The following is a 57,443-nucleotide window of genomic DNA, read 5'->3' on the forward strand; positions in this document are numbered from 1 at the left end:
AGCAAACCAAAACTTCATTGATTATAACGATATTGTTTCGAAGGTCTGTAGCGCTTGGAATGGATTTCTTGAGTGCAAAGATCGCGTCACAAAAATGTGTACAAGAGATTGGATTGACCTGATCAGTTAATTTTCCGGATTGGTATGAGTCTTATTATTCGTCTCAGAGTTTGTAGAGGCGCTTTACGTTGATCACGAGCTCTGATATTCCGACACTTATTATTAAGCTCTGCTCTCTCTAGCAGCGCTTGATTACGTAAGTTTATACTTGTGGCTATTGGTTCGTTGATTAACTTTTCCTGAGCGTCTTGAGAGCTCTATCTCCTACTAATTTGAACTGGCTGATAAAGATGCCTCGTTTCTAATAACAAGGTTTTGTTGGTCGGTAACTCTTGCTATCTCCCTCTACTTAATAGATTAATCTACAGGCAGTTACGTGAACTCCCCGGTTATAACGGTTTATAGTTGGAACGTTGATGGCTATTTAATTGTTAATTCAACGTGACTTTAAGTGGGCATCTGTCTGCGGGTAAATATCTTTAAGCGCCTTCTCTCAAGCTGATCTCCATTTGTTCTTGAACTTCAAGGTATCACTTTTCTCTATGACTCCTCTCGAACCTATTATAAGGACTTGTTTATAAGAATGGTAAAACTACGTACAGACACAACTAAAGTCGTTTTCCGTGTGTTTGAGAAGCCCAGTTGAGCAATTTCATGGTTAGTTGGTATTGGGCAGGTAAGTGTTTGATGAGCTTGGTTTATAGCTATTGTAGAAGTTATCTAGGGTTAAATAGCAGATACAAAAAAGCCGATGCTAGACATCGGCTTAGTTTGAGTCGCTTAGAGTTAAGCGGGTTGAACTAGAGCGAGCGCTTTACGAGAAACCTCGTGAGCTGCTTTCGTTAAGTTTTGCTTCTCTAGTGCGTCAGATAGGTATCCGTAATCTGAAACATTTGAGCGAAGTGCTAGGGCTTTTTCGAAGTGGCTTTGTGCTTCCGCCCACTTCTGCTCTCTTAAGTAGAACTGAGCCAGCGCGCTGTGTGCTTCGGCATTACCACTGTCTTTACTAATTGCACGTTCTAGCATGACCACTACTGGGTGGTGATCGGATAAGTTCAGCTCTGGAAGCAACATGTAGAGTTCATTTGACCCACTCTTTGCAATGTTCTCTTTGATCACAGTGAAGGCTTCTGAGTCAGCTTTGCGAGCGATAAGTTGCTTCACAAAGCAGGATACAAGGTGCGAACTTTGTTTCTGTTTTCTTGAAAGCTTGTTCCAATGGCTGATTAAACCTTCGCTACCTTGCTGTTGTGCCACATCATGAAGTAGCCCACATTGTGCTTTCTGCTCTAATTCACGTTGCTCATCAGCTGTTAGAAGTTTGTTCTTAACTAATTTAGGAGTTAACTCTAGCAATGGCTGCCATAACTTCAGTTGCAAGTAAGTGGCTTTTAACAGGCCAAGTACAGCAGTGTTATTAGGGTATGTGCCTTTTAGGGTCGAAAGTGTATCGAATGCAGCTTCGTAGTTTGACTCGCTGATTTGCTGTTTAGCTTTAGTTAGCTCAACCGCTAGTAGAGAGTCGTCCTGTTGGCTAGCAAGCTCGATGTACTTATCTCGCTCACTTGTATTACCTTGTTCGTGTGCCGCTTGAGAAGCGACTAAATAACAAAGTAGAGGCATGTCGTGATGGTTAGCCCAACGAGTTACTTTCTTCTCAGCGCCTTTCCAGTCACCTTCAAGTAGCTTGATAATGCCTTCATTGGTATAACGACGAGAACGTTTCAGCTTACGAACACTGAACCAGTTCCAAGTTGTCGAGCTTGCGTACATAAGCTTTTTAAATAGGTACTCTAAGCCGAATAGAGCCGCTAGAAGAGCAATGACAAAGATAACCAGTGTTGTCACGCTCATCTCAATAGTCTTATTCGCAATTGAGATCAGAACGTAGCCTTGTTGACCAGAGAACTGAGTACCAACAATTAACCCAGCACCTAGAACGAGAAAAAGAAAAATCCAACGAATCATTATTTTTCCTCCGTGGTCATAACGGTGACTTCACGACGTAGGCGCTCACGTATCACATCTGACAACTCATTTTGAGATTCAAGCTTTACAGGGTATTTCACAGAGATGTTCTGTTCACTTAGCTGTTTAATCGCTTTCTCAAATTCAATCACTGAGTTGTTATCTTGGTTTAGATACGCTTTCGACCACTCGCTAGCGGTATTAAGAGCTGCGCTATAGAGTTCACCTTGTTCTTTGTAGACGGCGCGAATCGCGGTTTCTAATTTACCTTTGATGTTTTCACGCAGGTAGAAGTGTTGTTCAGGAGAGAGTAGAGGGATAACTTCGCCATCACGACTACGGAAGGTAATGAAGTTTTCTGAGAAGTCTTTCATCGACGTCATCAGGTTGTTCTGCCAATCATTAATATCTTGCGATACGGCTTTTTTCTCAACAGCGGTAGCCTCAGGCAGGATTGCATTGGCAAGCGGCAGCGTATCGACTTGTTGTTGTAGGCTTGTGATGCGTAGAACTAAGCCGTCACGGTCGATAAGAGGAATAGTGCGAAGCTTAGTAATGTCATTGGTCATTGATTGACGCAGTGACACTAAGCTCGGGTCATTCAGTGCGGCGATACGTTGATCGGCGCTTTCCATTAGTTTGGTTGCACTAACGGCATCATGCTCGAGGAACAGTTTACGTCCTGCTAGTTTCACAAGGTAATCAGCTTCAGCAAGCAACCAGTCATTCGGGCGGCGACCTTTCACGTCAGCCACTGCTAACTGCAGGCTTTGAATGCTCTTCTGCTGTTGAGATTGCACGACCTGAGTTTTCTCCACCGCGTGTGAGGCTTCTTGGATAGTCTCTTGCTTGATGGTTTGTAGGTCTTTATTTACCGCAGATTGGGTATTTTGAAGTTGTGCTTGAAGAGCGGCTATTTGAGCCGAGTATTCAGCGCTCTTTTGCTGCATTTGAAATGCGATACCGCCACTGAAGATAATTGAAATAGCGATCGCAATAGCGCCTAGTTTGACACCGCGCTTACCTTGCTTTTCTGCTTTCTCTATTTGCTCTTTATGCTCAGCTTGAGGCTGCTCATTTTTAGCGGTATTTGAAGCAGAGGCATCAAGCTTCTGTTCAGGTTGTTTTGTCTCTGTAGAGTCAGCTTTTTCGTTTTCAACAACTACTGGCTGAGTATCTTGTTTCTTTTCAGGTTCAATATGCTCATTATTTTTTTTGCTTGTCATGCTTATTTCCTGTTTCTAGCTAGGGCCGGAGAGCAGCCAGTAATATTTGGTTCGTAGCACTGTGAGTATTGGTCACATTCGAGAAGCCGAGTTGTTGTGCTCGTTCTACAATGCGCTGGCTTGGGACAAATAGATGTCTTGTTGAAAGCCAAGCCAAATACTCATCAGGGGTAATTGAGCAGAGATACTCCAATTGTTCCTGACTAGTGATGACAACTTTGGACGTTTTTTTGTTTATCCATGTTTGATAGGTATTGTGGTCGCTAATAGGAATATATTCTCTACGGTAGGTCTCACAATAAGAGACTTGTGCACCTCGATTGAGTAGAGAATCCCTAATGAGCTCACGCCCACCATTGCCACGTAGTATCAAAATGGACTTATTTTCTACGCCATTAAGTTCAGTAAGTTTAAGAAGATGTTCACTATCACTAACTTGAGGATAGTTTACTTTTTGTTTACAGACTTTGCTTAAAACGTGCGCAGTTTTTTGACCAACGCCAAGATAAAGCGGCGAAGTAGGCCAAATGGATGAGGTTTTTGAAAGGATGCTTTGGGCAGCCGCCACGGCGTGGTGACTGACTGCAATAATGATATCGCTGTTATTAAGCTGGGTGCTTAAATCCGCAGAGTTGGGATTATCCACGATACGAATCAGCGGATGATGGATTGCTTGAACCCCTTCATCCGCTAGTTGTTGGCAAAGCGATTGTCCCTCTGAACCGGGACGAGTCACCAACACTGTCATGATTATTCTTGGTCAACGTAGAGCTTGGTTAAGATTTCTCTCGCGCCATCATCCAGCAATTGATTTGCCAGAGTCACGCCAAGTGCTTCTGCATCTTTGCGAGGGCCAGAGATCTCACCACGAACCATCTTAGAACCGTCCGGTTCACCAACTAATGCACGTAGCCAGATGTTTTCGTCATCTAATAATGAGTAGCTGCCGATAGGAACCTGACAGCCACCTTCTAGGGTAAGGTTCATTGCACGTTCGCACAGTACACGATCAGCCGTGTCTTTATGATTCAGTGGTTCAAGGAGTTTAATCAGACGCTCGTCATCAAGGCGACACTCAATACCAACAGCGCCTTGGCCAACAGCAGGGAGAGACTGCTCTGGTTCGATGAAGCTACGAATACGCTCTTCTAGCTCTAGACGTTTAAGACCTGCAGCAGCCAGTACGATCGCATCGTATTGACCATCATCGAGTTTACCTAGACGAGTACCAACGTTGCCGCGCAGCTCTTTGATGATCAGATCTGGGCGGTATTCTAACAGTTGGCATTGGCGACGCAGACTGCACGTACCCACGACAGCACCTTGTGGGAGTTCGTCGATGTTGTTGTAAGTGTTTGATACGAAAGCGTCACGCGGATCTTCGCGCTCACAAATTGTTACCAGACCTAGACCTTCAGGGAAGTCGACAGGTACATCTTTCATTGAGTGAACCGCTAGGTCAGCACGACCTTCTAGCATGGCTACTTCAAGTTCTTTAACGAACAGTCCTTTACCACCCACTTTAGCAAGCGGAGTGTCTAGGATGATGTCACCTTTGGTCACCATAGTTACCAACTCAACCTCTAAACCAGGGTGAGCAGCTTGCAGTGCATCCCTTACAAAGTATGCCTGCCAAAGGGCAAGAGGGCTTTTTCTGGTCGCGATACGGATTGGTGCTGAATTTGTCATGGTGTTTCCGATATAGGTTCTGTAATAGCCTAATCCTACCATTATGAGGCGAGAATTCTTACTGTTTGATCATTCCATACTTTGATAGCTGAGAGATTTTCATGAGTTCACCAAAATAGTGTGATTAGTATCTCATTTGAAACATGGGCTATTATTAGAAATAGTCAATAAAGAGGACACTACGACGCCGTGAGTTTAACTTTCTGTCATCAAGGAATTGACCAGTATGACGGGTTCCTTTGCTTTACCATTAAGGGTAAAAGTGTTAAATTGATCACGTTTTGTTGCTCCTTTCGTTCAGTAACTAAACAGAACTGCACTTAACCTCAAACCAAGGACTTACCTTGCAGGCTTACACTCAAACTTTGATTCAACGATTAGACAATCTAAATCAGCAGCGCATTGATCGTGCGTTGGCGTTGATGAATGTGCAAGGCCAGCGAGTATTCAACCTTATTCCCGCACTGCTTCACTTCAATCACCCGATGATGCCTGGTTATTATGACCAACAAGTTCCTTTTGGAATTCGTAGCTTCACGCTTAATGAATTCCAAAAGCAATTTGTCTCTGATACCGAATTAACGCTGGGTGGCAAACTCACCGAAGCTGATGAACCAGCAATCCTTGGCTTGTACACCATGGGTAGTACTTCTTCTATTGGTCAAAGCACTTCAAGTGATCTTGATATCTGGGTGTGTGTTTCCCCGGATATGGATGGCGCATCTCGCGATAGCCTAACCAACAAGTGTCTCTTGATTACCGATTGGGCTGAAACCTTGGGAGTAGAAGCGAACTTCTTCTTGATGGATGAAGAGCGTTTCCGTTCGAACCATTCAGAAGAGATGACCGGCGATAACTGTGGTTCTTCACAGCACTTATTATTGCTTGATGAGTTTTATCGCTCTGCGGTTCGTTTGGCTGGTCAGCGTTTGTTGTGGCAAATCATTCCGCCAGAAATGGAAGAGTGTTACGACGAGTATGTTCAAGGTTTGTGTCAGGATGGCTATCTTGATTGCTCGCAGTGGATCGATTTCGGCAAGCTGAATCGCATTCCCGCTGAAGAGTACTTTGGTTCAAACCTGTGGCAGCTCTATAAGAGTATCGACTCACCGTATAAATCGGTTTTGAAGGCGATCCTGTTAGAAGCCTATTCATGGGAATACCCAAACACCCAACTGCTGAGTATTGATACCAAGCGTCGCTTCTTCGCGGATGAACCGGATCTGTATGGCATGGATAGTTACTATCTGATGCTTGAGAAGGTAACGCGCTACCTAGAGCGTATTAACGACCATACTCGATTGGACTTGGTGAGGCGCTGTTTTTATCTTAAGACCCACGAGAAGTTGTCACGAGATGCGGGCATTGGCTCCGTTGCGTGGCGTCGTGAAGCCTTAACCGAGATGACTAAATCTTGGAATTGGGGACATGAAACCATTGCTGAGCTCGATAACCGCCGTAACTGGAAGGTTGAGCAGGTTAAAGTGGTGCACCATGCACTGCTTGATGCCTTGATGCTGAGCTATCGTAATCTGATTCAATTTGCGCGTCGTAACGACATCACTTCGGCAATCAGTCCACAAGATATCAGCATCTTGGCACGTAAGCTTTACGCTGCGTTTGAGGTATTGCCAGGTAAAGTGACACTGCTGAACCCACAAATCTCTCCGGATCTGCATGAACCCGACTTGAGCTTCATCGAAGTTCGTCAGGGTCAGTCGAATAAAGCAGGTTGGTACTTGTATAAGCAGCCACTGGTTGCACACCGCATTCTTGGTCAGCCTTCTCTAGAGCACCATGAGTACTTGAGTAAGTTGGTAGCATGGTCGTTTTTTAATGGCTTGATTACCGAGTCGACACGTTTGCACTCTGTGGTACGTGACGCTCACATCGATATCGATAAGTTCTATCAAATGGTGAGCGACCTGCGTAATACGTTTTCTTTGCGTAAGCGTCGCCCAAGTATGCAAGCACTGGCGAGCCCGTGTGAGATAAGCCAGCTAGCGATGTTCATCAACTTTGAAAATGACCCGACGTCTGAATTAAGTGGTCGTGCATTAAAAGTGGACCTCAAGAACGCCGATATCTTCAGCTTTGGTGAGGAAGGTAAGAGCTTAGTCGGCAGTGTCGACTTAGTTTATCGTAACTCTTGGCATGAAGTACGTACGCTGCATTTCCAAGGTGATACGGCAATGCTGGATGCGCTGAAGACGGTGCTTGGCAAAATGCACCAAGATGCTTTACCGCCAGAATCGGTTGATGTGTTCTGTTACAGCAAAAACCTGCGTGGTGTGATGCGTAACATGGTGTATCAACTGCTTGCTGAGTGTATCGATTTACGATTGAAACCGATTGAACCCGAGAAGCGCCGCCGCTTTAAGGCTATTCGTTTAGCTAATAAGATGTTTGGTCTGTTCTTCGAACGTCGTGGTGTGTCGGTACAGATGTTGGAAAACTCGGTCGATTTCTACCGTAGCATCTCAACCAATAAGCTCAAAGGCTCACCTTTACTGATGCTCGATAAAGAGCAAGAGTATCAGCTACCAGAAGTGGTGGATGGTTTTGCGAGTGAGGGCTTGATTCAGTTCTTTTTCGAAGATACCGACAAAGGCTTCAATATTTATGTATTGGACGAGTCGAACCAAGTTGAGGTCTACCACCAGTACAGCGGTGAAAAAGATGAGATGATCGCGAGCGTGAATTCTTTCTACACATCGGTAAAAGATGAGTCGAAGATGTCGTCTAAGTTGATTAACTTTAACCTACCTCAGTACTACCAAATCGTTCATCCTGAAGAAGGCAATTCTTACGTTGTGCCTTATCGTAACGATGCAACTTTAGCTTCTCGGAGCTCAAAGATAGTCAACATCTAGTCTTACTAAGCCCGATTGATATTGAAAAAGGAGTGATTGATTCACTCCTTTTTAGTTTTGCTTACAAATGATTAGACCCAATCGATCGCTTCACCTGCGTGCTTCACGCATTCTTCTTTAACCATCTCAAACAGCTCCATGCCCGTCTTTGAACATGTCCACTTGTCGTCAACTAGCTTGAAGTGAAAGCCACCAGATTTAGACGCTAACCAGATTTCTTTCATTGGTTCTTGGCGGTTAATGATGATTTGGCTGCGGTTCTCAAACTCCAGCGTCATCACGTTACCAGTCACTTCGTAATCAATATCTGCCTCTGATTCATCGATAGCTTCTTCGATGTTTTGCATCTGTATATCGACCAGCTGATGAAATTCAGTCTCGTTCATCCTTTCTATCCTATTGCTTTTCCTGAGTGTGGTGCGATTATAGGGGGCATTGAGTTAATAATCACGATATGCAAAATGAAAAAATTAATTGCTGCTCTATTTATGATGTCCGTTATTGGACTTTCTGGTTGTGGTCAAACGGGTCCTTTGTACGATCCTGATGAAGTTCAGCAAACCGAACAATCACAATAAGTGAAAACACGCAGAAATCGTTATTTATAAGGGATAAGAACTTTGGATTACTTCAACTATCAGGAAGATGGCCAGCTTTGGGCTGAGGACGTCGCACTTTCACAACTAGCAGAGCAATATGGTACACCGCTGTATGTATATTCTCGTGCAACATTAGAACGCCACTGGAATGCGTTTGATTCATCGGTTGGTGAGCATCCGCACTTGGTGTGTTATGCCGTTAAAGCTAACTCAAACCTTGGCGTGTTGAATACTTTGGCTCGTTTGGGCTCTGGCTTCGATATCGTTTCTGGCGGTGAGCTAGAGCGTGTGGTTGCTGCCGGTGGCGATCCAGCAAAAGTTGTATTCTCTGGTGTCGGTAAAACAGCCGCTGAAATGAAGCGTGCGCTTGAGTTGAACATTAAGTGTTTCAACGTAGAGTCTGAACCAGAACTAGAGCGACTGAATAAAGTAGCTGGTGAGCTTGGTGTTAAAGCGCCGATTTCACTGCGTATCAACCCAGACGTTGATGCGAACACTCACCCTTATATCTCTACTGGTCTGCGTGATAACAAGTTTGGTATCGCTTTCGACCGTGCTCCTGCTGTCTATGAGTTTGCAAAAACACTCGATAACTTGTCTATCCATGGTATTGATTGCCACATTGGTTCTCAGTTAACGGATATCGAACCTTTCATCGATGCAACCGATCGCCTGCTTGCGCTGATCGACCAGCTACGTGCTAACGGTATCAACATCAAACACCTTGATGTCGGTGGCGGTTTGGGTGTGGTTTATCGTGATGAATTACCACCACAGCCTTCTGACTACGCGAAAGCCTTATTGGCTCGCCTAGACAATCATTCTGATCTAGAGCTGATTTTCGAGCCTGGAAGAGCGATTGCTGCTAACGCTGGTGTATTATTAACGAAAGTCGAGTTCCTCAAGCCAACAGAGCACAAGAACTTTGCCATCATCGATGCAGCAATGAACGACCTAATGCGCCCAGCACTTTATCAAGCTTGGCAGGATATTGTTCCTGTTAGCCCTCGTCAGGGTGAAGCTGTGACTTACGATTTGGTTGGCCCAATCTGTGAGACAGGCGATTTCCTAGGTAAAGATCGTGACCTTGTTCTTGAAGAAGGTGATCTGCTAGCAGTTCGTTCAGCGGGTGCTTATGGCTTCGCGATGTCATCTAACTACAACACTCGTTCGCGTGCGGCTGAAGTGATGGTGGATGGCGATAAAACTCACTTGGTTCGTCAGCGTGAAGAGCTTACGAGTCTGTGGGAACTTGAAAACATTCTTCCGGAGTAATTTTAAGCGTTATGCACTTCCACTTTTCTAAAATGCATGGTTTGGGCAATGATTTCATGGTCGTGGACTGCATTACTCAAAATATTTTCTTTTCTCCAGATTTGATCCGTCGTTTGGCGGATCGTCACACTGGCGTGGGCTTTGATCAGCTACTTGTGGTTGAGGCTCCCTATGATCCAGAAACTGATTTCCATTACCGCATATTCAATGCGGATGGCAGTGAAGTGGAGCAGTGTGGCAATGGTGCACGTTGTTTTGCACGATTCGTTCGCATGAAAGGCTTAACGAATAAGTACAGCATCAACGTGAGTACCAAGAAAGGTAAAATGGTTCTCAAGATTGAAGAGAATGACCTGATCACGGTGAACATGGGCATTCCTGAGTTCGAACCCGGCAAGATTCCATTCAAGGCCAAGCAGCCAGAGAAGACGTATATCCTAAGAACGGATGTACACACCTTATTCTGTGGTGCGGTAAGCATGGGTAACCCACATGTGGTTACCGTGGTTGATGACGTCGACACGGCTGATGTGGACACCTTAGGCCCACTACTTGAATCACATGAACGTTTCCCTGAGCGTGTTAATGCTGGCTTTATGCAGGTCGTTAACCGTGAAGAAGTTCGTCTACGTGTTTACGAACGCGGCGCGGGTGAAACTCAGGCATGTGGCAGCGGAGCGTGTGGCGCAGTTGCAGTGGGTATCACTCAAGGCTTACTGGCTGAGAATGTGAAGGTTCGTCTACCAGGCGGTGACTTACACATTAGCTGGCAAGGCCCGGGTAAACCTCTGTTTATGACCGGCCCTGCAACGCATGTGTTTGATGGTCAACTTTCTTGCTAATAACGACCCAAAACAAATATATTCATAAAAATAAAGGATAGGTTTTGTCTTACGTTGAAGCCGACGCACTCACCGCAGAAGTGGTCGCGGAATATTTACGTGATAACCCAGATTTTTTCCAAGACCGAAAAGATTTGGTTGATCGCCTTGCTATCAATAACGTTGAGCAGGGCGCTGTTTCTCTGGTTGAGGTTCAGCTTAAACGCCAACGTCATCGAATCGAAGAGCTTGAAGAAGAGATCACTGGCTTGATGTCGTTGGCAGCAAATAACGATAAAACCTTCTATGAGTTTATGGATCTGCAAGCGCAAGTGCTGAAATGCAGTGACTTCATGCAGGTGATAAAAGCCGTTGAACAAAAAGCGTTAGATCTTGGGCTTAAGGCTCATGTTCGTATTCTTTCGCAATCTGGCTTTTATCAGTTGAGTGCTGAGGGTTACTCTAAGTTTTCGCTTAACCATTTCAATGGCAAAGATGCTTATCTTGGACGCTTGAGAAAAGCCGACAGACACGATTTGTTTGGTGATTATCCAGTTCCAGAGCTAGGCTCTTATGTAGTACTACCGCTTGCTAAGCAGTCTCCATTGGGTTTGCTCGCCTTTTCTAGTGAAGATGGCGGACATTTCCAACCCCATATGGATACGCTCTTTTTACGCCATTTAGCACTTGTTGTCGCTCATTTGGCGGACACCTTACCTTGGCAGATAAATAATGAGCCTAGAGCCCAAAATACCTCTTCCTAACAGCCTTCAAAAGCCACTTTCTCGCTTCTATGAATATCTCCGAAGCGAGAAGGGACTCAGCCTACACACCCAACGTAATTACAAACAACAACTTGAAACCATGGCCGGTCATTTAGTCACTCTAGGGCTAAAGGATTGGGGTCAAGTCGATGCGGCGTGGGTCAGACAACTGGCCAGTAAAGGCATGCGTGAGGGAATGAAAGCGAGCAGCATTGCAACGCGCTTATCGTCACTGCGCAGCTTCTTTGATTTCCTTGTGTTGCGTGGCGAAATGACCGCCAATCCAGCCAAAGGTGTCTCTGCACCTCGCAAACAACGCCCTTTGCCTAAAAACCTCGATGTTGATGAAGTGGGTCAACTGCTTGATGTGAATGAGGACGATCCATTGTCGATTCGTGATCGAGCGATGATGGAGGTGATGTATGGTGCTGGATTACGACTGGCAGAACTGGTCGGCATCAATCTGAAAGATGTGTTGGGTCGACAAGGCGAAATCCGAGTGATTGGTAAAGGCGACAAAGAACGCAAAGCGCCTTTTTCTGGTTTAGCTAAAGAGTGGGTCGATAAATGGCTCAAAGTTCGTGGTGAATTGGCTTCACCGGGTGAAACCGCGCTGTTTGTCTCTAAGCTCGGGACTCGTATCTCTCACCGCAGCGTGCAAAAGCGCATGGAAGAGTGGGGCAAGAAGCAATCTGTCGCGAGCCACATCAGCCCGCATAAACTGCGTCACTCCTTTGCAACGCATGTGCTGGAATCGAGCCAAAATCTTCGTGCTGTGCAAGAGTTGCTTGGCCATGAAAACATCTCGACGACCCAAGTGTATACCCACTTAGATTTCCAACACTTAGCACAAGCTTATGATCAGGCTCACCCGAGAGCTCGTAAGAAGAATAAAGATTAGATTAAAGGGTTTACTATGCGAATTTATCGAGGGTTAAAGCCCATCAAAGCCATGACCTTTGACTTGGATGACACCCTGTATGACAACTGGCCTGTGATCATGAAGGTTGAGAAAGAGATGGCACAGTGGCTTTATCAAAAGCACCCAGTGTCGGCTTCTTTATCGCTTGAAGAGTGGCAGGGCATTAAGCAGCAAGTCGCATCTGAAAACCCAGCTTTGAAACATGATGTCACCGTGTGGCGTGAAACTCAGATTAAGAGTGGTTTGCTGCAATTGGGTTACTCTCTGCAGCAAGCAGAGCAAGCGGCTCGAGAGGGCATTGAGCATGCCTTGTGGTTGCGTAATCAAGTCGATGTCCCTCAAGAAACGCATCGAGTGATGACTGAACTTAGCCAACGTATTCCTCTGGTTGCGATTACCAATGGCAATGTCGATCCACACAAAATTGGCTTAGGGCTGTACTTTCAATTAATCCTTAAAGCCGGCCCTGATGGCAGAGCAAAACCCTATCCAGATATGTTTGAAAAAGCTCAGCAACACCTAGGTTGTGACGCTGAGAATATTCTTCATGTTGGCGATCACCTCAAAACGGATGTCTATGGAGCCAAGCAAAATGGCTTCCAAGCGTGCTGGTTTAATGACACTGGTTCCAATTTATACCGCTCCCCGAAGGCGAGTGTGCTCCCTGATGTTGAAATAGACCAACTTAGCGATCTTATGCGACTAATTTAATGGCTCGGTAAGCTTATTGTGTCGCATTTATGCTATTGAATTGTTACATTAGTCGCCTATAAAAGCCTGATTAGGCTAGGATAATTGGCGACTACTTTTTATCGATTCATTTCAGTCATAGCAGTGGTTGCGGGTTGTTACTTCACTCGATTTTGAACAAGGGTTGGCATGCAAACATTTACATTTCTCGCAAATACTGAGGCGTTATTTAGAGCTCAATTTGATCAGCGAGAATGGTGTGACAGCAAACAGTACCTTATTCAAATTTTCTCAGCTCAATCTTCAGATCTAGCTCGTCAAATCGCGGGTGTTGCCCTCAATCGTTTAAATAATGCGACGCTAATTGGCCAGAGTGCTCGTCATGTTATCTGTGATAATTGCCTTGAAAGTGCATGCACCTTAGTCATCATCAGTGAGTTCAACGAAACCCATCTAACCTCTGCGGTCCAGCCTTTTTCCGGCAATCCAAATCAAGACAGCCAAGACTTAGCTTTTCAGCTGCGCCTTACAGAAGAAACCAAAACGGTCATCAGCTTGTGCGATCAGGTTGAAGGGCGTGATTATCCTATTTATAGCGCTTTTGAAAATTTGCCTTACGCCTTGCCGATAGCTGGTGGACTGTGCCATGAGAATGAATTTGGCCGTTGGGTTATGTATAACGAGCAAACCTACCAGCACGCCTGTGTTGCTGTGGCTCTGACTAACCCAAGATTGAAGGTTTGGTCGGACGCGTACTCTGAGTGGAACCCGATTGGGATGAAGCTACGAGTCACACACGCAATCGGAAATCGCTTATACGCATTGAACGACAAGCCGGCTATTGAAGTATTCAAACATTACCTTGCGGATGGCAAAGACCTTCCTTTTAGTCAACTGATGAGCTTTCCACTTTATCGAGAACTTGGCAGAAAGAAGGGTATCTCGACGCCGCTACGTATTAATGATGATGGCAGTATTGAGTTTGATAGCCCTTGGCATGTCGGTGAAGAGGCGCAGTTTTGTTATAACCACCCATCGCTCACTGCAGAAAAGGTGCACCACGGTGCCGAGATGCTAGCCATGCATCAGCCTGAATCGGTGATCATTTATAACTGCGTATCTCGACTTGAATTTATCGACAGTAAACTTGAGCTCAAGCCATTTGAAGGGATAGTGAATACATGTGGTGCCTACTGCATGGGGGAGCTATACCGTAATGAAGACCGCCAAGAGATACTGCACCACAGCTTGACTTATATCGCTATGCGCGAGTCTGACGAGATTAAAGAGTTTCATTGCGAAGACTTTCAGTGTGGCTCAACCGTGTCGCCATTGCTTAACCTAGTCAGAAATGCAGTCGCTGATCTCGACAGTATGAATACTCAGATGGAAAAGAAACTCCATCAACAAGCGCGTCGCTTAACCGAAAGCTATCGCATTGACTCGCGTACTGGTTTGCCGAACCGTATCGTACTGAAAGAGCGCCTCAATACGATTCTGTTCAGTGAACATCTGCTGACCTTAAAGCTAACCAACTTCCATCAGGTTAACGAGAAGTATGGTTATCAAGTGGGGGATCAGCTGCTACTCGATCTGTCTAATCACTTTATCGAGCGATTACAGCTTCGTGTGGTTAAAGAGCCTCGCGTGAAGGTAGAGCTATTCAGTATTGGTGTTGGAGAGTGGGCGATTATCTTCAATGCTAGTGTTGGTAGTACGAAAATAAAAGAAGGTTTCGTTGAGTTCGCCGATGACATCGAACACATAAATTTTGAGCCATATGGTTTGGCTGATATTGATTACCTGTCAGTTTCTCTGTGTGGCGGCTTTGCTAGTCGTTGTGACTTCTTAACCGACAGTGGTGACCAGATCTTATTGAAAGCGATCGAAGCTCGACGCTATGGAGTACGTAACAATACCCACATCACCAATGCCAAAGATATTCAGGTGAGCGAAGAGGACCGCAAAGAGCAACTCGGTTGGTTGAGTTGTGTAAGTCGTGCGATTCTAGATCAGAACATCATCACCTATTCCCAGCCGATTGTGGAGTCGGTTACGCACGAAATGATTGGCCAAGAGTGTTTGGTCAGAATCATGGAGTCGGACGGTACTATTGTGCCACCAGGAAAGTTCTTACCTATCATTGCTGACACCCATCTTTACACGCGCCTTAGTCGACACATGATTAAGAGCACTATTGGCTATATGGCGGATAAGCAGAGCTCATTTTCTATCAATCTATCCCCACAAGATTTGTTGAGCGATAAGACGCTCGAGGTCCTTGAGGCTGCGATCAGTGGTATGAACGATCCTACTCGACTTGGTTTAGAAGTTCTCGAGTCTGAACAGATTAAAGATTATGGCCGCATGATTGAGGTGTGTGATCACTTCCGTGCGCTTGGGGCGAGAATCATTGTTGATGACTTTGGCTCTGGTTACTCCAACATCGAGGAAATCATTAAGCTTGAGCCACAGATCATTAAGCTCGACGGTAGCTTGATTCGTAATATCGACAAAGATCAAAAACAAAGAAACATAGCCTCTCAGTTGATTCGTTTGTGCCAAGTGTTCAATGCCAAAACGGTCGCTGAATTTGTCCATAACCAACAGGTTTGTGAGATAGCAGAGCAAATGGGTGTCGATTATCTGCAGGGTTACTACTTCGGTGAGCCTAAGCGACTGTTTTAGCAGTTAAAGCTTCCCGCATTGTGTAACGACTGGCTATAAAAGTACTGCGCCGCCATTAATGACTGCTTTTTGGCGGAATGAATGATGTCTAACTAAGGTCACATTATTCATAACGCGATCGCAAGTATTCCGTGCAAGCCTTATCTATAATAAGCACAATAATAAATCATTAACGTAACGATTAATGTGAATATGCAGTCGACTTCTCTCCTGATACAAGACATTGAGCAAACCCAACGTGAATTGGAAAAGATAGATTTTCATCAACATGAAAGCCTACTGATTCAGGTGTTTTCGTCTTTCGAGAAAGGTTCTGTTTTGGCTGCCTGCCAAGTGATTCAATCGACTTTTCCCAATGCCAAATTGATTGGTTGCAGTGCTAACCACTACATTAGTCAAGGTGTCATCCTGCACCAAGGTCTTTATCTGATTGTTACCCGCTTTGACGCGACGTCTTACTCTTGTGGTGTTGTCGAATATAGCGAACAACCATTGCTCGATAGCCACGCTATGTGGCAACAGCTTGAGTGCAATGATAATACTCAAAGCATCATCTGTTTCGCAGACCGCTTGCAGATAAATAACCGAGATCTATTTTCAGCGTTTGAGCAGTCGATGTATTCATTACCGATCTGTGGCGGTGCATCGACCATCACAGATAATGGGCGATGGGTGATGTTAGACGGCATTTGCTATGAAAATGCCTATGTGATGTTGGCGCTGCACAGTGTTGAGCTCTCCATCGCTAAGGGTTACTACACTGAATGGAATCCGATTGGTCGAACTTTTCGAGTGACAGGTGCTCAAGAGAACCGGTTGTTGGAACTGGATGGGATGCCTGTTCGCGAACTCTACAATCGTTACCTCGCTGATGGCCTCGAAGTGCCTTTTGAGCAACTGCATAACTTTCCCTTGATGGTCGGTGACCCGAAAGAGCAAAACATTCACTTACCGCTCAAGGTAACGGAAAGTGGAGAGATAGAATTCAGCGGCCTGTTCCAAGTGGGCGATGAGGTCCGGTTTTGTTATGACCATCCATCACTGACCTTAGAGCAGATACGACTGGGCGTGCAGCAGATCGCCTCTCATAGGCCAGAACAGTTCTTCATTTACAACTGCACCTCTCGCATCGACTTTATCGATGGCAACCAAGAGGTAGAGGTTTTCCAAAAATTGGCCGACAGCTATGGCGTTTACTGCATGGGAGAACTTTATCAAGAGAATAGCCAACAGCGAATCTTGCACCATAGCCTCACTTACCTTGCGCTTAGAGAGGGTGAGGGTAAGGCAGTATTGCCATTAGAGACACAACCCGCTACCAATATATCCCCTCTGTTTTCATTGATCCGAAATGCCCTGCTTGATGTCGATGATATGAATAACAGTATGGCGAGTAAGATTCAGCAGCAAGCCACTGCATTGACGGCAAGCTATCGAATTGATCACCGTACAGGTTTACCCAATCGAAGTGTGCTGCGTGAGAAACTGTCGAAAATGAGCAGTGACAGCCACTTGTTAGCTTTGAAGGTCACGACCTTTGGTCAGATCAATGAGAAGTATGGCTATCGAGTGGGTGACAAGCTTCTGCATGATTTGAGTGAGTACTTTCAAAAGGCGCTGTGGCAGTTCTTTGATGAGGGCTGTCAGCTCTACAGTATCGGTATTGGTGAGTGGGCGGTGGTGTTTGATAGTTGGGCGAGCCAAGAACATATTCATCAGCGATTCTCGGAATTTGCCGATCAAACCGAGCATGTGAATTTTGAGCCTACCGGTTTACCCGATATTGATTACTTGTCGGTGTCTATCTGTGCGGGTATCGCCAGCCGTCGAGATTTCCCGACTACCTCTATTGATGACTTATTGTTGAAGGCGATTGATGCGAGGCGCAGCGCTGTCAGCCAGAACAAGCACCTAGTGAGCGCCAAGGCACTCATTCAATTGGAGAAGCATCGCCAAGAGCAACTTGGTTGGCTGTCGTGCGTGAGTCGCGCGGTGCTTAATCAGAATATTGTGGCGTGCTCTCAGCCCATAGTTTCAGCACACAGTCATCAGGTAGAGAGCTACGAGTGTTTGGTTCGAATTGAAGAGGACGGTCAGTTAATTGCACCGGGTAAGTTCTTGCCAATCATTGAAGGAACCCATCTCTATACACGCCTCAGTCGTCAGATGATAACGCGCACCTTCGATTTTATGAGTCAGCGAACCGATTCGTTCTCAATTAATTTAGCGCCACAAGATTTCAGCAATGAGAAAACCATTCTTCACCTTGAACAAGCGATCAAGAAAATCAGTCACCCACAGCGTATTGGCTTGGAGGTGTTAGAAACGGAACAAATTCAGGATTACGGTCGCTTGATTGAGGTGTGTAATCACTTCCGCGATCTTGGTGTGAATATTATTGTTGATGACTTTGGTTCGGGCTATTCGAACATTGATGAGATATTGAAGCTAGAACCACAGGTGATCAAGCTTGATGGCAGTTTGATTCGCAATATTGATAAAGATAAAAAGCAGCGCAAGATCGCTCAGCAGTTGGTGAGCTTATGCCAGATTCTGAATGCTAAGACGGTGGCGGAGTTCGTTCATAATGAGCAGGTGTGCCGTATTGCTGAAGACATGGGGGTCGATTACTTGCAAGGGTATTACTTTGGTCAACCTCAGCGTTTGTTTTGATGGAGCGAGCGTTTCACGTGAAACACTGGTTGGCTCAATAACGAAAATACGATGTAAAAAGGGTGAGCTTATGGCTCACCCTTTTTGTTTTTAGTGTCTGTCTCGTCCCGAAATGTGTTTTTACCTTCCCGCGCGCCTGCTTGGTCTATTTGAGGGCGTGGCCACACTTGTCGGCGTGGAACACTTTTAGATAATGCTGGTAGTAGTCATCAATGAGCTTGGCAGATTCACTTTCACCTAAAGATTTGAGTAACTCAATACCCACTTCACAAGTACACAAGTGGCCACTGTCTTGGTTGCGGCGCAAGGTGTATGAAGATTCGCTGGTAATATCGAGGTGAACTTGCGGAACTGCTTGTAACCACGAGCTCTTGTTAAGCATCTTCTTCGCTTCTTGCCATGTGCCATCCAAGATGATGAATAGCGGCTTACGGCTCTGGGCTTGGGTCATTACAGCTTGCTGGCACTCGACACTTTGATCACTTGGGAATAAAAGAAACGGTTGTCGTGTTTCATCGTCAAGCAGTGCGATGAGCTCCGCTGGTGGTGTTTTCCTTTGCCATACAATGGACTGACACTGATCAAGGGATTGCTGAAGCAGCTTCCCTGTATTGGTATCGCGTGACAGTTCATTCTCATGAGTGAGCAGTACAAGATCGATTTGGCTTGCGACACTAGGTATCAGGTGACAAATACATTGGTGAGTGAAGCTACAACCATGGCAAGCTTGTTGGTTACTCATGTTTACAACTTAACTCCACTTTGTGCGGGTGAGATACCATCAGCAAACAAAACCACGTCGCTGATATCAGCATCATCTGCAACTGGAGCGACACTTGGGTTTAGCGGGTAGCTGACACCAGAGTATGAAAGTGTGTGTTTCGCCGGTGTTGCACCGCCGCCACTGACATTGAAGATCAGATCCTGCCAGCCGTGGTTTTGCGATTTACCTAAGCGTATGTCGCCCTTAACCAGTGTCACTCGGCTATTGAAGCGCCAGTTATCTTGATGGTTTTCGAAAATTAGCAGTGTACAGCCACCAGAACCACACCAATCGAGTTGGGCGAACAGCTCTTCTTTACCGTCGCCGTTGAGGTCGTAGGTTAACCAGCGGTATTTAGTGTCGTCAGGTGAGCTGTTGTTGATCTTAAAGTATTCGCGGATCGCTTGGTCGACTTTTGGATCAAGTTGATCGCTGGAGTTCACCTGCTTTGCGGTTAGATCAACGTTAGTGGTGGTGTTTACTTGTGCTTGCGCACTCTTAGCTTCGAATAGCACCAGACCGCCATTGGCAATCGGATACACCACGTTGCCCACTTTCTCTTTTTCAGCGATTAGCTTGCCATTATCGAGTGTGAAGATGCGCTCGGAGATCAAATATTGTTGCTGGTGGCGAGTCATAACCACTTGTACCTGATTTTGGTTCAGTTGCTGCCAGAAGCCTTGTTCAACAATGGAAGGGTCTCCATTGCTGTATGAATAAGTCGTGATAGCACTGTGGTCATTGTTGAGTTCAAGGTTGATAGAGAACCCTGAGTTTTGCGTTGAGCTAGCGAAGTAGAGTCCGCTCCAGTCCAGCGTTGGATCTTGGTTAGAGACCGTCGCACAGCCATTGTAGTTACTGTCATTGAGGTTAAGCTTGGCATGCCATCCATAGATAGAATCGCTCATGCCGTCGCTACAGCTCTCTTTCGTAAGGTTGAGTTTGCCTTGTGCAGCTTTACCTTCTAATTGGTAGTCACGGCTGCTCGATGTGGTGCGGCTTGATTCAATATCGAGGGTCTGTGGCTGTTCGCCCATCTTGGTGTATTTCAGCTGGTCTTTATCGAAGGTTGCTGACCAGAAGGGTTCATTACCAAATACTCGTGTTGAGCGCAGCGGTTGGACGCAGCGATCTGGGTTCTCTGCGGTTAGGATGTTCACTTGGTCAACCACGAAACGCGCTGTGAAATCTGCGTTATAACCCGTTTGGCTCGGCACGGTTAGGTGACCAATCAGCTCGCCATATAAGGCTTGGTAAGGTCTCGTTGAGAGCCCTTGTGCTTCTAACGCTAACTCTGGAGATAAGTCTAACCAGTATTGTTGTTGGCTACCGCAAGGAGTGAAGGTTCGGCTTTCATGGCCAACCACCACCTGACCACGCATGATGAAGGTTTGCGGTTGAATGCTCAGTGGCTCATCCAAGTTTGCTGGGGGCTGTTCAGGTTGTTGCGGCGTATCAGGTGCCGTAACACAGCCTTGCAGAGCGAACGCGACTAGCCATGTCACTGGGTTTTTCATTACCTTCATGTTATATCTTCCTCGGAGCAACCGTTAATTGGATTTATTATGGCATATTGGTTATTTAAAACAGAACCCGACACCTTCTCTATTCAGACTCTTAGAGTACAAAAAACCTCTTGTTGGGAGGGTGTACGCAACTATCAGGCTCGAAACATGATGCGTGATGACGTCAAGCTTGGCGATCTGGTGATGATATACCACTCATCATGTAAAAAAGTTGGCGTAGCGGGGATCGCTAAAGTAACCAGAGAAGCCTACCCAGACCACTTTCAGTTCGACCCTGAGAGTGATTACTACGATCCTAAGTCTTCACCCGATAACCCACGCTGGATCATGGTGGATGTCGAGTTTGTGCGAGTGACTGAGCGCTTGATTCCTTTGGTTACGCTTAAAGCCATGCCTGAACTCTCCGAAATGCCCTTGGTGAAACGCGGTAATCGCTTATCGATCATGCCGGTTACCGAACAAGAGTGGCAGGCAATCTTAAGCAAAGAAGTGTTAGGTTCTCGATAGCGTTAGAGAGAGCTTTTTACGTAAGGTTCAAAAAAGGCAGCCAGTTGGCTGCCTTTTTATTTATTCAGATCTGTTCAACGAGCGAGATTAGAGCAGATGCTTTTCTAGGTAGTGAGCAACGGCATCGTCTGCGTTACTGCCAATCACTTCATTGTCAGGTAGTGCTTTCATCACTTTCTCATGTGATGTACCCATGATTAGACCTTTACCCGCCATAGCCAGCATCTCAGCGTCATTCATACCATCCCCAAAGGCAACACAGTTATCCAGAGTCAGGTTTAGTGATTTTGCAACAGCGTCTAGAGCGTGGCCTTTAGAGACTTCAGCTGCCATCACTTCCAGACACCAAGGTGTAGAGAAGGCGATGTTCAGTTTGTCGCCAAAAGCATCTCTTAGCTTTTGTTCAAACGTGACGAGATATTCGTGGTCTTGTTCTGGATGTGTGAAGAAGACTTTCGCGATGCCTTCGCTTGGTGCGTTTTCAGCTTCAAAGCGCTTGTAGCTAAAGCCAGACTCACTGTGGAATTTAGCCAACATTTCATCTTCACGGTCTAGTAACCAATCTTCATTCTGGTACATGTGAATAAAGAGGTTTGGATCTTGGCGCACAATATCAATAACTGGCTGAACGAGTTCCTGAGGTACGTTCTGGCTATACATCAGTTGATCGTTTTGGTCATGCACGCGTGCACCGTTTGAAGTGATCATGTACGCCGGAATACCTGCTATCTGACGAATACCCGCCACATCGACGTGGTGACGACCCGTAGCGAAGATGAAGGTATAACCTTGGTCGTGTAATTTCTTAAGCGTTAGCTTGGTAAAGTCGCTTAGCTGATGGTTGGGAGCCAAAAGCGTACCATCTAAATCAGAAGCAACAATTTTCACGGAATCTTTTAGTGCAGGAATACTCATTTAACCCTCATTGCAAAATGCTTAACCAATATTGACGCTAGCCAGCGCTAGAATCGTTTTAACTACAATATCTCTAGGTAGAAATTGTATGCCAAATTCATGCAAGAAAAGAGGGCAAAGCTCACTTACTTCTCTTCCTCTTTAGCGCTTATTTTCTTGGTAGGTTGCTTAGCCTATTAGCTCTAGGCGAAAAACTGATTGATCGCATCCAGTGTTTGATTGCGATATTCATCCTGCTCAAACAACACCTCATGCCTAGAACCCTCAATCAACTTAAACTGACAATCAGAGTTGGTTTTCTTCAGCTTAGAGATGAACTTTACTTGAGCACTGTTACTGACAATCTTTTCATCCCCAGCTTGAATCAATAGCAGAGGGATCTTGATTTGACGAGTTTGTTGAATTGCTTGCTTGGCGGCCATTAACCCTTGCCACACCCAACGCGTGCTTGGTCCACCCACCTGCAAAGATGGAGACTCGTCATATAAGCGGCGGAACCACTGATAGCGAACCTTACTGTGGCTCAGTAAGTTGTTTTCAAAAGGCTTCGAATAATATGCTTGCTGGCCCGGCGCGTAAGTTGGCTTGGCATAAAAAGCGGTAAGCACTTGTCCAACGATCATCGCGATAGGTTTCAGGTACCACTCGGTATTGATACCAAACATCGGAGCGCACAGAGTCACCTTATCAAACGGGTGGTCTGGATGGGTTTGTAGGTAGCGAGTGGCTATGGTGCTGCCCATTGAGTGTGCGAGCAGGTAGCGATTGGAATACTTACTGAGATCAAAACTGGCAATGACGTCAGACATGTCAGATTCATAATCATCAAACTCATGAATGTGACCAATGTCAGAGTCTGTTACCATACGTTCAGACTGGCCTTGACCTTGGTGGTCAAATGAATAAACGTCATAGCCTTGTTGATAAAAATCATAAAAGATTTCTTGGTATTTTTGGCAGCATTCGATACGGCCATTTGAAATCACAATAGCTTTGCTGTGCTTTTCTGAGGTGAGGCTGCACCAGTACAGTTTCTTTTTACCAGACGATGTTAAAAACCCCTCTTTTCTTTGTTGCCAAAGAGCGTTGATCGGGTGTTTAATCGCATGATCGAACTGAGGTTCTTGAGTGTAAGGGAAGGTGGCTTCGCTGTGGTTTTCCATGGGAAATTACCTGAACTGATGCGTGTGAGAGCTTTATTGCTACTAATGTTGTTAGATTAAAGAACTAGTAAGGAAATGCAAATGGATACTCATGTTTGGCTTGCTTATGTTGTCACAGCGATTTTGTTTAGCTTGGCTCCGGGCTCGGGTACCGTTAACTCAATCAGTAATGGGCTTAGCTATGGCACTAAAAAGTCACTCGCATCAATTGTTGGCTTACAGCTTGGTCTTGCGTTTCACATTATGCTGGTGGGCGCGGGTATCGGTGCACTCGTTGCTAAGTCTGCGTTGGCGTTCACCATCATTAAGTGGGTCGGCGTGGTGTACTTACTTTGGTTAGGTATTCAAAAGTGGCGTGATAGCTCGAGCCTAGTAGCATCTGAAGAAAGCTCTACTCTGTCGAGTGGCAAACTGCTGAGAAACGCTGTGCTTATCAACCTAACTAACCCGAAATCAATCGTGTTTTTGGTGGCTTTGTTTCCTCAGTTTATTGACCCTACACAACCTCAAGCACCTCAGTTATTAGTGCTAGGTGTGACGACAGTATTCATTGATAGCGTTGTTATGTTGGGTTACACCTCATTAGCGTCACAAATGGGACGTTTTATTCGCTCTGATCGCATAATGGGTAAGATAAATAAAATATTTGGTGGTATGTTCATGGGCTGCGGTGCTTTGCTAGCTGCCGCGAAAGCTTAGATTAAGCGACTGAGTTATAGTTAAACCAATCAGAGTTATCAAGAAATGACCGCTACATACGTTGCTCGACAACCTATCTTAAATCGCAAGAGGAATACACTCGGCTATGAGTTGTTATTTCGCGATGGAGAAAAGAATGCGTACCCAGCGCATATTGAGTCTAATCGAGCAACGTATCGTCTGATTGTTGAGAACTTCTTGTCTGTTGGTCTTAACCCTTCTATTCCATCTTCACGCTGCTTTATCAACTTCCCTTATCAAAGTTTGATTCGTCGACTGCCCTTAAGTTTGCCGAAAGATAAGGTGGTGGTAGAGATTCTGGAAACCTGTAAACCAACAGATGAATTGTTGGAAGCGGTTAAAGACCTTTACCAAGCGGGTTACATGATTGCCCTAGATGATTTTACTTCGACCCCAGAATGGGAACGTTTCCTTAAATACACGCATATCGTAAAGCTCGATATTATGCAGATGGGTTTGGATGAAGCGTGTGATTTGGTTAGGGCGCATCAAGGGAAAAAGTTTAGCTTTTTGGCGGAGCGCGTTGAGACCGAACAAGAATTCCAGCAAGCCAAAGAGGCTGGCTTTAAGTTTTTCCAAGGTTACTTTTTCAATAAACCGGAAATCATCAAGAGTAAATACATTAGCCCTGAGCAAGTGATTGCTATGGAGCTGTTTCAAGAAGTGTGTAAGCCCGATGTGGACTTTCAACGGGTGGAGAGCATTGTCGCGAAAGATGTGGCGCTCTCATATAAGCTGCTGCGTTTTGTGAATACTATGTCGCCGCGCCTTGAAGTTACCATCTCTTCTTTTCGTCAGGCTTTGGTATATCTAGGTCAAGAGAAACTGAAAATGTTTGTCTCGTTAGCCGTCGCCTCTTATGTGTCCGATAAAAAGCCTAAAGAGCTGTATGGATTGTCTCTACAGCGTGCTCAGTTTTGTCAGCGTATGTCTCGCTATCAGGCATTTGAAGGGTATAGAGAACAGGCCTTTATGATTGGCTTATTCTCCTTGTTGGATGCTCTGTTGGACTTGTCGTTAGATAACTTAGTCGAGCAGTTGCCGCTGTGTAAAAGTATCAAGGTTGCTCTATTACGTAGAGAAGGGCCATATGGTACCTTGCTCGCACTTGAAGAGAGCTTTGAACATGCCGATTGGCAGCAGATGGATGAGCACTGTGCTCATTTAGGATTGAGTGTGGAACAGGTTAAAACTGAGCTCACCGAAGCTCGACGCTGGAGTCATAACGTAACCAATCAGCTCTGATTTATCTTCGTTAAACTTTTATGACAATTATAACGCACGCCTTGACGTGCGTTTTTTTATATCTAATATATATGCATATCCATATATGAGTATGTATTTATGCTTCCTCACCAATTTTTTAAATTACTGTCCGATGAAACGCGAGTGCGTTGCTTAATGTTGATAGTTCGCAATGAGTGCTTATCGGTTGGTGAATTGACTCAGGCATTGCAAGAAAGTCAGCCAAAGGTTTCACGCCATCTTGCGCAGTTGCGTTCAAACGGTATTTTGACTGATGTTCGCCAGGGGCAGTGGGTGTTTTACCGCCTGTCACAAGATTTACCAGGTTGGATGCTAAAGTTAATTGACGACCTTATCGCATCGAACTGTTTGAAAACTGAATACCAGCAAGATATTGAGCGCTTAGAGTCGATGAACTCACGCCCAGTATGTTGCGTTTAAATACATTAAAACTTAATGCCGAAATAGTTGGAGTTGCAGTTAGGCGACAAGTGAACTTATCCCTATGAGCATAGTGGCTCTATGTGATTAGGGAGGCCGGCGATCCGGTAAGTGAACGTAGTCAACAACGCTGCGGCTTCAAATATGAAGGCAATTAACTGAGAGAACAGAAAATGACAGTCAAAGTAGGTATTAATGGTTTTGGTCGTATCGGCCGTCTAGCACTTCGCGCAGCATTCGATTGGGATGAGCTAGAATTTGTTCAAATTAACGATGTGGCTGGCGACACAGCAACATTGGCTCACCTTCTTGAGTTCGATTCGGTTCAAGGTCGCTTTCACCACGAAGTAACTGCAGAAGGCGACGAGATGATCATCAATGGTCAACGCATCAAAACCACAAAAGAGCGCGACATTGATGCGATCGATTGGTCTGGTTGTGATGTGGTTATCGAAGCGACAGGTGTTCACCGTAAGACCTCTTTCCTAAACAAATACCTAGAGCAAGGTGTGAAGCGCGTTGTGGTATCAGCCCCTGTGAAAGAAGAAGGCATCGCAAACATCGTTGTCGGTGTGAACGACAATATCTTCGATCCTGCGGTACATAAAATCGTAACGGCAGCGTCTTGTACAACGAACTGTCTCGCGCCAGTGGTTAAGGTGATCAACGAGAAGCTTGGTATCGAGAACGCAGCTTTCACCACTATTCATGATCTAACTAACACGCAAACGATTCTTGATGCGCCCCATAAGGACTTACGCCGTGCACGAGCATGTGGTATGAGCCTTATCCCAACAACAACGGGCAGCGCTAAGGCGATTGTTGAGATCTTCCCAGAGCTTGAAAACCGTATCAACGGCCACGCGGTTCGTGTACCACTAGCGAATGCTTCTCTGACAGACATCATCTTCGAAGTGAAGCAAGACACCACAGCAGAAGAAGTCAACGCGATGCTGAAAGAAGCGTCTCAGAATGAACTAAAAGGTATTCTTGGCTTTGAAGAGCGTCCACTGGTTTCTATCGATTACAAAGGCGACCAACGCTCAACAATCGTGGATGCACTATCAACGATGTTGGTCGGTAAGCGCATGGTTAAGATCTACGCTTGGTACGACAACGAGATGGGCTACGCGACACGTACCGCTGAGTTAGTTCGTACCGTTGGTTTAGCTTAAGCCTGCGTACTTAAGAAATAGTAGAATTTGGAGAATACATAATGACACATCCAACATGGCAACTAGACCTAGAGCAAGGTGCGTTAGTGCTTACTCCGTGCCCAGGCACAAAAGAAGCAACGCTTGATGCATCACTGGCTCAGCTAAAAGAGCAAGGCGTTGAAGCTATCGTGACAGCACTTGATGACCATGAGCTTGCAAGCAAAGACGTGGCGGCACTTGGTGAAAAAACACGTGCGCTAGGCATGCAATGGTTCCAAATCGAAATTGAAGACGACTGTGCACCGGGTGCTGATTTTGCTGCGAAGTGGCAAGCGGCTAGCCCTGAGCTACATAACATCGTTGATAACGGCGGCAAGGTTGCGATGCATTGTATGGGGGGCTCTGGTCGCACTGGTTTGTTCGCGGCTCACCTACTGTTAGAAAAAGGCTGGGATTTGAGCAAGGTTGTTCAAGAGGTGCAGGCACTGCGTCCCGGCGCATTTACTAAGCCTATTCAGGTTGAGTATATCAATGGCGTAGCGAACAGCTAATAAGCCATCGTTGTTATACAAGGAGCTTTTGGTATCTGGAGTGTTTAGCTTATCGTGATCCAAAAGCTCTTTTTGTTTAGATTGCAGAGATAGCGTTATGTTTTCAAATCTAAGTAAGAGCGTTCGCCAATACATGTTGGTGACTTTTAACTACTGGAATTTCACCATTACTGATGGTGCACTTCGCATGCTGGTGGTTCTGTATTTTTACGACCTTGGTTACAGTTCGTTAGAAATCGCCTCACTGTTCCTTTTCTATGAATTCTTTGGTGTGGTGACGAACCTAATCGGTGGCTGGTTAGGGGCGCGTCTTGGCCTCAATAAGACCATGAACATTGGGTTAGGCATGCAAGTCGTCGCCTTGGGTATGCTCGCGGTGCCAACGGCAATGCTGACCATTCCTTGGGTCATGGCGGCGCAAGCCTTGTCTGGTATCGCTAAAGACCTCAATAAGATGAGTGCCAAGAGCTCAATTAAGACTCTGGTTCCTGATGAACAACAAGGCGCGCTTTATAAGTGGATTGCGATTCTGACCGGATCTAAGAATGCGCTTAAAGGGGCAGGCTTCTTTATTGGTGGTTTACTGCTTTCAACGATTGGCTTCCAATACGCCGTGCTCGCGATGGCAGCCGTGTTGGCATTGGTCTTCGTTGGCAGTGTGTTGAGCTTAGAAGCGGACATGGGCAAAGCGAAAACCAAGCCTAAGTTCAAACAGATCTTCTCTAAGTCTGAATCCATCAACATCCTATCCGCAGCACGTATGTTCCTGTTTGGCGCTCGTGATGTGTGGTTTGTGATTGCTTTGCCGATTTACCTAGGCAGTGTGTTTGGTTGGGATCACTCATGGGTTGGCGGTTTCTTAGCTGCTTGGACTATCGCTTATGGCTTTGTACAGGGCATAGCGCCGAAGATTACTGGTAAAGCTCAAGGTAAGGTGCCAGATGGCCATGCCGCGCTGTTATGGGCTGGTGCGCTGGCTATAGTGACCGCTGCTATCGCTTATGCGGTACAGATTGGCTGGCAACCCGAGTTAGTTATTATCGGTGGCTTGATGGTGTTTGGTGTCATCTTTGCGGTGAACTCATCACTTCACTCATATTTGATTGTGAGTTATGCGAAAGGCGATGGCGTTTCTCTTGATGTCGGTTTCTACTACATGGCAAACGCGATGGGCCGTTTGATTGGCACGATATTGTCGGGCTTGGTATTCCAAATGGCAGGTTTGTCTGCGTGTCTGTGGGTTTCCTTCGCATTCTTGGCGATAACGACGGTGATCTCTCTGCGTTTACCGAAAGTGCCGCAAATTTCAGCGGCATAAGCTTCAGCCACATGAGCCTCATTTGTGAGAGCTCAAGTCGCAGAAGCTAGAGTCGTATGAGCTAAATTCGCGATAAGTATCTCCTTTAACACTAAGCTGACTTGGTATTTATTCCGGTCAGCTTTTTTATTGCTATAGTAGAATGATTGAATATTAATCAGGCATTTACATGAAGCAGCGAATTCTCTTTTTTGATTTAGCACGATGTGTCGCGGCCGTAGCGGTTATCGCGATTCATGTTTTGGCGCCTTATCGCAATGAGTTGGGCACTATTCCTTTCGGTGAATGGCTTACTGCCATTACGGTAAACGGTTTCAGCCGCTGGGCAGTACCTGTGTTCATTTTGATTACTGGCGCACTGATGCTCAGTGATCAGCGCCCGTTTGACGCCAAATACTACCTCAAGCGTCGTTTGGGCAAGGTACTGATACCTTTCATTGTCTGGTCGCTTTTCTATACCTATCTGTCGGGCTGGTCGGCAATGGGCTTTGATGCCGACGTCAGTTGGGACGTGTTGCTTAATAGCTACCATCATTACACCTATTACCACCTTGGTTTCTTCTATTACTTCATCCCACTCTATTTTGTGATTCCGTTCTTGCAGATCATGGTTAGAAAGTACGGTGATAGATCGGTCTATGCCTTTACGGCGGTATGGTTGTTCACAACATTGCTGTTCTTACTGAAAATCGATGGCCCTTGGAGTCACGAATTGTGGTTGTACACCGGTTACTTACCATTGGGTTACTTGCTGTATAAGATTGTGCCACTTAACAAGATGACCGTTGGCGTGAGTGTGTTACTGGGTGGGCTAGCGTTACTAACCACGGTTTACATGGTGGTTGATGCAAGCTTGGTAGCAGAAGAGTACACGGTAGGGCGCTGGCTATCTTACAAAACGTTGAATACCGTATTAGCCGCGAGCATGGTGTTCATGGTATGCCGTTACTATGGTGAAGGCCTGTCTGAGAAGAGTAACCAAGTGGTTGGCTTTATCAGTAAGCACAGCTTAGGTATTTACCTGCTGCACCCGATTTTCTTGTGGCCGATGAAAGAGTTTGGTTGGTACCAAGGACATCCGGCATGGGTTATTCCATTATGGATTGTGATCAGCGGAGCTGGCGCATTATGGATGAGCTGGTTGGTGTCTAAGTCAGAGAAAACGCGTTGGTTATTGCCTTAGCGGTGATTGCTAAGGCTTTCTGATGGATTGCTTAGGGACGACAGTTGAAGCGGCTGACGTTTAGCGCTTCAACGCAAAGTGTAAGAACTTATCGCCTTGGTAGGTTAAGGTTCCTTTGTCGCCAGGGTTAAGGGCGTGGAAATAGTGGATGCCGACTTGGAATTCTCGCTTCGGACCAACCACACCACGTTGAACGTAAATCCAGTACTCTTGATCTTCTTGGCCCGGTTCTGCGTCAGGAAGGTCGATGGATTGTTTGTCTAATACCGTGACATTCACTTTCTTCTCTGGCGCATTTTCACCTTGCGAGTGTTTTCGATAGAAACCAATAAATACCCAAGCCGCTAGAGCAGCGAGAGCAAAGATGGCAAAAAAGAGTGAATTAGGCATATAACCTCCATGTAGTCGTGATGGTTATTCTAGTCTTTCAGGCAATAGGGATATGTGTTTAAAGCCGTTATTCGTGAACTGTTGTAAGCCAAGCTGATTATTTTTCGGCAGACATCACATTTAATGGCCAGTTTGGGATAAGGCATTGTTATTTATTGTCTCTTTCTCTCGTAAATAACAGTGATTTTGTATAAGAATAGGGAAATGCTCGACTAGAATTATAGTGTGGAGTGGGAGGGCCAAGATGACCGATATTGAAAAAGTGGTGACAAGAACTCGCAATATAGAGAAATTATTGAGGCTTCAATATCATGCCGAAGGCGAAGGATTGCATGAGCTTGTAACAAGCTGTGAAGAAAGGCTACCGCACGATATGGTGAGCAAGCTGCGCTATATCGCAACGTGTCGTAATAAGGTAGTCAATGAACATGAGGCTAAGTTGGAAGATCAACATAAGTTCATCATGATGTGTAACGACTGTGAGAAGGAGCTGACTCCACGTAGTGGTCGTTTTATCTGGCGAGTTGCGATCTTACTGATGATGGCAATGACTTTAGCTGCCGCAGGTTTCTATTATGCGAACTGGGATGTGCTAACACTGCATCTGTTTTCGAAGTGAAAAAATTGAACAAAAAAAGGGACGCTCATGGCGTCCCTTTTTTTATCTGTAACTTGCTTAGTACATCATCGGTAGTGTCATTAGACCTACAACTACCGCGATCATTACAAGTCCTTGTCTTTGCGAAGATGAAATCATAACACTACTCCTAAATTTGGTTGTCTCTCGCTATGTTTTAAAGAATAGCACTACTTATGGCTTTAGATCAAGAATTACTTTCGAAAGCTTTAAAAGTAGTAGAAAACTATGAGTTTTTGGCTTGTTTGGCAGTGTTTAACTGTGTTTTATGGTGTGTTCTTAATTTGTTCGTTGTGATTTATGTTTGTTCTAATTTAATTTAACTTGTTGTTTTACAATGGTTGTTTTGTGTAATTTATATTGTTAAAGGTTGTTAAACTGTATTAATAGGGGTTGGTGGTGACTAGGTTGGTTTTGGTTGGTTTTTTAAGTTTTCGGCTTGGTTTTTGTGGCGATTTTTACCGGAGGCTTGAAATAACCTGACAAAACTGGGCGTTAAAAAAGAAAACTGGCTACTTTATAAGTCTAGGCTTGGTTGGCGTTTTTATTTCCTTATTAATCTTGAGTTTGTTTGTTTAAGTTATTGTTATAATTTGCTTTAAATGTGGTTATTTTAATTTTTTAAGTGTGGTATTTGCTGGGATTAGGCCAGTTTTGGTGGGTTCGATAGGTTAGAATTGGCCAAAATTCAAGTATGGCGACTCTAATGCCAGTTTGAATGGGTTTTATGATGATTCGTTCTAGTTTTAAACGAATGGCCATTGTCATGGTGGTAATTGTTACGACTTCAATCTAAAGAGACTCTTTTTAGTGGAAGCGTAATCAAGATCCAATTTTGAGGGGCTGAGGCTTTACATCAACACTCGTGTGCCTAGACTGGCGACGATTTAAAGCAATAGGGCAAATGGTATGTGGAGTTGGTTGGCGGTTTCCTTGTCTGGTATCGGAGCAATAGCAGGAACGAAACATGGACATATCGGTCAGGTCTTATCGTATAAGGTTTTTACCTATGTATTATTAGCGACCATTGCTTTAACTCAATCTGTCGTTGCTGATTTTACCTATTGGGTCGTTGCTGGGTTGGCGGTCTCTGCGATCGCAGATGTCCTGCATACTGTTACTCAAAAACGTCCTCTGCATTTTGTTTGCTTCTTGTTAGCTCAGCTCTGTTACAGCAAAGCATTTTGGTTACAGCTATCAGGAGAAATGGTCTGGTGGTTGTTCGCGCTGCTGTTGGCGGCTTGTGTCGTTGCTTTTTTCTTACTTCTGCCTCGCTTAGACAAACTCGTCTTTCCTGTGGTTATCATGGGTATCGTGCTTATTCAGCTTGCATGGGCTTCTGGTGAGCTCTGGTTGCTTGACCCTCAACTGTCGCATGCGGTCGGTTTTGCGGGTTGTGTCGTGTTGCTGCTTTCAGCATTGGCGTACGCGCTAAATTTCTATCGTAGCCCAATTAAGGGTGCCTACTTTTGGGTGACGGGCAGTTACTTTCTGGCACACGCGCTCATTGTTGCTTCCCTGACCATTTAGGGTAGAGCTAACTTAACTCTGAGCTACATCAAGGCAGCTCAGATGAAAGTAGGTACTCTACGTCTAGTTCATTAAACATGAGATAGAGTTATGACTACCGAAATTCATGCACACAACGTTTTAAACCTACTGAGTGAAAAGCCACTGACTCGTGAAGAGTTGACGCAAGAGCTCGCTCAAACTTATGGCGCAGAAGCGCGTTTTCATACGTGTAAGCTGAACGGTCTGGATTTAGATGGATTGCTGAAGTTTTTCCTGAAGATGGAAAAGGTCGTGGTTATTGATGACAAGCTTTGCACTAATCGCGAACGTGTGTGTAACCACTGACTCCCAGTGACTTGGTTTTTAGAGCCTTTTGGCTTTTATAGATAAGAAGAGTGGATGCGACGTTTCGGCTTCACTCTTTAAATTCTCTTTTCTCTTTTCTCTTTTCTCTTTTCTCTTTTCTCTTTTCTCCTTTCTACCTTTTCTATTTGCTCTCGCAAAATTCCCTTCTAATTACATAAGTTAATCCTTTTATTACTGCGTTCGAAAATCAATGTTGAGGCTGCTATACTCCGCGCACTTACGCTTTTCGAGACAAACTTATGGAAATTTTATCTGCAGCAACTATGCTGTTTCTTATTATGGACCCGCTTGGCAATCTACCAATCGTGCTCTCTATCCTTAAGCATATTGATCCGAAGCGTCGCCGTATTGTTCTTGTTCGTGAACTGATGTTTGCGCTGATTATCCTGCTGTTGTTTTTGTTTGCTGGTCAAAGCATCATGAACTTCCTGCACGTGCAGCCTGAAACCTTGAGTATCTCTGGCGGTATTATTCTATTCATCATCGCGATTAAGATGATTTTCCCAAGTGCGGGTAGTATTACTGGCCTCGCGGCGGGTGAAGAACCGTTTATTGTGCCGATGGCGATCCCAATGATTGCTGGCCCTTCAGTGATTGCGGCATTGATTCTGTTGTCGACACAGCACCCTGACAACATGTTAGAGCTTTCAGGCGCAGTGATGCTGGCTTGGGGCGCAACCTTCTTTATTTTGATGTTTAATGGCTTCTTCCTGCGAGTGCTGGGTGAGAGAGGCCTTAAAGCCATCGAACGTTTGATGGGCTTGTTATTGGTTATGCTGTCGACGCAAATGTTCCTCGATGGTGTGAAAGGCTACATGGGCTAACATCAATATCATTGCTGAATAAAAAAACGCCGCTCAAATGAGCGGCGTTTTTGTCTCTACTGTTTCTGTCATGATGTTTTTTGTAGCTAAGCTTTTTATATCTGGGCTTAAGCTCGATTACATCATGTGTTTGCGTCGGATATCGAGTAAGGCGAAGACACCGAAAATCAATATTGACCACTTCTCCCAACGTGACATCTCGATCTTATCGCCGAATGCACCGATGAAAATCAGCATCTGCAGGCCGTGCATGAAGAACAAGAATGCTGTCATGATATAAAGCGCAATCGCAGCATTACCCGGAAACGGGTAGAAAATATTTACGATTAAGATAAACCAAACAAAGGCGATGGCTGCTTTTGCTAGTGGAAGCAAGAACTTCATTCAATAACTCCTATTCTTCAGTGATTCGATTGAACAGTCGGTAGCTTGACTGTCCGGTGGTCTTATCGCGATGCAATTCCCAGTTCTCTGGCATAGCTTCGAGTTTCAGTTCTTTCTCTGTCTCGACGTAAATGATGGCATTGTCTGCAAGCCAACCGTTACTCTCAAGCAGTTGTACTGTTTCTGCAAGTAAGCCTTTACGAAATGGTGGATCAAGGAAAACCATATCGTAAGGAGTGCCCGGTTTCTTAAGGAAAGAGATAGCATCAGTATTCACGACATTAATGTTGTCTGCCTTGAGCTCTTTCGCGTTATCAGAAAGCTGTTTAGCCGCCTTTTGATTCATTTCGAGCAGTGTCACCATTTTTGCTTGGCGAGAAGCTGCTTCAAAACCTAGACCGCCAGAGCCGGCAAATACATCCAAGCAAGTTGAATGTGGGATATCTTGAGCCACCCAGTTAAAGAGTGTTTCTTTTACTCGGTCAATGGTTGGGCGTAATCCTTCTAAATCATGAACAGGCAGCTTTCTACCTCTCCATGAGCCACTAATAATTCGAACAAAGCCTCCGGATGGCTTTTTTTGTGATGTGTTTTGCTGGCGACGTCTTACCATAGATTTTTTGACCGCTAATAAAGTGATACTATACCGAGCCCAATTTAAGTGGGTTCGTGTATTAAATAAATTTGCAATGACAAAGTGTATCAAGCTAAAAGCAAACTTATCACTGCTTTGTCATTTTTCTTTACTATTCGTTTGTACAAGCTTGTATTGTATAACAATAGCAAAGAGTCGACGTGTATTAAGTCAATACAGCTAATTAGTAGATCTAGGAAACTCCTCTGATGACGGAAAAAAAGAAGCGCGGATTATTATCGTGGCTTGGTTTTGGTGAAGAAGAACAAAGCCCAAAAACTCAGAATGAAGCGAACGTAGAAAGCGTTGAAGATCAAACTGAAGTTGAATCACAAGTTGAGGCTGAACAGGTCGCGCCTGAAGCTGAACAAGCTAAGCCAACTGAACCTGAGCAAGCGCTTGAAGAAGCTCAACAAGAGCAGCAACCTGTCGCAGCAGAAGCAGAAGCAGAAGCAGAACAGGAAGAAGTGGTTGCTCCTCAAGCTAAGGTTGAAGAAGTTCAAGAGAAGCCGACAGAAAGCTTCTTTGCTCGCCTTAAGCGCAGCCTAAGCCGCACCAAAGCAAACATCGGTGCGGGTTTCTTTGGTCTGTTCAAAGGCAAGCAAATCGATGAAGACCTGTTTGAAGAGCTAGAAGAGCAACTTCTGATCGCTGACGTGGGTATGAATACCACGGTTAAGATCATTGAAAACCTGACAGAAAAAGCATCTCGCAATGACCTAAAAGACGGTGAAGCGCTTTATGGTCTGCTCAAAGAAGAGATGGCAGATATCTTAAGCCAAGTGGAACAGCCACTGGTTGTTGATACCACTAAAACACCTTACGTTATCTTAATGGTGGGTGTGAACGGTGTCGGTAAGACAACTACGATCGGTAAGCTGGCGAAACAATTCCAAAATGAAGGCAAGAAAGTGATGCTAGCAGCGGGTGATACCTTCCGTGCTGCAGCCGTTGAACAGCTTCAGGTTTGGGGTCAGCGTAACGATGTGCCAGTTATCGCTCAACACACTGGTGCGGACAGTGCGTCTGTTATCTACGATGCGATTGAAGCAGCGAAGGCTCGTGGTGTTGATGTTGTGATTGCTGATACAGCCGGTCGTTTGCAGAACAAGAGCAACCTGATGGAAGAGCTACGCAAGATCGTTCGTGTAATGAAGAAGATTGATGACTCTGCGCCACACGAAATCATGCTAACGCTCGATGCAGGTACAGGTCAGAACGCTATCAGCCAAGCGAAGTTGTTCAGTGAAGTGGCTCCAGTTACGGGTATTACACTGACTAAGCTAGATGGTACGGCGAAAGGTGGTGTAATTTTCTCAATTGCTGACCAGTTCCAGATTCCAATCCGCTACATTGGTGTGGGTGAAGGTATTGATGACCTGCGTCCATTTGAATCTAAAGACTTCATTGAAGCACTATTTAGCCGCGAAGAGTAACGCGAGTAGCAAAGTGGTTTATCCTTAATCTGCTACCGTTTTTAAATTTGATATTAGTGATCGTAAGAGGAATTTTCGGTGATCAAATTTCAGCAAGTGAGTAAAGCCTACCGAGGTGGAAGACAAGCGCTCCAAAAAGTGGACTTTCACCTGAAACGTGGAGAGATGGCTTTTTTGGGTGGGCACTCTGGGGCTGGTAAAAGTACCTTGCTGAAGTTGATCTGCGCGATAGAGCGTCCAACTGATGGACGTGTCTGGTTCAACGATCACGATATCACTCGTATCCCAGCCAAAGACATTCCTTTCTTACGCCGTAATATTGGGATTGTTTTTCAAGACCATCGCCTGCTGATGGACCGTTCGATTTTCGATAACGTCGCTCTGCCTATGCGTATTGAATCTATTTCTGAAAACGAAATAAAACGCCGAGTCAGTGCTGCGTTGGATAAAACCGGTTTATTAGATAAAGCCCGTTGTTTGCCAAGCCAACTTTCTGGTGGTGAACAACAACGCGTGGGTATTGCTCGCGCCGTGGTTAACCGTCCAACTCTGCTTTTAGCCGATGAGCCTACCGGTAATCTAGACCCTGAATTATCTAACCGTGTGTTGCGATTATTTGAAGAATTCAACCGCGCAGGTGTGACGATCATCCTAGCGACGCATGATATCGGGTTAGTGAACACTCGCCCTCAGTACCGCCATCTTGAATTAAACCAAGGATTTTTGAGTGAGGTTGAAGACTATGGCCGCGAATAAGCGCATCAAAAAACCTCAATCTAATCGAGCAGCAAACCGCGCTTCAAGCGACGGCTTCTTTGTTGTTCACTGGAAACAAGCCAAGTCATCGTTCTCGCAAATGTGGCAGCGCCCGTTAGGCAACTTACTGACCCTTGCGGTGATCTCTATGGCGTTGGCGATGCCAGCTTGTTTGTACCTATTAGGTAAAAATGTAGGGGAAGTGGCGCAAGATGTCACTAGCCCGTCACAAATAAGTGCTTATGTAGAGGATGGTATTCCTGAGCCACGAGTAATGGTGCTTAAGGATGAAATCGAAAGTTGGGATCAAGTTGAGCTCGTGGAGTACATTTCTCCGCAGCAAGGGCTTGCAGACCTCAGCCAGTATTCTGGTTTTGAAGACGCCCTAACCATTCTCGACGATTATTCACTGCCAGGTGTGCTGGTGATTACGCCAAGCGTGCACAGCGATACCTTAATTAAAGAGCTGGCAGGCACAGTTAAACAACAAGAATTAGTGACCGATGTTCGCCTAGACGAAGATTGGTTAGCGCGATTAGATGCGATCAAAGCATTAGCGGCTGTCATCGTGATTACCTTAACGGTATTGATGCTGGGCGCGGTATTTCTGATTATCGGCAATACACTACGATTTAATGTGTTGGCGCATAAAGAAGAGATTCAAACCATGAAGCTGATTGGTGCGACCGACAGCTACATTCTTCGACCATACCTTTATGCTGGGATGTGGTTTGGCGTTTTAGGTTCGATTAGCGCTTGGGTAATGACGGCATTGATTACCGTATTGCTGAACAGCGCGGTGGATGACTTGGCTCAGCTATACGACAGCCACTTCCGTTTAATTGGCCTGAGTTGGGATGAATCTTTACTGCTTTTGATCGTCGGAACTCTGCTTGGTAGTGTGGCTGCAAAGCTTTCTGCACAGCGTCACCTAAAAGAAATTGAACCAGTTTAGGTGAATAGAGTCATATTTAGACGAAAAATAGGCACTTCTTAACCAGTTTTTGCCTTGTATAGACGAATTGATTATGCATAATTACTTCCCCCTCCTTGAAACCTGTTCATTTTAGGTTCAAGATTGTAGGGTTTTAATAGATGTATTACTCCAGATCAGAGATTGATGAGGAACCGAATGGCAAACCAAGCGTATCAAATGGCTTTAGTCACACAAGATAGTTTAGATAGCTATATCCGCTCAGCGAACAGCTACCCTATGCTGACTCCTGAAGAGGAACGTGGACTTGCAGAGCGATTACATTACAAAGGTGAGATCGACGCTGCGAAAGGCTTGATCCTTTCCCACCTAAGATTCGTGGTGCACGTTGCAAGAGGCTACTCTGGCTACGGGCTACCAATGGCTGATCTCGTCCAAGAAGGTAACATCGGCTTGATGAAGGCTGTTAAGCGCTTCAATCCAGAAGTTGGTGTTCGTCTCGTCTCGTTTGCTGTTCACTGGATCAAAGCTGAAATCCATGAATACGTTCTACGTAACTGGCGTATCGTTAAAATTGCGACTACTAAGGCACAGCGTAAACTGTTCTTTAACCTTCGTAAGTCTAAAAAGCGTTTGGGTTGGTTCAATAACGGTGAAGTTGAGACGGTTGCTCGTGAACTGGGTGTTGAGCCTTCAGAAGTTCGTGAGATGGAATCTCGCTTAGCAGCACAAGATGCGACGTTTGAAGCGCCTATGGACGATGACGATGGCGGTTCTGCTTACACTGCTCCAGTTTACTACCTAGAAGACAAGGCGTCAGACGTTGCTGAGACGGTTGAAGCGGCTAACTGGGAGTCACACACCAATAATCGCCTAGGGCTAGCACTAGCAAGCTTAGACGAGCGTAGCCAACACATTGTTCGCTCACGTTGGTTAGATGACAACAAGGCAACCCTGCAAGACTTAGCGGATACCTACAGTATATCAGCTGAGCGTGTTCGCCAGTTAGAAAAGAATGCGATGAAGAAATTGAAACAAGCCGTTGGTGATTTCTAATAGCATCTAGTTTCTATTAGCTTCTACTTTCTAGTAGAGCTAACAAATAGCTGAATTTTGAAAAGGCCGAGATCGAGAGATCTCGGCCTTTTTGTTTTGGATCGATTTCTCAACTTTTGCGATCGAAATTTGCAAAATGATTTTGTGGATAACTCTGTGAGAAGTTTATTCGTCAGCTATCTAAAAGCAGTGTGTAGTAAGGCTTTGACGGGGTTTTTCGAGTGGGGATATGTTTCAGTTAACCCACAGTTAGATCAGGATCATTACTACATGTTGTGGATCTATTTTTGAAAAGACACTTTATTCACGCAATTCACAGATTTATCCACAAATGGTGTAAAAGTGATCGCTGGTGGATAACCTTATTAAGTGGATGTGAATGTTAGCCTTGGGATAGGTTACAATGGCAGCAAAGTAAATCAGTATAAAAAGAGAAAGTCATGGACCAGTTTAAACATATCGATGTTAAAGGCGCTCAAGCCCTCATCGAACAAGGCGAAGCTCGACTTGTCGATATACGTGACCCGCAGTCTTTTGCGGTTGCCCACCCAAAAACAGCCTACCACCTGACTAACGATACGATGGTGTCATTCATGGATGAGGTTGAGTTCGAACAACCTATCTTAGTGATGTGCTACCACGGCATCAGTAGCCAAGGTGCGGCACAATATTTAGTGAACCAAGGCTTTGAAGAGGTATATAGTGTTGATGGTGGTTTCGAAGCTTGGCATCGTGCTGAACTTCCAGTGATCGCAGGTTAATGACTTTCATCACCTGAACCGCCTCAAGCATCCCTCATAGAATGAATAGGAAGTAACAATGATTAGATTGATGGTGTTAGACAATCCACGTCTTGCTCAAGCATTTATTGATTATATGGCCTCTCGTCAGATCCCTATTCAGATGTCTCCAGAGGGAGAAGGGCGTTTTGCTCTTTGGCTTCTTGATGGCCAATTTCAGGTTGAAACCGAAGCTGAGCTGAATCGTTTTCTGGCTGAGCCCAATCATAAGCGCTATCAAGCTGCATCTTGGGACATGGCAGAGACCAGAAAGAGCAACTTCCATTACCACACGCCAAGCTTCATGGGCATGATCAAAGCCAAAGCAGGCCCAGTGACACTAAGCCTGATGTTGGTGTGTGTGGTGATTTTTGCGCTGCAACAGATCGGTTTTGGCCAAGCTATTTTCAATGCCCTACATTTCCCAGCGGTGGATGGACAGCAATGGCAGCTGTGGCGTTGGTTGAGTCATGCCGTTCTACATTTCTCTGTTATGCACATCGCATTTAATATTTTGTGGTGGTGGCAGCTAGGTGGAGACATTGAGAAGAAACTTGGCAGCCTCAAGCTACTTCAGATCTTTGCTGTCTCTTCTGCGCTTTCAGGTGCTGGGCAGTATTGGGTTGAAGGGGCGAACTTCGGTGGTTTGTCTGGTGTTGTGTATGCCTTGGTTGGTTACTTATGGGTGGTTGGTGCGAAGGCGCCACAACTTGGTTTAGGTATCCCAAGACAGATTGTCGGCTTTATGTTGGTGTGGTTGGTGCTTGGGTACATGCAGCCATTTATGGCTATCGCCAATACGGCGCATTTAGCTGGTCTAGCCGCTGGTGTGATTATTGGCTTTATCGATGCGATGAAAGCACCAAGCTCGGCAAGAAGCTAATTCATATCTTCTAATGAGTAGCCAAACGATAGAGACAAAAAAAGCGGCCAGATGAGCCGCTTTTTTATTGGGATTCGTTTTACATCATTACTGATAAAGGTATTTGGTAAACAGTAAGTCAGCAATCAGGGTTTTACCTGTCTCTGGAAGCAAAATCTTGTTGAGGTGTTCAACTAAGGATTTTCTTAAGTCTTCACGGCCAGATAGAGATTTAATGGTTTCTTCGTTTTGTTTGCCAAGCAATTCAATCACCGCATCGCGAATCAGTGGTTGGTGATGCTCAATAGCGGCCAAGTCGTTACTATTTGCCACCATGATGTCGAGGCGAACCTGAATGTAGCCCAGTTTTTTACCTTTAGTGTAAAAATTGGTGGTCAGGTCTGGCTCTAGCGTGAAGTAGGCGAGTTTAGCTGCCGACTCCTCTTCAGCGAAACTTGATGCTGAAAAGAGTAGGGTAATCGCAAGAAATATTTGGGCTACATAACGTTTGTGCATATTTGTGACTTTTCTTTAGTTTATTCGCGATATTCGAAACGCATTAGTCTTGTTACAATGAGCGGTCTAAATCTAAATACGTTTACAATTCGAAGAACGCTTTAATTTTGTTCGAAAGTTGAAGCTTTATTGTACGTGTAAAGTCACCTATTGAATACTAGTATGAATCAGCCAATATCGCTGTATCTTAATTCGTTAATGAATGTAGATTGGCAAAGTACAGAAACATTTGATTTTCCTAATGAAACCACCAAAGAGTGGCTGATGGAGCAAGGTTCTCTTTCCCGCAAGTTGGGGAAGTGCTGTCAGCACCTGTCTGTTGAGTTGCTTCATAATCAAGTTGTAGAACGCTCAATGCTGCAACAAGACGAGGAACATCTTTTATCATCGTTTGATTGCTTACTGCGTAAAGTGATTTTAAAGGGTGATGACGAACCGTGGGTGTTAGGTCGAACCTTGATTCCCCGAGTCACATTAGAAGATCATCAGCACTCAGACCTTTCTCAACAAGGTAATGTCCCGCTTGGATTGACCGTTTTCAGTGCTGAGAACGTGGAGCGAGATGCGCTGCAAGTCGGTTGGGTTATCGCAGGCGATGAGCGATTACTCGCGCGTCGTTCTCGATTATGGATGAACCATAAACCGATGCTTGTGGCAGAACTGTTTTTACCAACATCACCCATTTACTCTAAGGAGAGTGTGTAAATGCTTGCCACCAAAGCGAAGGCGTATTGGCAATTAACGCGAATGAATCGCCCGATTGGTACCCTATTACTCCTTTGGCCGACCTTGTGGTCACTGATTATCGCCGCACAAGGTATGCCTGATTTTGATGTCTTGGTTGTTTTTGTACTCGGCGTGGTGTTGATGCGTTCAGCTGGCTGTGTGATCAATGACTTTGCGGACCGTAAAGTAGATGGTCATGTTAAACGTACCAAGCAGCGTCCATTACCCTCAGGTTTGGTTTCCAGTAAGGAAGCGATTCTGCTCTTTTTAGTGCTAGCCGTAGTTTCATTCTTGCTGGTACTCACCATGAATCCACTGACCATTAAGCTCTCATTTATTGGTGTGGGTCTGGCGTTCATTTACCCTTTCATGAAGCGTTTTACGCATCTTCCACAGTTGTTTCTTGGCTTAGCGTTTAGTTGGGCGATACCAATGGCTTGGGCGGCACAAACCAATGAACTGCCAAGCATTGTGTGGTTTGTCTTCGTGATTAACGCGTTGTGGACGATTGCTTACGACACGCAATATGCGATGGTTGACCGAGATGATGACTTGAAGATTGGTATTAAATCGACGGCTATTTTATTTGGTCGCTTCGATAAACTGATTGTTGGCTCTTTGCAACTCGTCACCCTAGCGATGCTGATTGCGTTAGGCATGCATTACCAACTAGGAGATACCTTCTATTGGGCACTGTTGGTAGCGGGAAGCTTATTTGTGTATCAACAACACCTGATGCGCCACCGTGATCGAGACCTTTGTTTCCAAGCCTTTCTAAACAACAACTATGTTGGAATGGCAGTGACAGCGGGCTTGTTCATTACCTTCTGGTAAGCATCCGCTTTTCGAGTTAACGAATGCTAAAGAAAAAGGCACCCATTGGGTGCCTTTTTTGATCGCGTTTGGCCTCGCTATTCAAGAGACACCAAGCTGATGATTACTCCGCTTGGTGGATACTCTCTTGAATCGTCAAACGTACTTCAGGGTAAAGCATTGAGTAGAGAAGCTTAGCGAATTGCTCAGTCTTGTCTAAATCACAGTTACCATCGTTATCCAGATATTGCTGTTGTTTCAGAGTTGCGAACATCGACGCAAACACGCCTTTATCGAAGAACTCTGGTGCATTGATGCCTTGCAGACGACCAAGTCGCTGTGCAATGTCTTGGCTCTTCTGTTCAAGATCGGATTTATCCAGATCAGGGTTCTCTGCTAACAGGTTCAAAGCAATAGAGTAGCGTTGTAGCGTTTCTGAAATCGTACGACCTAACAGCATCAGTGCTTGGCTGTTTGATTGGTTGATGGTGACTTCATTATCAGAAACCACAAGCATACCTTGGTTAACCAGCTCTTCAATGATGTTAGAAACCACGCCTTCAAGCTTGTCTTCGTCGTAGCTTAGGAACAGCTCTTTCTTCAAGAACGGGTAGATAGCAGCAACGTTCTCTTGGATCGCGTCAATTGATAAACCGCGTTGACGAATAGTCATCTGTGCAATTAACGATGGCAGAGCAAACAAGTGAATGATGTTGTTTCGGTAGTAGGTCATCAGAATTGACTGGTGACGGTCTAGCGAAATGATGTCGCCCATTGAGTCTGATTCAATCAAGAATTTGTTCAGTGATTCAGCATGTTTTACCAAATCTTCAGCGCTGTCTTTTGGCACAGTGAACGTTGCCGAATATGGAACGTTCTTAAGCAGAGACAGGTAACAGTTGATCTGAGAAACCAAAGAGTCACGAGACAATGCACGCTGTCTTGAAGCCAATAGTGCCGTTGCACAAAGGGTCAGGGCATTGGTTGCTGCCGCATCGTTGATGTGCGTCATCATTTTGGTCGCCAAGTCATTAACCACTGGGTTCATCCATTGTGGTTTGCTGGTGCCCATTGGGTCGATGTCTTTGGTCCACTCAGGTGAGTGTTCATTCAGATATTGGTTAAGCTGAATCGGCTCACCGAAGTTCACGTAGCCTTTACCAAAGTTACGCAGCTTACGAATGGTACGAATCACTAAGCTCGCGTTTTCTTTCTCTTTGCGCTTACCACGAAGTTCTTTCGCGTAAGTCGCCACTTCCATCACGTGCTCGTAGCCGATGTACACAGGAACCAAAGTCACTGGGCGATTCATGCCGCGCAGCATTGCTTGGATTGTCATCGCTAGCATGCCTGTTTTCGCCTGCAATAAACGACCTGTACGAGAACGACCACCTTCACTGAAGTACTCTACTGAGTAACCTTTAGCGAACAATTCCGCTAGGTATTCACGGAAAATCGTCGAGTACAGCTTGTTGCCTTTAAAGCTACGACGAATAAAGAACGCACCACCATGACGGAAAATAGGACCGGCAGGGAAGAAGTTTAGGTTGATACCCGCAGCGATATGCGGAGGCACCATGCCTTCATGATAAAGCACATAAGAAAGCAGCAAGTAGTCCATGTGGCTACGGTGACAAGGCACGTAAACAATCTCATGACCATCTTGAGCCAACTTACGAACCGTTGAAGCGTTGCTGATATGTAGGCCTTGGTACAACTTATTCCACAGCCAACCAAGAATCTTTTCACCACGCTTGATCAGCGAGTAAGAGAAGTTCGCAGCAATCTCGTCCATGATGTCTTGAGCTTCTTTGCTCGCTTTCTCGATCGAGATGTTCTTTGCTTGTGCTTCGTCTTCAATCGCTTTCTTGATCGCTTCTGATTTTAATAGGCGATCAAACAGAGCTTGGCGGCTTGGCAGGTTAGGACCTGATGCAGCAAGCTTTTGGCGAGAGAAGTGAATACGTGCCACGCGCGCCAGTTTGTGCGCGATGGTGCTGTCGGTGCCGTGTGAGTTAGCCATGTAGCGTAGAGAAACCACAGGACTAAATCGAACCAGACAGTCACGACCGGCTAGCAATACCGCTTTTGATTTCTCTAAGCCGTTCATTGCCTGTAGGTAAGGCTTCTGGTTATTCTCTTTACCAGGTTTGCGTCCCCACAAAACGGTAGCAGGGATAACTTGAACATCGAGTTCAGAGTCGTCAGCGTGCAGTGAAAGCAATTCAGAGAACACTTCAATTGAAGAGCTTGGTACATAATCATCGTCTTGCAGCAGAGTTTTGCGAGAAGAGATAAAAACGTAGCGTTGCAGTGATTTGCCGTTGATTTCAAGCTTGCTCAACGGATCAGGTAGGCCTAATTCAAGTGCATGTTTTTGCAATGTAAGAATGTCTACACTTGAGCGAAACGGTAAGGCGTATACAATCGGTTTGCTCAAATCAATGTTCAAATCCTCAACAGGGTTTGAAGGAATTGATGTGCCCTTTACCAATACGGATAAAGGTAGCTTCATTAATGAACGTGAAAAAGATTGTCCAGAAGACATATAGGTTCACTGCCTCAATAGTTATTTCAATGTGCTGAAGCGTATCTCTATTTCTCTGATAAAAAGGATAAATCCTATGAGTGAAATAGGGATAAGCCTAGGCGTAAATTTAATCGATGCAAGAATACCAGAAACTGGTCTAACCTTTTAATGGAAATAGTCATATTGCCGTTAAGTTTGTGGAAAATCATTCATCGACTGATTGAGTATAGGGTTAAAAATGACCAAAAAATCAAACACCGGATTCAAACGCATCATCAAAGCTGCAGGCTTTTCATGGCAAGGCATTACGAGTTCGTTTAAAAACGAGGCTGCATTTCGACAAGAAGTGTTCATGGCGGCCGTGCTTATTCCGTTGGCATTTTACCTAGATGTAAGCCAAGTTGAACGAATCTTAATGATCTCATCGGTGGTATTGGTGATGGTTGTCGAGTTAATCAATACCGCGATTGAAGCGGTTGTCGACCGAATCGGCAGTGAACATCATGAGCTTTCTGGGATGGCGAAAGATGTCGGTTCGGCAGCGGTTTTCATCTGTTTGGCACTCGCAGGTTATGTGTGGCTAGAGATCTTGTTTTTGTAATTTGCTAAAAATGAACTAAAAACAACCAATTGCTTTGCTTTTGTTCAGTTACTGGATATACTCACAGTCAACTGTATAAAAAGACAGGTGAATCATGAAGCCGTTAACGCCCCGCCAGCAACAAGTCTTTGACCTTATCAAAGGTAAGATCGAAGATTCCGGTATGCCACCGACACGTGCAGAAATCGCGCGTGAACTAGGCTTCCGTTCTGCTAATGCTGCAGAAGAACATTTGAAAGCTCTTGCTCGTAAAGAAGCGATTGAGATTATCCCGGGTGCGTCTCGCGGTATTCGTATTTTGCTTGAAGATGCAGCGAACGAAGAGCAAGGTTTACCATTAATCGGTCAGGTTGCCGCTGGTGAGCCTATCTTGGCTCAAGAGCATGTAGAAATGCATTACCAAGTTGATCCAGGCATGTTTAAACCACAAGCTGACTTCTTACTTCGTGTAAATGGCGAAAGTATGAAAGACATCGGTATTATGGATGGTGATTTATTAGCTGTTCATAAAACACAAGATGTACGCGATGGTCAGGTTGTCGTGGCTCGTGTCGATGATGATGTAACGGTAAAACGCCTAGAACGTAAAGGTTCAACGGTTCTGTTACATGCTGAAAATGAAGAGTTTTCTCCAATCCATGTCGATCTAGAATCTCAACACTTGTCTATTGAAGGACTTGCGGTTGGTATTATTCGCAACACCGACTGGATGTAGTCAGTACAAACAGCTTATTGATATTTATTCTCAATAACTTGTCATTGTAATTGATATTCATTATCATCTTCTTTGTCGAGATACAAGGAAGATGATGATGCCAAACCCAACCAAACCTCAAATGAAGCCGCTTACTCGTAAGCCGCGCTCCTCTGTTCAAAAGGCTTCTTCTGAACAAGCGTCTGCACATCAAGAATTCCAAGTTCCGACGAACCTTGTTCAGCATCTTTGGTTTCGTAGCCGTGAAAGCCTAGCCGATGATGGTCTCGTTTATGATCCTATCGCAGCTCAAGCCTGCAAGCGTTGCCAGCTCGCACCAGAATGTCTTACCGGAGAACTCGACCAACAGCAACTCCTTTACGCGACACTGACTCAACTTTGTGATTCTCAAGTTCAACAGTTTTTATCTCATAACCCAGATGCTTGGATTATTAACGTGGGAGCAGGGCTCGATACCCGTTTCTACCGTTTAGATAATGGCCGCTGTCATTGGGTTGAGTTAGATGTAACTGAGAATCTGCTTTGGCGACAACGCTTGTTCCACAAAAATGAACGCTATCGTTTAGAGTGTGGCTCTGTTGATGACCTAACTTGGTTAGATGAACTTAACATCCCAGAGCAAGCATCGGTGATGGTGGTGTGTGAACATGCTCTGCTCGATTGCAATGAACAGCAGACTGCGCACTTCATTCAGTCTTTGAGCCGCTACTTTACTCATGCACATGCGTGTTTAGTGTTAGCTGGAGATAAAAGCTCAAGTACGTTGGGGCAAAAACTTGGTTCAGGAAAGTATGCTCATGGGTTGTCTTCACCAATAGACAGCGTTCTTAATTGGCTGCCATGGGCACAATGGGTAAAAGCGTTTTCTCCCCTAGACCAACAATGCAATCGTTGGAAATTGTGGCAGCGGCTTCTTTGTAAAATCTCTCAGGTCAAAAAGCGTTTAACGCCGCAGTTAGTGCTCGTTAAGTGGTAACCCTGGCGGTTCTGTATTTCGAGTAACTGAGCACATAGCCGGTATAAGTAAAATTCCACAACATAGTGAAAGCCCACCCACTAGGTTAAACTATCGCCTCTAATCTAAGAGGTGATCGTGAAGTTATTTAATCCCCAAACTATTTTTCAAACGCTATCCAATCAGGCGATGCATAAAAAAGTGCTGTTGCTCGCGATCCCGATGGTTCTCTCTAATATTACTGTTCCACTGTTGGGCTTAGTCGATGCGGCGGTTATCGGTCACCTAGAGCACTCTTGGTATTTAGGTGGTGTGGCGCTGGGCGGCACAATGATCAGCGTGACCTTTTGGTTGCTTGGTTTCCTGCGTATGTCGACAACAGGGCTAGCTGCACAATCTTATGGTGCGAATGATGGCAAGCAACTAGGCTTAGTTTTTGTGCAAGGCGTGACCATGGCCTTTGGGTTTGCTGGTGTCTTTTTACTTTTACACAGTTTAGTCGCCGATTTAGTTTTCTCATTGAGTAGCGCCAGTGATCAAGTTAAGCACTATGGTCAGCAATATTTCTCAATCCGCGCTTGGAGTGCACCTGCCGCGCTGACTAACTTTGTGATTCTAGGTTGGCTGCTCGGGACTCAAAACGCCAAAGCGCCAATGTGGATGGTGATCATCACCAATATCACCAATATCGTTTTGGATATCGTTTTTGTTATCGGCTTAGGGTGGCAAGTGGAAGGTGCTGCATTGGCATCTGTAATGGCTGATTATGCCGGTCTAACATTTGGCCTAATTTGTGTTTACCGAATCTGGGCGAAGAAGCAGTTACCATCGCCATGGGATCTGCTTAAGAAAACCAGCCAAGGTTTGAGTCGTTTCGTGAAATTGAATCGCGATATCTTTCTTCGTTCATTATGCCTACAAGCGACTTTCACTTTCATGACCTTCCAAGGTGCAAGCTTTGGCGATGATGTTGTTGCGGCCAATGCCGTGTTGATGAGTTTCTTGATGATCATCTCTTATGGGATGGATGGCTTTGCCTACGCAATGGAAGCGATGGTCGGTAAGGCGATAGGCGCGAAAGACAAAGATGAGCTGAACCAGTCATTGATTGGAACTTTCTTCTGGAGCTTCAATATTTGTTTGGTACTGACCATAGTGTTCGCACTCGTTGGCTCGAGCTTAATCAATATGATCACCACAATCCCAGACGTGAAGAGTCAAGCCGAGGTGTATTTACCGTGGTTAATCGCAATGCCATTGGTGTCTATGTGGTGCTTCTTGTTGGATGGTATTTTTGTTGGAGCAACCAAGGGCAAGGATATGCGCAATAGTATGTTTGTTGCGACCTGTAGTTTCTTCGCGATTTTCTATTTAGCATCAGGTTTAGAGAACCATGCGCTGTGGTTAGCGATGCTGAGCTTTATGGCAATGCGCGGAATTGGTCTTGGTGTGTTGTTTGTTTCTCAGTGGAAGAAAGGGGAGTTTCTCGCTTAGCTCTGAGGGCTCTGTTTGTGGAGAGTAAATGAGGCTGTACAGGTAAAGGGGTATTTAGAACATCATGATCTAATTACTATCAATGCCTTAATATTCAGTGTTTTAAATAAAAACAGCAAGCGCGTGGCTTGCTGTTTATGTATTTGGCCTATGGGTGGTCAAATACTCCTATTGGTTCTTTATCTAGAATAAACGGTTAAGCCCGTTGAGTGCTGCAACACGATAAGCTTCCGCCATCGTTGGATAGTTAAAGGTTGTATTCACAAAGTACTCGATGGTATTTGCTTCACCTTTCTGTTCCATGATCGCTTGTCCGATATGGATGATTTCAGCGGCACGCTCACCAAACACGTGGATACCTAAAATCTCTTTGGTTTCGCGATGGAACAGAATCTTCAAGCTACCAATGTCTTTACCCGCAATTTGAGCACGAGCTAGGTGTTTGAATGAAGAACGTCCTACTTCATACGGTACTTTAGCTGCGGTAAGTTCTTGCTCGGTTTTACCAACAGAACTGATCTCCGGGATGGTGTAGATGCCGGTTGGAATGTCTTCGATAAGGTGGCGTTCAGCTTCACCTTTCACAATTGCTTGAGCCACAAATCGACCTTGGTCATAAGCCGCGCTTGCTAGGCTAGGGTAGCCAATCACATCACCGACAGCGTAAACATGGTCAACATTGGTTTGGTAATTGGTATTTACTGAGACTTGCCCACGCGAGTCCGCTTCTAAGCCAACAGCACCAAGGTTCAGTTTATCGGTATTACCCGTTCGGCCATTGGCATACAGTAGGCAATCAGCGCGCATCTTTTTACCTGACTCTAGGTGAATGATCACGCCATCATCAGTGCCTTCAATTTTCTCAAAGGTTTCATCGTTGCGAATCACGACACCGCTGTTCCAGAAGTGATAAGAAAGTGCATCTGAGGTTTCATTGTCTAGGAATGACAACAGACGGTCACGAGTATTGATAAGATCGGTTTTTACACCCAAACCGCGGAAAATCGACGCGTATTCACAACCAATAACGCCAGCACCATAGATGATGATGTGTTGCGGGTCGTGTTTAAGAGAAAGAATCGAGTCACTGTCGTAGATACGTTCATGCAGGAAGTCGACGTTATCTGGTTGGTAAGGGCGAGAGCCTGTCGCGATAACAAATTTGTCTGCACTGTAATGTTCTTCAGTGCCATCGCTTTGCATTACCGAGACAGTGTTGGTATCGATAAAACGTGCAGTACCAAAGACCAACGTGCACTGGTTGCGGTCGTAGAAGCCTTGGCGTAATCGAGTCTGCTTGTCGATAACCGATTTGGCATGCCCCAAAATGTTAGAAAACGTTGAGTGTATGCTTTTGTTGTTCTGACAAAACAGCGGATTACTGTTGAATTCGATAATACGACTTACGGCATGACGCAGTGCTTTTGACGGAATTGTTCCCCAGTGAGTACAACCACCACCAACGCTGCTCTCTTTCTCAATGATTGCAACGTTCAACCCGGCTTTGGTTAATCCCATCGCTGCCCCTTCTCCTCCGGGGCCACTACCAATTACGATTACATCAAAGTGGTTGGAGTGCGGCATAGATATCTTCCTTGTTATATTTGATTAACATTGCTTTAGCGAGATTTTAACCGATTCTGTTCTCGGGTACATGAAAAGGGCATCAGAGAGTCGGTGGGATCACGCAGTGTTATCGAAAAAATAATATTTGGTATGTCGTATGTCTCCAAATGACAGCGTGGATATTGAAATTTTTTCTTCGAACGTATTTACTTCGGTACGTGAACAAAGAGGTATGTTTAGTGTCTTATATAACCAGAGTGCCTTATATAAATAAGTGATTCGCGTTATATTGAATAGAGTATTAGACATGCCTGTTTAGGCTGTAAAAGAAGAAATTGATAAAGTATGAAACCAATGGGCATTCGCGCACAGCAAAAAGAAAAAACTCGTCGCAGCTTAATCGATGCAGCATTTAGCCAACTCAGCGCCGATCGTAGTTTTTCCAATCTAAGCTTGAGAGAAGTCGCTCGTGAGGCTGGAATAGCACCGACTTCCTTTTATCGTCACTTCAAAGACATGGATGAGCTTGGCTTAACCATGGTTGATGAAGGTGGCTTACTGCTGCGCCAGTTAATGCGTCAAGCTAGGCAACGCATAGTAAAAGAAGGCAGTGTGATTCGTACATCGGTTGAAACCTTTATGGAATTCATTGAAAGCAGCCCTAACGTATTCAGACTGTTATTGCGAGAGCGCTCAGGAACTTCATTTGAGTTTCGTGCAGCGGTAGCTCGTGAGATACAGCACTTCTCTGCTGAGTTAACCGAATATTTGATAACGACTGGCATGACAAGGGACGAAGCTTTTACTCAAGCTGAAGCCTCCGTTATCTTGGTCTTCAACTCAGGGGCAGAAGCATTAGATTTAGATCGACGTCAGCGAGATGAACTGGCTGAACGCTTGATCATGCAATTGCGAATGATGGCCAAAGGGGCTTTTTGGTATCGTAAAGAACGTGAACGTAACCGATTAAAAGGCGGGATTGAATAATGTCGAATGAAAATAATACTGTAAACCGTGGTTCTGAAAGAAAAACACTCGTACTTGCTGTTGTAGCCGGTGTGTGTGGTGATGCATTGTTATCTTGGGTAACAATGAGCGAAGTGGGCTTCTCTATTTTCCCGCTTATCGCTTTAGTTTTGGCTGTACAAGCGCTTTACCAAGAGTACCTAACTAACCCAGTATCTGAAGATATCCCACTAGTAGGTTTAGCTTGTTTCTTCGTGGGTGCATTTGGCCACTCGGCTTTTGTGAAGGCACAACACCCTGATGCTGGCTCAAACTTCTTTGCGATTATTGTCGCGATGTTGCTTCTTGCATGGGTAGGTAAGAAACTCGGCTTTATCGGCAAAACTGCTTAAGCTGATTTAGAAATTAAAAAAACGAGCCAATGGGCTCGTTTTTTTGTATCTGCTGTTTGGCTTAGACCTGAAAGCGATACTTACGCTTTACGCTCTAGGAATACGCCAGCTTCCATGTGGTGCGTAAATGGATGATAGTGTCCATCAGTGTACGTGTGGTTCTACTTTTTACTATTAAAGTGTTGTTTTTTATGGTTTTGATTTTGTTGGTTGTCCATGGGTATCCTCAGGGGTACAATGAAAACTCACACATCCCCGTACCCTGAGCCGTACCCCGAATGGTAGGAGTTGCTGATAATGACAAAGCGAATTAGTAGCAATGCAACATTGCAAGCATTAAAACCAAAAGAGAAAGAGTATCTAATTCCTGATAAGAAAATTGAGGGATTGAATATTCGAGTTCGCCCTACGGGTACGATGACTTGGACATTTCGTTTTCAAGTTGGTAAAAAGCACGACAAAATATCTATGGGCCGTTACGTCCAACTAAAGCCAAATACAGGTATGACGCTGGATCAGGCAAGGAAGGAAGCCGGGCGCTATCGCAGTTGGTTAGAGAACAATAAAAACCCTAAAATAGAGCTACTCAGAGAGCGTCGAGAGCAAGAAGAAGCACGTACATTTGATGATGCATTTGTTAGCTTTGATGAAAAGCGTTTATCAAAGCAACTTCGCAGTTCCCAGTCTAGAGCTATCTACCTGCGTGATATCAAACCCTACATAGGTAATATCAACCTAGTTGACTTGAATATTATCGACCTTAATAAAGTGTTTGATGCAAAGGTGGATAAAGATGGAAAACGTATGGCTGGAGCTATTGGGGTTTGTCACAAAATCATTAATCAGGTGATCAATCATGCCTTAGCCTTGAATATGATTGATAGGCACCCAGCACCGCAATTAAAAGCAAAAGATGTTGGTGGTGGCTCAAATGTGACAAAGAGAAACCTTAGCTTTTCTGAATTGAAAGTATTGTTGTCGAGCTTAGATGACTGGCGCACAGATCCAGCGAATATTCGCTTGATACGTTTTTTGCTTGGGTGTGGTCAGCGTATAAGTGCTGTACTTGAAATGCGTTGGAGTGAATTGGATTTTGATGAAAAGGTCTGGCTGCTGCCTGCTAGCTCTGAAGAGCGACATACGAAGAGCCCAGAGAGTCGTAAAGTACCGTTGAGTGACTATCTGATTGAGCAGCTCCAAGAGCAACGTAAGTTTGTATCAAACAAATGGGAGTTGGTTTGGCCCCAAATCTCTTCAGATAAAACTCAAGAGCCATCAGCGATACGAGCACTTATTAAGCGTAATCTTCCATCAGATATCGAACATTTCTCACCGCATGACCTTCGTCGGACTTTTATTAGTCGATGCAGTGAGATGGGGCTCGATATTGTGGCTGTAGAGAAAGCGGTAGGCCACCAGCTGCCGGGTATGTTGCGAGTTTACAATCACCATGATTATTTAAATGAACAACTGTCAGTGCTCCAAGCTTGGGGGGATAAGCTATACGCACTGAGTGCTAGTAACGTTGTCCCCATATCAACTATTGAGTCAGCTTAGATACTGAGTATTTGTTATCTTTGCCATAGCGGTTTAGAAGGCTTAGATGATGGACTTTGCCATTTCTTTGAGGCTTTTCTTTTAGAATGGTTGGTATGTACTTTTTGATTTGTGGTTTTAGGGCTCTCATGCAGCGTAGGTTCATCTTGTGCAGAAATGATTTTCTCTTGAAGAGTCGATGATTTTTCTTTTTCGTGAACAGTGGATACTGAGGGATTTAGGTCGTCGTTAGCCTTCCTTAGCTTTGAAAGCTCAGTATCCAATTCTTCTATTTGAGTATCTTGCTCTTTTATTGTTTCACAGGCTTGTGTGTACTCTGGCTCTATTTTCTTTAACCTCTCCAACTCTTCGATCTTGTTTTGGCTTTCAGTAATAAGAAGATCAACCATTGCCTTGATCGAATACCCATTACTTTTGGCTAATTGGACAGCGATATTGTACGAATTTTCAGAAATGGATATGTTGATTTGTTTATTATCCTTCCTACTCTTTTGAGCACGCCAAGCACTACTTGCTTGCTGTAACAGTAACTTATTGTCACTTATCGATTCATTTAAATCTTTTAAGTATTCTATTGCTGAGGCTGTACTTCTGGATGCTGAATTGGCTAAACCGGTATCCCAAAGAATCTTTTTTTTGATCAAATATTCTGCTGCCCACTCTTCTTGTTTCAGAGAACCAGTTAACCAGCTTTTAGCATTACTTCTACGTCCCATACTCATAACACCATTTATAAACACAGCTCATACTTTGCCACAGTAATGGAATACCGTTCGTGACTTAATCACCAGAAATAGTCATTACGCATTTCCGCACCGTGTAATGTGATACAGTATTTGAACTCTAAATACCTACTGGTAAAATTAGGAATATTGATGGATTACGCCATGAAAGAGGTCGAAATACTCTCAAGAGCTTTGCTGTATATCGATGAGAATAGCCAGAAGTTTGAAGCATCACCAGAAGCTAAAATGCTCTGGATTAAACTACTTATTCTTACTCGGTGTGATAATTGGCAAACGACACTCGCTAGTCGTGAGTTGTGCTCATGCCTGCGAATAAGTAGCAGTACTTTTACTAAATCAGTTAAGCAGCTAGAGAAAGTAAGACTGCTTTGTAGGGATTCATTTGAGACAAGTAAGGGTGGGAACAGCTACCGATACCATGTCACTCTTCCACGTAATCGTAATGCTAAAGGTATGCACGTGAGCGCTCCCTTTTTAAAGTTGAGTTCGACATTTATTCATTATGAAGGTTTGTTAAACAATGCAAAAAAACCATCACTAGCTAATAAACTGGTTTTTCTTGTTCTGCTGCATTTTAGTGATGACTTTGGCCATGTATCTGAATTTGGACGTGCAAAAATCGCCGAAATTACCGGTATGAATAAAGAAAGAGTGAAATCGCACGTTGAACGATTAAGTTCATTAGGGCTTATTCACAAGGTTGAACCCGGTGGCACTATCCCTCAACTGATGGGGAATGTATCAACACAGTACTATCTAAATATCTGGCACTCAGCATTTCAAAAACAAGTTCACGGAGATCGCCTCTCTCAGCAAAATCTGATTATGACAGCGAGCTTGTCAGAGGTGGTCATTTCTTCGGTGATAAGCCAAAAGTCAATGCACAATCAAACAGAGCCCCCTCTCAACGCATTTTACGAATCATCTTTAATTGCATCCGTGGAAGTCAGTATTGATGCCTGCCGAGTAAGACACTTCTTTAAAGGAGAAAATGGAAAGCTGCTGGCTGGTCATATAGAGCTTAGAGTGAATGATATTGCCTCTTACTTGCTAAACCAGCACTGGGACGCGATTGATGGTAGCTCTCTTATTTCAGGAAAGGTACCAGATAAATTGTTATCCGATGATGACCTTGTTGATTCAATAGCAGACAGGTTTCTACCAAAGTCTGTGATGCATCATCATAAAAAAAATACAGACTTCCAATGCAATTACAATGAAGACTCCTTAGTTAATGAAGCTTTGGACACTGAAGTTCATGATATCGATGTTGTAGCCGGAGCAAAGGAGCTGGTTGATCTAGTTGTACATATGGCATGGGCTAAAGCTATCGAAGCCAAAAATGTGATTACTGTGAACAGAGAGCTCTCTGATAATTTACCAGAACAAGGCACTTACAAAGTCCTACCATACTCAGCAAGGGGAAATGGGATTGATATAATTTTAAGTCATTAGACGTACTAGCTAATAATTGAATGTATTTTCATTGAAGTGCATAACTTCAGAGTGACTACGATCCAGAACACCTTAGCTAGATCTAATCTTTGGCTCTCCATCGACATGACTCCAGTACTACAGCCCTGAAAGAAACAGTGCTCTCAGTGGATTAGTAATATAGCTACTTAACAAACACTCTTTATAAGAGCATTACTAGCAGTACAACACTCAGTAGCCACACTACTGATGAATGCAGTACATGTTGTTGTGTCGGTTAAGATCTCTAGCCATAGGCAATAGAGATTCACTCACTGCTACGGCAGAACGGTTTTATGTAAATTGTTATGCATCATTCTCTTTCTATGTGAAATCAAATAACACATAGGAGAGATTTTCATGAACATGTTTCAATTAGCTCAAATCCCAGCTCAGTATGGTTCTTTAAACCAACGTCACCTTACCCGTATCAATGACATTGTTATGGGAGCCCTAGCGATCCATCCTAGAGCACTCATCGCTCGAATTGATCTACGCATACCTAACAATGGTTTGAACTCTGACAACCCTTTAGAGCGTGATGTACCGACCTGCTATGTGAATACCGATGTTGATTTGATGAAACGGTTTATAGCCTCTTTGAAAACTCAGATGCATTTCGACCAGATGAATAAAGCCAGACAAGGGAAGCGTATCTACCCGTGTCCGTTAAATTACGTTTGGGTAAGGGAACGTAACGCCAGTCACAATGAACATTACCATGTGGCATTAGCGGTCAATCAGGATGGTTACTATCCATTTGGTAGGCTTCATTACGAAGGTACTCTTGCTTGTATGGTAAACAGAGCATGGGCTAGTGCATTAGGGCTTACGACAGATGAGGTTGAAGGGTTAGTTCATATCCCTGAGCGTCCAATGTATACGTTGAACCGTAATCACCCACCAGCACGATTTCAGAAAGACTTAGGTGAGGTAGCGGTTAGGTTAGCTTACTTGGCAAAGGCTGAGACTAAGATACTTGGTGATGGTCGCCGTAACTTTGGATGCAGTAATCCAAGAAAGGGACTGATTTAAGGCAGAACTAATCTTCGAGTTTATCTTGTCAGGAAGATGTTTGATCAAATGCGTTAGCACGCTTTCCTCTGCTTTTCTTCTTGATAGTGAGTAAGGTTAGACGTCCCCTTATAGCAGGTTAGTTGTCACAAATCCTTATAACTGGGCTGTTATAAAATTACAATTAAAATACAATTGCACGCATAACAATTTGACAAGGAGTGAATTGATGCCATTGCCATTTATTGCCGCCGCTGCCGCAGGTGCACTAACATACAAATATTTTTCGGGAAATGATAAAAAAAAGACTAGTTCCGCACGGGATGTAACTGAAAAGTCATTAACTAAAGAACAAGAAAGGGAATTGTGTTTTCTTGTGCAACTAGCTACCTCTGCTGCTTATGCCGATGGTGATATGTGTGAAAAGGAGAAGTCCATTATTCAAAATTATATAGATAATGAAAAAATGGAATATCCCTCCTCTAAAAGTTTGCAAGAGTTAAAGATTAAAGAGCCATTGAGTATCGCTGAACTTCATCGGTATTGGGGAGCAATTAAAAAGAAGGAAGGGAGCTGGGAGGCTTTCATTGAGGAAGTCATCAGCGCTAATGACCAGCATACTCATTGTGAAAAAGCATTTTTATTCAGAATGAAGTTAATGTTTGAAGGTTTACCGGATCAACAGTTGTTCATGTTAACCGATGAGGAACCTCGAAGCACATTATCCCTAGACTATATAAACGTTGACTCATTGCCAGAGAATTATGTGATAAACAGTTCAGTGGTCGGTGAGTTTTTGATAGAGCACCCAGCACAAGCTCGATGCGAGCAAAGAGAGTTGATTTCAGTATCAAATTTTTTTGATGATTCATTTTTGACCAGCCAAGATACTGAATTAGTCAATGCAGCTCGTTTAGCAGGTGCTAAGAAAGTAACCATATATTCTGGTAGCAAACGCTCTGAAAGTATTTCCACGGATAAAGAGTTAAGAGGGAAAGCAAGCATTGGCCCACAATCTGGCCATCTAGTTTCAGATGTGGGAGCTTCTAATGCTTATTCGAGTGCAGATAAA

At 44.7% G+C, this 57,443-nt stretch carries 55 protein-coding genes (1 of these 55 running past the window's edge); 39 read left to right on the plus strand and 16 right to left on the minus strand.

The annotated features are described in order from the left end of the window. Window positions 1-846: 846 nt before the first annotated feature. From AB4558_RS13230 to hemC, 4 genes are read right to left on the minus strand one after another with little or no spacing between them, the layout of a single operon-like run. Complete coding sequence (locus tag AB4558_RS13230; protein WP_017061005.1) at window positions 847-2,028, minus strand: heme biosynthesis protein HemY; 1,182 nt, start codon at window positions 2,026-2,028, stop codon at window positions 847-849. Beyond that, the gene (locus AB4558_RS13235) at window positions 2,028-3,254 is read right to left on the minus strand and encodes a uroporphyrinogen-III C-methyltransferase (protein ID WP_372072723.1); all 1,227 of its coding nucleotides are present in this window, start codon (window positions 3,252-3,254) and stop codon (window positions 2,028-2,030) included. Before AB4558_RS13235 ends, AB4558_RS13230 begins: the two co-directional genes overlap by 1 nt. Window positions 3,255-3,273: 19 nt before the next feature. Next, on the minus strand, window positions 3,274-4,002 hold the full coding sequence (locus AB4558_RS13240) for a uroporphyrinogen-III synthase (RefSeq protein ID WP_017061007.1): 729 nt from the start codon (window positions 4,000-4,002) through the stop codon (window positions 3,274-3,276). Window positions 4,003-4,004: 2 nt separating this feature from the next. After that, window positions 4,005-4,943: a hydroxymethylbilane synthase gene (hemC, locus tag AB4558_RS13245; protein ID WP_372072725.1), complete on the minus strand. Its 939-nt coding sequence runs from the start codon at window positions 4,941-4,943 to the stop codon at window positions 4,005-4,007. 344 nt (window positions 4,944-5,287) lie between these two features. Here hemC and AB4558_RS13250 point away from each other — a divergent pair, with 344 nt between their 5' ends. Continuing rightward, window positions 5,288-7,816, plus strand: a complete 2,529-nt coding sequence (locus AB4558_RS13250) for a class I adenylate cyclase (RefSeq protein ID WP_017063755.1) — start codon at window positions 5,288-5,290, stop codon at window positions 7,814-7,816. A gap of 71 nt (window positions 7,817-7,887) precedes the next feature. On the opposite strand, the gene cyaY is transcribed toward AB4558_RS13250, so the two are convergent. Beyond that, entirely contained in the window at window positions 7,888-8,202 is a 315-nt protein-coding gene (gene cyaY, locus AB4558_RS13255) for an iron donor protein CyaY (RefSeq protein ID WP_017061010.1), read from the minus strand. A gap of 75 nt (window positions 8,203-8,277) precedes the next feature. On the opposite strand from cyaY, the gene lptM reads away from it, so the two are divergent. The 8 genes from lptM to AB4558_RS13295 all read left to right on the plus strand — a co-directional run bounded on the left by lptM (window position 8,278) and on the right by AB4558_RS13295 (window position 18,248). After that, window positions 8,278-8,394 carry an LPS translocon maturation chaperone LptM gene (gene lptM, locus AB4558_RS22030; RefSeq protein WP_017063757.1) on the plus strand — a complete coding sequence of 39 codons (117 nt, stop codon included), beginning with the start codon at window positions 8,278-8,280 and terminating at the stop codon, window positions 8,392-8,394. 42 nt (window positions 8,395-8,436) lie between these two features. Continuing rightward, window positions 8,437-9,690, plus strand: a complete 1,254-nt coding sequence (gene lysA, locus AB4558_RS13265) for a diaminopimelate decarboxylase (RefSeq protein WP_017061012.1) — start codon at window positions 8,437-8,439, stop codon at window positions 9,688-9,690. A gap of 11 nt (window positions 9,691-9,701) precedes the next feature. Continuing rightward, on the plus strand, window positions 9,702-10,532 hold the full coding sequence (gene dapF, locus AB4558_RS13270) for a diaminopimelate epimerase (protein WP_017061013.1): 831 nt from the start codon (window positions 9,702-9,704) through the stop codon (window positions 10,530-10,532). A gap of 44 nt (window positions 10,533-10,576) precedes the next feature. Continuing rightward, window positions 10,577-11,275, plus strand: coding sequence for a DUF484 family protein (locus tag AB4558_RS13275; protein WP_017061014.1), 699 nt, complete (start codon window positions 10,577-10,579; stop codon window positions 11,273-11,275). Further along, window positions 11,244-12,176: a tyrosine recombinase XerC gene (gene xerC, locus AB4558_RS13280; protein ID WP_017061015.1), complete on the plus strand. Its 933-nt coding sequence runs from the start codon at window positions 11,244-11,246 to the stop codon at window positions 12,174-12,176. Before AB4558_RS13275 ends, xerC begins: the two co-directional genes overlap by 32 nt. Before the next feature lie 15 nt (window positions 12,177-12,191). Further along, complete coding sequence (gene yigB / locus AB4558_RS13285) at window positions 12,192-12,908, plus strand: 5-amino-6-(5-phospho-D-ribitylamino)uracil phosphatase YigB (RefSeq protein ID WP_017068593.1); 717 nt, start codon at window positions 12,192-12,194, stop codon at window positions 12,906-12,908. A 168-nt stretch (window positions 12,909-13,076) separates the two neighbouring features. Beyond that, entirely contained in the window at window positions 13,077-15,575 is a 2,499-nt protein-coding gene (locus tag AB4558_RS13290; RefSeq protein ID WP_017071799.1) for an EAL domain-containing protein, read from the plus strand. Between the two features lie 192 nt (window positions 15,576-15,767). Next, window positions 15,768-18,248, plus strand: coding sequence for an EAL domain-containing protein (locus AB4558_RS13295; protein WP_372072727.1), 2,481 nt, complete (start codon window positions 15,768-15,770; stop codon window positions 18,246-18,248). A gap of 145 nt (window positions 18,249-18,393) precedes the next feature. Here AB4558_RS13295 and AB4558_RS13300 read toward each other — a convergent pair whose 3' ends face one another. Further along, the gene (locus AB4558_RS13300; protein ID WP_017061019.1) at window positions 18,394-18,990 is read right to left on the minus strand and encodes a tRNA-uridine aminocarboxypropyltransferase; all 597 of its coding nucleotides are present in this window, start codon (window positions 18,988-18,990) and stop codon (window positions 18,394-18,396) included. Window positions 18,991-18,992: 2 nt separating this feature from the next. Then, window positions 18,993-20,537 carry a COG3650 family protein gene (locus AB4558_RS13305; protein ID WP_017061020.1) on the minus strand — a complete coding sequence of 515 codons (1,545 nt, stop codon included), beginning with the start codon at window positions 20,535-20,537 and terminating at the stop codon, window positions 18,993-18,995. A 39-nt stretch (window positions 20,538-20,576) separates the two neighbouring features. Here AB4558_RS13305 and AB4558_RS13310 point away from each other — a divergent pair, with 39 nt between their 5' ends. Continuing rightward, entirely contained in the window at window positions 20,577-21,044 is a 468-nt protein-coding gene (locus AB4558_RS13310) for an EVE domain-containing protein (RefSeq protein ID WP_017061021.1), read from the plus strand. 87 nt (window positions 21,045-21,131) lie between these two features. Here the strand turns inward: AB4558_RS13310 and AB4558_RS13315 are convergent, their stop codons facing one another. Continuing rightward, window positions 21,132-21,959, minus strand: coding sequence for a Cof-type HAD-IIB family hydrolase (locus AB4558_RS13315; RefSeq protein ID WP_017061022.1), 828 nt, complete (start codon window positions 21,957-21,959; stop codon window positions 21,132-21,134). 182 nt (window positions 21,960-22,141) lie between these two features. Beyond that, the gene (locus tag AB4558_RS13320; RefSeq protein WP_017061023.1) at window positions 22,142-23,122 is read right to left on the minus strand and encodes an alpha/beta fold hydrolase; all 981 of its coding nucleotides are present in this window, start codon (window positions 23,120-23,122) and stop codon (window positions 22,142-22,144) included. 81 nt (window positions 23,123-23,203) lie between these two features. Here AB4558_RS13320 and rhtB point away from each other — a divergent pair, with 81 nt between their 5' ends. The 7 genes from rhtB (at window position 23,204) to AB4558_RS13355 (ending at window position 29,737) form a co-directional block, all read left to right on the plus strand. After that, a complete protein-coding gene (rhtB, locus tag AB4558_RS13325) occupies window positions 23,204-23,821 on the plus strand; it encodes a homoserine/homoserine lactone efflux protein (protein WP_017061024.1) in 618 nt (205 codons plus the stop codon). A 45-nt stretch (window positions 23,822-23,866) separates the two neighbouring features. Beyond that, window positions 23,867-25,087: an EAL and HDOD domain-containing protein gene (locus AB4558_RS13330; RefSeq protein ID WP_372072729.1), complete on the plus strand. Its 1,221-nt coding sequence runs from the start codon at window positions 23,867-23,869 to the stop codon at window positions 25,085-25,087. A gap of 99 nt (window positions 25,088-25,186) precedes the next feature. After that, entirely contained in the window at window positions 25,187-25,528 is a 342-nt protein-coding gene (locus AB4558_RS13335) for a metalloregulator ArsR/SmtB family transcription factor (protein WP_004736602.1), read from the plus strand. 173 nt (window positions 25,529-25,701) lie between these two features. Continuing rightward, window positions 25,702-26,703, plus strand: coding sequence for an ArsJ-associated glyceraldehyde-3-phosphate dehydrogenase (locus AB4558_RS13340; protein WP_372072731.1), 1,002 nt, complete (start codon window positions 25,702-25,704; stop codon window positions 26,701-26,703). A gap of 41 nt (window positions 26,704-26,744) precedes the next feature. After that, entirely contained in the window at window positions 26,745-27,236 is a 492-nt protein-coding gene (locus AB4558_RS13345) for a cyclin-dependent kinase inhibitor 3 family protein (RefSeq protein WP_372072733.1), read from the plus strand. A 97-nt stretch (window positions 27,237-27,333) separates the two neighbouring features. Next, window positions 27,334-28,554 (plus strand): organoarsenical effux MFS transporter ArsJ, encoded by a 1,221-nt coding sequence (arsJ, locus tag AB4558_RS13350; RefSeq protein WP_029235838.1) that lies wholly within the window; start codon window positions 27,334-27,336, stop codon window positions 28,552-28,554. A gap of 169 nt (window positions 28,555-28,723) precedes the next feature. Next, window positions 28,724-29,737: an acyltransferase gene (locus tag AB4558_RS13355; protein ID WP_017061031.1), complete on the plus strand. Its 1,014-nt coding sequence runs from the start codon at window positions 28,724-28,726 to the stop codon at window positions 29,735-29,737. Between the two features lie 60 nt (window positions 29,738-29,797). Here the strand turns inward: AB4558_RS13355 and AB4558_RS13360 are convergent, their stop codons facing one another. Further along, window positions 29,798-30,127, minus strand: a complete 330-nt coding sequence (locus AB4558_RS13360) for a DUF2500 domain-containing protein (protein ID WP_017061032.1) — start codon at window positions 30,125-30,127, stop codon at window positions 29,798-29,800. A 244-nt stretch (window positions 30,128-30,371) separates the two neighbouring features. On the opposite strand from AB4558_RS13360, the gene AB4558_RS13365 reads away from it, so the two are divergent. From AB4558_RS13365 to AB4558_RS13380, 4 genes are all read left to right on the plus strand, one after another. Next, window positions 30,372-30,746, plus strand: a complete 375-nt coding sequence (locus AB4558_RS13365) for a hypothetical protein (protein ID WP_004736595.1) — start codon at window positions 30,372-30,374, stop codon at window positions 30,744-30,746. 927 nt (window positions 30,747-31,673) lie between these two features. Further along, the gene (locus tag AB4558_RS13370) at window positions 31,674-32,294 is read left to right on the plus strand and encodes a lysoplasmalogenase (RefSeq protein ID WP_372072735.1); all 621 of its coding nucleotides are present in this window, start codon (window positions 31,674-31,676) and stop codon (window positions 32,292-32,294) included. A 90-nt stretch (window positions 32,295-32,384) separates the two neighbouring features. Next, entirely contained in the window at window positions 32,385-32,621 is a 237-nt protein-coding gene (locus AB4558_RS13375; protein ID WP_017061034.1) for a YecH family metal-binding protein, read from the plus strand. Between the two features lie 260 nt (window positions 32,622-32,881). Then, complete coding sequence (locus tag AB4558_RS13380) at window positions 32,882-33,466, plus strand: YhgN family NAAT transporter (protein WP_009848232.1); 585 nt, start codon at window positions 32,882-32,884, stop codon at window positions 33,464-33,466. A 117-nt stretch (window positions 33,467-33,583) separates the two neighbouring features. Here AB4558_RS13380 and AB4558_RS13385 read toward each other — a convergent pair whose 3' ends face one another. Then, window positions 33,584-33,850 carry a DUF1145 domain-containing protein gene (locus AB4558_RS13385; RefSeq protein WP_016784000.1) on the minus strand — a complete coding sequence of 89 codons (267 nt, stop codon included), beginning with the start codon at window positions 33,848-33,850 and terminating at the stop codon, window positions 33,584-33,586. 10 nt (window positions 33,851-33,860) lie between these two features. Continuing rightward, a complete protein-coding gene (gene rsmD, locus AB4558_RS13390; protein WP_017061036.1) occupies window positions 33,861-34,463 on the minus strand; it encodes a 16S rRNA (guanine(966)-N(2))-methyltransferase RsmD in 603 nt (200 codons plus the stop codon). Window positions 34,464-34,693: 230 nt separating this feature from the next. Between rsmD and ftsY the strand changes: the two genes are divergently transcribed. The 6 genes from ftsY (at window position 34,694) to glpG (ending at window position 40,328) form a co-directional block, all read left to right on the plus strand. Beyond that, complete coding sequence (ftsY, locus tag AB4558_RS13395; protein WP_081231050.1) at window positions 34,694-35,920, plus strand: signal recognition particle-docking protein FtsY; 1,227 nt, start codon at window positions 34,694-34,696, stop codon at window positions 35,918-35,920. 78 nt (window positions 35,921-35,998) lie between these two features. Further along, window positions 35,999-36,676 carry a cell division ATP-binding protein FtsE gene (gene ftsE, locus AB4558_RS13400; protein WP_004736585.1) on the plus strand — a complete coding sequence of 226 codons (678 nt, stop codon included), beginning with the start codon at window positions 35,999-36,001 and terminating at the stop codon, window positions 36,674-36,676. Next, window positions 36,663-37,631, plus strand: a complete 969-nt coding sequence (gene ftsX, locus AB4558_RS13405) for a permease-like cell division protein FtsX (protein WP_017061038.1) — start codon at window positions 36,663-36,665, stop codon at window positions 37,629-37,631. The genes ftsE and ftsX overlap by 14 nt, the downstream gene beginning before the upstream one ends. A 177-nt stretch (window positions 37,632-37,808) precedes the next feature. Continuing rightward, window positions 37,809-38,666, plus strand: coding sequence for an RNA polymerase sigma factor RpoH (rpoH, locus tag AB4558_RS13410; protein ID WP_017055518.1), 858 nt, complete (start codon window positions 37,809-37,811; stop codon window positions 38,664-38,666). A gap of 440 nt (window positions 38,667-39,106) precedes the next feature. Next, entirely contained in the window at window positions 39,107-39,427 is a 321-nt protein-coding gene (gene glpE / locus AB4558_RS13415) for a thiosulfate sulfurtransferase GlpE (protein WP_017061039.1), read from the plus strand. Between the two features lie 58 nt (window positions 39,428-39,485). Then, the gene (gene glpG, locus AB4558_RS13420; RefSeq protein ID WP_017063770.1) at window positions 39,486-40,328 is read left to right on the plus strand and encodes a rhomboid family intramembrane serine protease GlpG; all 843 of its coding nucleotides are present in this window, start codon (window positions 39,486-39,488) and stop codon (window positions 40,326-40,328) included. A gap of 87 nt (window positions 40,329-40,415) precedes the next feature. On the opposite strand, the gene AB4558_RS13425 is transcribed toward glpG, so the two are convergent. Beyond that, window positions 40,416-40,823: a flagellar basal body-associated protein FliL gene (locus AB4558_RS13425; RefSeq protein ID WP_048610748.1), complete on the minus strand. Its 408-nt coding sequence runs from the start codon at window positions 40,821-40,823 to the stop codon at window positions 40,416-40,418. Between the two features lie 162 nt (window positions 40,824-40,985). Here AB4558_RS13425 and AB4558_RS13430 point away from each other — a divergent pair, with 162 nt between their 5' ends. After that, a complete protein-coding gene (locus AB4558_RS13430) occupies window positions 40,986-41,528 on the plus strand; it encodes a chorismate lyase (RefSeq protein ID WP_164091128.1) in 543 nt (180 codons plus the stop codon). Beyond that, the gene (gene ubiA, locus AB4558_RS13435) at window positions 41,529-42,383 is read left to right on the plus strand and encodes a 4-hydroxybenzoate octaprenyltransferase (protein WP_017061043.1); all 855 of its coding nucleotides are present in this window, start codon (window positions 41,529-41,531) and stop codon (window positions 42,381-42,383) included. It abuts the gene before it with no gap. Between the two features lie 103 nt (window positions 42,384-42,486). Here ubiA and plsB read toward each other — a convergent pair whose 3' ends face one another. Further along, window positions 42,487-44,910 (minus strand): glycerol-3-phosphate 1-O-acyltransferase PlsB, encoded by a 2,424-nt coding sequence (gene plsB, locus AB4558_RS13440; RefSeq protein ID WP_372072743.1) that lies wholly within the window; start codon window positions 44,908-44,910, stop codon window positions 42,487-42,489. Window positions 44,911-45,130: 220 nt separating this feature from the next. Here plsB and AB4558_RS13445 point away from each other — a divergent pair, with 220 nt between their 5' ends. From AB4558_RS13445 to dinF, 4 genes are all read left to right on the plus strand, one after another. Then, complete coding sequence (locus AB4558_RS13445; protein WP_048615036.1) at window positions 45,131-45,493, plus strand: diacylglycerol kinase; 363 nt, start codon at window positions 45,131-45,133, stop codon at window positions 45,491-45,493. A gap of 94 nt (window positions 45,494-45,587) precedes the next feature. Then, window positions 45,588-46,208 carry a transcriptional repressor LexA gene (lexA, locus tag AB4558_RS13450; RefSeq protein WP_019820514.1) on the plus strand — a complete coding sequence of 207 codons (621 nt, stop codon included), beginning with the start codon at window positions 45,588-45,590 and terminating at the stop codon, window positions 46,206-46,208. 97 nt (window positions 46,209-46,305) lie between these two features. Continuing rightward, window positions 46,306-47,184, plus strand: coding sequence for a class I SAM-dependent methyltransferase (locus AB4558_RS13455; protein ID WP_372072746.1), 879 nt, complete (start codon window positions 46,306-46,308; stop codon window positions 47,182-47,184). A 117-nt stretch (window positions 47,185-47,301) separates the two neighbouring features. Next, window positions 47,302-48,657: an MATE family efflux transporter DinF gene (dinF, locus tag AB4558_RS13460; protein ID WP_372072748.1), complete on the plus strand. Its 1,356-nt coding sequence runs from the start codon at window positions 47,302-47,304 to the stop codon at window positions 48,655-48,657. Window positions 48,658-48,840: 183 nt separating this feature from the next. Here the strand turns inward: dinF and sthA are convergent, their stop codons facing one another. Beyond that, window positions 48,841-50,241 (minus strand): Si-specific NAD(P)(+) transhydrogenase, encoded by a 1,401-nt coding sequence (gene sthA / locus AB4558_RS13465; RefSeq protein WP_017061048.1) that lies wholly within the window; start codon window positions 50,239-50,241, stop codon window positions 48,841-48,843. A 327-nt stretch (window positions 50,242-50,568) separates the two neighbouring features. Between sthA and fabR the strand changes: the two genes are divergently transcribed. The 3 genes from fabR (at window position 50,569) to AB4558_RS13480 (ending at window position 53,138) form a co-directional block, all read left to right on the plus strand. Then, entirely contained in the window at window positions 50,569-51,210 is a 642-nt protein-coding gene (gene fabR / locus AB4558_RS13470) for an HTH-type transcriptional repressor FabR (RefSeq protein ID WP_010438693.1), read from the plus strand. Beyond that, on the plus strand, window positions 51,210-51,581 hold the full coding sequence (locus tag AB4558_RS13475; RefSeq protein ID WP_004736696.1) for a YijD family membrane protein: 372 nt from the start codon (window positions 51,210-51,212) through the stop codon (window positions 51,579-51,581). The genes fabR and AB4558_RS13475 overlap by 1 nt, the downstream gene beginning before the upstream one ends. A 297-nt stretch (window positions 51,582-51,878) precedes the next feature. After that, window positions 51,879-53,138, plus strand: coding sequence for a tyrosine-type recombinase/integrase (locus tag AB4558_RS13480; RefSeq protein ID WP_372158855.1), 1,260 nt, complete (start codon window positions 51,879-51,881; stop codon window positions 53,136-53,138). A 14-nt stretch (window positions 53,139-53,152) separates the two neighbouring features. On the opposite strand, the gene AB4558_RS13485 is transcribed toward AB4558_RS13480, so the two are convergent. Next, window positions 53,153-53,878, minus strand: coding sequence for a hypothetical protein (locus AB4558_RS13485; protein ID WP_372158856.1), 726 nt, complete (start codon window positions 53,876-53,878; stop codon window positions 53,153-53,155). A gap of 135 nt (window positions 53,879-54,013) precedes the next feature. Between AB4558_RS13485 and AB4558_RS13490 the strand changes: the two genes are divergently transcribed. From AB4558_RS13490 to AB4558_RS13500, 3 genes are all read left to right on the plus strand, one after another. Continuing rightward, entirely contained in the window at window positions 54,014-55,339 is a 1,326-nt protein-coding gene (locus tag AB4558_RS13490; protein WP_372158857.1) for a hypothetical protein, read from the plus strand. A gap of 378 nt (window positions 55,340-55,717) precedes the next feature. Further along, window positions 55,718-56,392, plus strand: coding sequence for an inovirus Gp2 family protein (locus AB4558_RS13495; protein ID WP_372158858.1), 675 nt, complete (start codon window positions 55,718-55,720; stop codon window positions 56,390-56,392). 208 nt (window positions 56,393-56,600) lie between these two features. Further along, window positions 56,601-57,443 carry the 5' portion of a DUF533 domain-containing protein gene (locus tag AB4558_RS13500; protein WP_372125293.1) on the plus strand. The gene runs 339 nt beyond the window's last position, so the window shows 843 of its 1,182 coding nt (coding positions 1-843); the start codon lies at window positions 56,601-56,603; its stop codon lies beyond the right edge, outside the window.

The organism is Vibrio sp. 10N.222.51.C5 (assembly GCF_041474575.1).
GTDB lineage: Bacteria > Pseudomonadota > Gammaproteobacteria > Enterobacterales > Vibrionaceae > Vibrio > Vibrio crassostreae_C.

What these genes read in the sequence shown, in the direction of transcription:
- AB4558_RS13230 (WP_017061005.1), bottom strand. Translation starts at nt 2,028, where the DNA reads ATGATTCGTTGGATTTTTCTTTTTCTCGTTCTAGGTGCTGGGTTAATT.
- AB4558_RS13235 (WP_372072723.1), bottom strand. Translation starts at nt 3,254, where the DNA reads ATGACAAGCAAAAAAAATAATGAGCATATTGAACCTGAAAAGAAACAA.
- AB4558_RS13240 (WP_017061007.1), bottom strand. Translation starts at nt 4,002, where the DNA reads ATGACAGTGTTGGTGACTCGTCCCGGTTCAGAGGGACAATCGCTTTGC.
- hemC (WP_372072725.1), bottom strand. Translation starts at nt 4,943, where the DNA reads ATGACAAATTCAGCACCAATCCGTATCGCGACCAGAAAAAGCCCTCTT.
- cyaY (WP_017061010.1), bottom strand. Translation starts at nt 8,202, where the DNA reads ATGAACGAGACTGAATTTCATCAGCTGGTCGATATACAGATGCAAAAC.
- lptM (WP_017063757.1), top strand. Translation starts at nt 8,278, where the DNA reads ATGAAAAAATTAATTGCTGCTCTATTTATGATGTCCGTTATTGGACTT.
- dapF (WP_017061013.1), top strand. Translation starts at nt 9,702, where the DNA reads ATGCACTTCCACTTTTCTAAAATGCATGGTTTGGGCAATGATTTCATG.
- xerC (WP_017061015.1), top strand. Translation starts at nt 11,244, where the DNA reads ATGAGCCTAGAGCCCAAAATACCTCTTCCTAACAGCCTTCAAAAGCCA.
- yigB (WP_017068593.1), top strand. Translation starts at nt 12,192, where the DNA reads ATGCGAATTTATCGAGGGTTAAAGCCCATCAAAGCCATGACCTTTGAC.
- AB4558_RS13290 (WP_017071799.1), top strand. Translation starts at nt 13,077, where the DNA reads ATGCAAACATTTACATTTCTCGCAAATACTGAGGCGTTATTTAGAGCT.
- AB4558_RS13295 (WP_372072727.1), top strand. Translation starts at nt 15,768, where the DNA reads ATGCAGTCGACTTCTCTCCTGATACAAGACATTGAGCAAACCCAACGT.
- AB4558_RS13300 (WP_017061019.1), bottom strand. Translation starts at nt 18,990, where the DNA reads ATGAGTAACCAACAAGCTTGCCATGGTTGTAGCTTCACTCACCAATGT.
- AB4558_RS13305 (WP_017061020.1), bottom strand. Translation starts at nt 20,537, where the DNA reads ATGAAGGTAATGAAAAACCCAGTGACATGGCTAGTCGCGTTCGCTCTG.
- AB4558_RS13310 (WP_017061021.1), top strand. Translation starts at nt 20,577, where the DNA reads ATGGCATATTGGTTATTTAAAACAGAACCCGACACCTTCTCTATTCAG.
- AB4558_RS13315 (WP_017061022.1), bottom strand. Translation starts at nt 21,959, where the DNA reads ATGAGTATTCCTGCACTAAAAGATTCCGTGAAAATTGTTGCTTCTGAT.
- AB4558_RS13320 (WP_017061023.1), bottom strand. Translation starts at nt 23,122, where the DNA reads ATGGAAAACCACAGCGAAGCCACCTTCCCTTACACTCAAGAACCTCAG.
- rhtB (WP_017061024.1), top strand. Translation starts at nt 23,204, where the DNA reads ATGGATACTCATGTTTGGCTTGCTTATGTTGTCACAGCGATTTTGTTT.
- AB4558_RS13330 (WP_372072729.1), top strand. Translation starts at nt 23,867, where the DNA reads ATGACCGCTACATACGTTGCTCGACAACCTATCTTAAATCGCAAGAGG.
- AB4558_RS13335 (WP_004736602.1), top strand. Translation starts at nt 25,187, where the DNA reads ATGCTTCCTCACCAATTTTTTAAATTACTGTCCGATGAAACGCGAGTG.
- AB4558_RS13340 (WP_372072731.1), top strand. Translation starts at nt 25,702, where the DNA reads ATGACAGTCAAAGTAGGTATTAATGGTTTTGGTCGTATCGGCCGTCTA.
- AB4558_RS13345 (WP_372072733.1), top strand. Translation starts at nt 26,745, where the DNA reads ATGACACATCCAACATGGCAACTAGACCTAGAGCAAGGTGCGTTAGTG.
- arsJ (WP_029235838.1), top strand. Translation starts at nt 27,334, where the DNA reads ATGTTTTCAAATCTAAGTAAGAGCGTTCGCCAATACATGTTGGTGACT.
- AB4558_RS13355 (WP_017061031.1), top strand. Translation starts at nt 28,724, where the DNA reads ATGAAGCAGCGAATTCTCTTTTTTGATTTAGCACGATGTGTCGCGGCC.
- AB4558_RS13360 (WP_017061032.1), bottom strand. Translation starts at nt 30,127, where the DNA reads ATGCCTAATTCACTCTTTTTTGCCATCTTTGCTCTCGCTGCTCTAGCG.
- AB4558_RS13365 (WP_004736595.1), top strand. Translation starts at nt 30,372, where the DNA reads ATGACCGATATTGAAAAAGTGGTGACAAGAACTCGCAATATAGAGAAA.
- AB4558_RS13370 (WP_372072735.1), top strand. Translation starts at nt 31,674, where the DNA reads ATGTGGAGTTGGTTGGCGGTTTCCTTGTCTGGTATCGGAGCAATAGCA.
- AB4558_RS13375 (WP_017061034.1), top strand. Translation starts at nt 32,385, where the DNA reads ATGACTACCGAAATTCATGCACACAACGTTTTAAACCTACTGAGTGAA.
- AB4558_RS13380 (WP_009848232.1), top strand. Translation starts at nt 32,882, where the DNA reads ATGGAAATTTTATCTGCAGCAACTATGCTGTTTCTTATTATGGACCCG.
- AB4558_RS13385 (WP_016784000.1), bottom strand. Translation starts at nt 33,850, where the DNA reads ATGAAGTTCTTGCTTCCACTAGCAAAAGCAGCCATCGCCTTTGTTTGG.
- rsmD (WP_017061036.1), bottom strand. Translation starts at nt 34,463, where the DNA reads ATGGTAAGACGTCGCCAGCAAAACACATCACAAAAAAAGCCATCCGGA.
- ftsY (WP_081231050.1), top strand. Translation starts at nt 34,694, where the DNA reads ATGACGGAAAAAAAGAAGCGCGGATTATTATCGTGGCTTGGTTTTGGT.
- ftsX (WP_017061038.1), top strand. Translation starts at nt 36,663, where the DNA reads ATGGCCGCGAATAAGCGCATCAAAAAACCTCAATCTAATCGAGCAGCA.
- rpoH (WP_017055518.1), top strand. Translation starts at nt 37,809, where the DNA reads ATGGCAAACCAAGCGTATCAAATGGCTTTAGTCACACAAGATAGTTTA.
- glpE (WP_017061039.1), top strand. Translation starts at nt 39,107, where the DNA reads ATGGACCAGTTTAAACATATCGATGTTAAAGGCGCTCAAGCCCTCATC.
- glpG (WP_017063770.1), top strand. Translation starts at nt 39,486, where the DNA reads ATGATTAGATTGATGGTGTTAGACAATCCACGTCTTGCTCAAGCATTT.
- AB4558_RS13425 (WP_048610748.1), bottom strand. Translation starts at nt 40,823, where the DNA reads ATGCACAAACGTTATGTAGCCCAAATATTTCTTGCGATTACCCTACTC.
- AB4558_RS13430 (WP_164091128.1), top strand. Translation starts at nt 40,986, where the DNA reads ATGAATCAGCCAATATCGCTGTATCTTAATTCGTTAATGAATGTAGAT.
- ubiA (WP_017061043.1), top strand. Translation starts at nt 41,529, where the DNA reads ATGCTTGCCACCAAAGCGAAGGCGTATTGGCAATTAACGCGAATGAAT.
- plsB (WP_372072743.1), bottom strand. Translation starts at nt 44,910, where the DNA reads ATGTCTTCTGGACAATCTTTTTCACGTTCATTAATGAAGCTACCTTTA.
- AB4558_RS13445 (WP_048615036.1), top strand. Translation starts at nt 45,131, where the DNA reads ATGACCAAAAAATCAAACACCGGATTCAAACGCATCATCAAAGCTGCA.
- lexA (WP_019820514.1), top strand. Translation starts at nt 45,588, where the DNA reads ATGAAGCCGTTAACGCCCCGCCAGCAACAAGTCTTTGACCTTATCAAA.
- AB4558_RS13455 (WP_372072746.1), top strand. Translation starts at nt 46,306, where the DNA reads ATGCCAAACCCAACCAAACCTCAAATGAAGCCGCTTACTCGTAAGCCG.
- sthA (WP_017061048.1), bottom strand. Translation starts at nt 50,241, where the DNA reads ATGCCGCACTCCAACCACTTTGATGTAATCGTAATTGGTAGTGGCCCC.
- fabR (WP_010438693.1), top strand. Translation starts at nt 50,569, where the DNA reads ATGAAACCAATGGGCATTCGCGCACAGCAAAAAGAAAAAACTCGTCGC.
- AB4558_RS13475 (WP_004736696.1), top strand. Translation starts at nt 51,210, where the DNA reads ATGTCGAATGAAAATAATACTGTAAACCGTGGTTCTGAAAGAAAAACA.
- AB4558_RS13480 (WP_372158855.1), top strand. Translation starts at nt 51,879, where the DNA reads ATGACAAAGCGAATTAGTAGCAATGCAACATTGCAAGCATTAAAACCA.
- AB4558_RS13490 (WP_372158857.1), top strand. Translation starts at nt 54,014, where the DNA reads ATGGATTACGCCATGAAAGAGGTCGAAATACTCTCAAGAGCTTTGCTG.
- AB4558_RS13495 (WP_372158858.1), top strand. Translation starts at nt 55,718, where the DNA reads ATGAACATGTTTCAATTAGCTCAAATCCCAGCTCAGTATGGTTCTTTA.